The organism is Mycolicibacterium septicum DSM 44393 (assembly GCF_000455325.1).
GTDB classification, from domain to species: domain Bacteria; phylum Actinomycetota; class Actinomycetes; order Mycobacteriales; family Mycobacteriaceae; genus Mycobacterium; species Mycobacterium septicum.
On sequence record NZ_HG322953.1, the window covers coordinates 123673 to 181343 of the forward strand.

The 57671-nt window shown below is 65.5% G+C and carries 55 protein-coding genes (1 of these 55 running past the window's edge); 35 read left to right on the forward strand and 20 right to left on the reverse strand.

The window, feature by feature from the left end:
- The first annotated feature begins 46 nt into the window (after window positions 1–46).
- Window positions 47–520: a hypothetical protein gene (locus tag TX88_RS27550; RefSeq protein ID WP_044522334.1), complete on the forward strand. Its 474-nt coding sequence runs from the start codon at window positions 47–49 to the stop codon at window positions 518–520.
- A 17-nt stretch (window positions 521–537) separates the two neighbouring features.
- On the opposite strand, the gene TX88_RS27555 is transcribed toward TX88_RS27550, so the two are convergent.
- From TX88_RS27555 to TX88_RS27570, 4 genes are read right to left on the reverse strand one after another with little or no spacing between them, the layout of a single operon-like run.
- On the reverse strand, window positions 538–1473 hold the full coding sequence (locus tag TX88_RS27555; RefSeq protein WP_044524122.1) for an alpha/beta fold hydrolase: 936 nt from the start codon (window positions 1471–1473) through the stop codon (window positions 538–540).
- 23 nt (window positions 1474–1496) lie between these two features.
- Window positions 1497–1889, reverse strand: coding sequence for a Rieske (2Fe-2S) protein (locus TX88_RS27560; protein WP_044522335.1), 393 nt, complete (start codon window positions 1887–1889; stop codon window positions 1497–1499).
- Complete coding sequence (locus TX88_RS27565) at window positions 1889–3043, reverse strand: amidohydrolase family protein (RefSeq protein WP_044522337.1); 1155 nt, start codon at window positions 3041–3043, stop codon at window positions 1889–1891. The genes TX88_RS27560 and TX88_RS27565 overlap by 1 nt, the downstream gene beginning before the upstream one ends.
- 22 nt (window positions 3044–3065) lie before the next feature.
- Window positions 3066–4178 carry an amidohydrolase family protein gene (locus TX88_RS27570; RefSeq protein ID WP_044522338.1) on the reverse strand — a complete coding sequence of 371 codons (1113 nt, stop codon included), beginning with the start codon at window positions 4176–4178 and terminating at the stop codon, window positions 3066–3068.
- 278 nt (window positions 4179–4456) lie between these two features.
- Between TX88_RS27570 and TX88_RS27575 the strand changes: the two genes are divergently transcribed.
- From TX88_RS27575 to TX88_RS27590, 4 genes are all read left to right on the forward strand, one after another.
- Window positions 4457–5461, forward strand: a complete 1005-nt coding sequence (locus TX88_RS27575; protein ID WP_044522341.1) for an acyl-CoA dehydrogenase family protein — start codon at window positions 4457–4459, stop codon at window positions 5459–5461.
- On the forward strand, window positions 5462–6637 hold the full coding sequence (locus TX88_RS27580) for an acyl-CoA dehydrogenase family protein (protein ID WP_044522342.1): 1176 nt from the start codon (window positions 5462–5464) through the stop codon (window positions 6635–6637). It begins immediately after the preceding gene.
- A gap of 114 nt (window positions 6638–6751) precedes the next feature.
- Complete coding sequence (locus TX88_RS27585; protein ID WP_044522345.1) at window positions 6752–7714, forward strand: LLM class flavin-dependent oxidoreductase; 963 nt, start codon at window positions 6752–6754, stop codon at window positions 7712–7714.
- A 25-nt stretch (window positions 7715–7739) separates the two neighbouring features.
- Entirely contained in the window at window positions 7740–8822 is a 1083-nt protein-coding gene (locus TX88_RS27590) for an NAD(P)H-dependent amine dehydrogenase family protein (RefSeq protein WP_044522347.1), read from the forward strand.
- A gap of 7 nt (window positions 8823–8829) precedes the next feature.
- Here TX88_RS27590 and TX88_RS27595 read toward each other — a convergent pair whose 3' ends face one another.
- Both TX88_RS27595 and TX88_RS27600 read right to left on the reverse strand, forming a co-directional pair.
- Window positions 8830–10149 carry a TetR/AcrR family transcriptional regulator gene (locus TX88_RS27595; protein WP_044522349.1) on the reverse strand — a complete coding sequence of 440 codons (1320 nt, stop codon included), beginning with the start codon at window positions 10147–10149 and terminating at the stop codon, window positions 8830–8832.
- Window positions 10150–10337: 188 nt separating this feature from the next.
- Window positions 10338–11267 carry an SDR family NAD(P)-dependent oxidoreductase gene (locus TX88_RS27600; protein ID WP_044522350.1) on the reverse strand — a complete coding sequence of 310 codons (930 nt, stop codon included), beginning with the start codon at window positions 11265–11267 and terminating at the stop codon, window positions 10338–10340.
- Between the two features lie 159 nt (window positions 11268–11426).
- Here TX88_RS27600 and TX88_RS27605 point away from each other — a divergent pair, with 159 nt between their 5' ends.
- The 11 genes from TX88_RS27605 to TX88_RS27655 all read left to right on the forward strand — a co-directional run bounded on the left by TX88_RS27605 (window position 11427) and on the right by TX88_RS27655 (window position 24045).
- Window positions 11427–13079: a nitric oxide reductase activation protein NorD gene (locus TX88_RS27605; protein ID WP_044522352.1), complete on the forward strand. Its 1653-nt coding sequence runs from the start codon at window positions 11427–11429 to the stop codon at window positions 13077–13079.
- Window positions 13080–13235: 156 nt separating this feature from the next.
- A complete protein-coding gene (locus TX88_RS27610) occupies window positions 13236–14084 on the forward strand; it encodes a CbbQ/NirQ/NorQ/GpvN family protein (protein WP_044524124.1) in 849 nt (282 codons plus the stop codon).
- Between the two features lie 87 nt (window positions 14085–14171).
- On the forward strand, window positions 14172–15287 hold the full coding sequence (locus TX88_RS27615) for an ABC transporter substrate-binding protein (RefSeq protein ID WP_044522353.1): 1116 nt from the start codon (window positions 14172–14174) through the stop codon (window positions 15285–15287).
- 1 nt (window position 15288) lies between these two features.
- Window positions 15289–16419 carry a spirocyclase AveC family protein gene (locus tag TX88_RS27620; RefSeq protein WP_044522354.1) on the forward strand — a complete coding sequence of 377 codons (1131 nt, stop codon included), beginning with the start codon at window positions 15289–15291 and terminating at the stop codon, window positions 16417–16419.
- Window positions 16412–17302, forward strand: coding sequence for an SDR family oxidoreductase (locus tag TX88_RS27625; protein WP_044522356.1), 891 nt, complete (start codon window positions 16412–16414; stop codon window positions 17300–17302). The genes TX88_RS27620 and TX88_RS27625 overlap by 8 nt, the downstream gene beginning before the upstream one ends.
- Window positions 17295–18779, forward strand: coding sequence for an aldehyde dehydrogenase family protein (locus tag TX88_RS27630; protein ID WP_044522359.1), 1485 nt, complete (start codon window positions 17295–17297; stop codon window positions 18777–18779). The genes TX88_RS27625 and TX88_RS27630 overlap by 8 nt, the downstream gene beginning before the upstream one ends.
- Window positions 18780–18791: 12 nt before the next feature.
- The gene (locus tag TX88_RS27635; protein WP_044522361.1) at window positions 18792–20015 is read left to right on the forward strand and encodes a cytochrome P450; all 1224 of its coding nucleotides are present in this window, start codon (window positions 18792–18794) and stop codon (window positions 20013–20015) included.
- The gene (locus TX88_RS27640; protein WP_044522362.1) at window positions 20012–20941 is read left to right on the forward strand and encodes an SDR family NAD(P)-dependent oxidoreductase; all 930 of its coding nucleotides are present in this window, start codon (window positions 20012–20014) and stop codon (window positions 20939–20941) included. Before TX88_RS27635 ends, TX88_RS27640 begins: the two co-directional genes overlap by 4 nt.
- Window positions 20938–22218, forward strand: coding sequence for a cytochrome P450 (locus tag TX88_RS27645; RefSeq protein ID WP_044522363.1), 1281 nt, complete (start codon window positions 20938–20940; stop codon window positions 22216–22218). The genes TX88_RS27640 and TX88_RS27645 overlap by 4 nt, the downstream gene beginning before the upstream one ends.
- Window positions 22219–22243: 25 nt before the next feature.
- The gene (locus TX88_RS27650) at window positions 22244–23122 is read left to right on the forward strand and encodes a mycofactocin-coupled SDR family oxidoreductase (RefSeq protein ID WP_044522364.1); all 879 of its coding nucleotides are present in this window, start codon (window positions 22244–22246) and stop codon (window positions 23120–23122) included.
- 143 nt (window positions 23123–23265) lie between these two features.
- Window positions 23266–24045 carry a spirocyclase AveC family protein gene (locus TX88_RS27655; RefSeq protein WP_044522365.1) on the forward strand — a complete coding sequence of 260 codons (780 nt, stop codon included), beginning with the start codon at window positions 23266–23268 and terminating at the stop codon, window positions 24043–24045.
- 91 nt (window positions 24046–24136) lie between these two features.
- Here the strand turns inward: TX88_RS27655 and TX88_RS27660 are convergent, their stop codons facing one another.
- The 5 genes from TX88_RS27660 to TX88_RS27680 all read right to left on the reverse strand — a co-directional run bounded on the left by TX88_RS27660 (window position 24137) and on the right by TX88_RS27680 (window position 27837).
- Window positions 24137–24475, reverse strand: a complete 339-nt coding sequence (locus tag TX88_RS27660) for a hemophore-related protein (RefSeq protein WP_044522367.1) — start codon at window positions 24473–24475, stop codon at window positions 24137–24139.
- A 117-nt stretch (window positions 24476–24592) separates the two neighbouring features.
- The gene (locus TX88_RS27665) at window positions 24593–25954 is read right to left on the reverse strand and encodes a cytochrome P450 (protein WP_044522368.1); all 1362 of its coding nucleotides are present in this window, start codon (window positions 25952–25954) and stop codon (window positions 24593–24595) included.
- A 31-nt stretch (window positions 25955–25985) separates the two neighbouring features.
- Window positions 25986–26180, reverse strand: a complete 195-nt coding sequence (locus tag TX88_RS27670) for a ferredoxin (protein WP_003880083.1) — start codon at window positions 26178–26180, stop codon at window positions 25986–25988.
- A 34-nt stretch (window positions 26181–26214) separates the two neighbouring features.
- Window positions 26215–27090: a mycofactocin-coupled SDR family oxidoreductase gene (locus TX88_RS27675; RefSeq protein WP_044522370.1), complete on the reverse strand. Its 876-nt coding sequence runs from the start codon at window positions 27088–27090 to the stop codon at window positions 26215–26217.
- 45 nt (window positions 27091–27135) lie between these two features.
- Complete coding sequence (locus TX88_RS27680; protein ID WP_044522371.1) at window positions 27136–27837, reverse strand: SDR family NAD(P)-dependent oxidoreductase; 702 nt, start codon at window positions 27835–27837, stop codon at window positions 27136–27138.
- Between the two features lie 263 nt (window positions 27838–28100).
- Between TX88_RS27680 and TX88_RS27685 the strand changes: the two genes are divergently transcribed.
- From TX88_RS27685 to TX88_RS27735, 10 genes are all read left to right on the forward strand, one after another.
- On the forward strand, window positions 28101–29579 hold the full coding sequence (locus TX88_RS27685; RefSeq protein ID WP_044522372.1) for an aldehyde dehydrogenase family protein: 1479 nt from the start codon (window positions 28101–28103) through the stop codon (window positions 29577–29579).
- A 28-nt stretch (window positions 29580–29607) separates the two neighbouring features.
- Window positions 29608–30819, forward strand: a complete 1212-nt coding sequence (locus tag TX88_RS27690) for a CaiB/BaiF CoA transferase family protein (protein WP_084622195.1) — start codon at window positions 29608–29610, stop codon at window positions 30817–30819.
- 570 nt (window positions 30820–31389) lie between these two features.
- The gene (locus TX88_RS27700; protein ID WP_044522374.1) at window positions 31390–32184 is read left to right on the forward strand and encodes an MlaE family ABC transporter permease; all 795 of its coding nucleotides are present in this window, start codon (window positions 31390–31392) and stop codon (window positions 32182–32184) included.
- 13 nt (window positions 32185–32197) lie between these two features.
- Entirely contained in the window at window positions 32198–33055 is an 858-nt protein-coding gene (locus TX88_RS27705; RefSeq protein ID WP_044522375.1) for an MlaE family ABC transporter permease, read from the forward strand.
- 9 nt (window positions 33056–33064) lie between these two features.
- Window positions 33065–34342 (forward strand): MCE family protein, encoded by a 1278-nt coding sequence (locus tag TX88_RS27710; RefSeq protein WP_044522376.1) that lies wholly within the window; start codon window positions 33065–33067, stop codon window positions 34340–34342.
- Window positions 34339–35364 (forward strand): MCE family protein, encoded by a 1026-nt coding sequence (locus TX88_RS27715; protein WP_044522378.1) that lies wholly within the window; start codon window positions 34339–34341, stop codon window positions 35362–35364. The genes TX88_RS27710 and TX88_RS27715 overlap by 4 nt, the downstream gene beginning before the upstream one ends.
- The gene (locus TX88_RS27720; protein WP_044524128.1) at window positions 35364–36446 is read left to right on the forward strand and encodes an MCE family protein; all 1083 of its coding nucleotides are present in this window, start codon (window positions 35364–35366) and stop codon (window positions 36444–36446) included. Before TX88_RS27715 ends, TX88_RS27720 begins: the two co-directional genes overlap by 1 nt.
- Window positions 36446–37915: an MCE family protein gene (locus TX88_RS27725; RefSeq protein ID WP_044522379.1), complete on the forward strand. Its 1470-nt coding sequence runs from the start codon at window positions 36446–36448 to the stop codon at window positions 37913–37915. Before TX88_RS27720 ends, TX88_RS27725 begins: the two co-directional genes overlap by 1 nt.
- The gene (locus tag TX88_RS27730; RefSeq protein ID WP_044522380.1) at window positions 37912–39285 is read left to right on the forward strand and encodes an MCE family protein; all 1374 of its coding nucleotides are present in this window, start codon (window positions 37912–37914) and stop codon (window positions 39283–39285) included. Before TX88_RS27725 ends, TX88_RS27730 begins: the two co-directional genes overlap by 4 nt.
- Window positions 39286–41022 (forward strand): MCE family protein, encoded by a 1737-nt coding sequence (locus TX88_RS27735; RefSeq protein ID WP_044522381.1) that lies wholly within the window; start codon window positions 39286–39288, stop codon window positions 41020–41022. It begins immediately after the preceding gene.
- A 70-nt stretch (window positions 41023–41092) separates the two neighbouring features.
- Here the strand turns inward: TX88_RS27735 and TX88_RS27740 are convergent, their stop codons facing one another.
- Window positions 41093–41602 (reverse strand): Rv2253/PknI dimerization domain-containing protein, encoded by a 510-nt coding sequence (locus TX88_RS27740; protein WP_044522382.1) that lies wholly within the window; start codon window positions 41600–41602, stop codon window positions 41093–41095.
- A 213-nt stretch (window positions 41603–41815) separates the two neighbouring features.
- On the opposite strand from TX88_RS27740, the gene TX88_RS27745 reads away from it, so the two are divergent.
- Window positions 41816–42187 carry a hypothetical protein gene (locus TX88_RS27745; RefSeq protein ID WP_044524129.1) on the forward strand — a complete coding sequence of 124 codons (372 nt, stop codon included), beginning with the start codon at window positions 41816–41818 and terminating at the stop codon, window positions 42185–42187.
- A 76-nt stretch (window positions 42188–42263) separates the two neighbouring features.
- Here TX88_RS27745 and TX88_RS27750 read toward each other — a convergent pair whose 3' ends face one another.
- The 3 genes from TX88_RS27750 to TX88_RS27760 all read right to left on the reverse strand — a co-directional run bounded on the left by TX88_RS27750 (window position 42264) and on the right by TX88_RS27760 (window position 44650).
- The gene (locus TX88_RS27750; protein WP_044522384.1) at window positions 42264–42710 is read right to left on the reverse strand and encodes an Rv2576c family protein; all 447 of its coding nucleotides are present in this window, start codon (window positions 42708–42710) and stop codon (window positions 42264–42266) included.
- A gap of 3 nt (window positions 42711–42713) precedes the next feature.
- On the reverse strand, window positions 42714–43187 hold the full coding sequence (locus tag TX88_RS27755; RefSeq protein WP_044522389.1) for a hypothetical protein: 474 nt from the start codon (window positions 43185–43187) through the stop codon (window positions 42714–42716).
- Window positions 43188–43357: 170 nt separating this feature from the next.
- On the reverse strand, window positions 43358–44650 hold the full coding sequence (locus tag TX88_RS27760) for a cytochrome P450 (protein WP_044522390.1): 1293 nt from the start codon (window positions 44648–44650) through the stop codon (window positions 43358–43360).
- 190 nt (window positions 44651–44840) lie between these two features.
- On the opposite strand from TX88_RS27760, the gene TX88_RS27765 reads away from it, so the two are divergent.
- Window positions 44841–45446, forward strand: a complete 606-nt coding sequence (locus TX88_RS27765) for a TetR/AcrR family transcriptional regulator (RefSeq protein WP_044522392.1) — start codon at window positions 44841–44843, stop codon at window positions 45444–45446.
- A gap of 78 nt (window positions 45447–45524) precedes the next feature.
- Here the strand turns inward: TX88_RS27765 and TX88_RS27770 are convergent, their stop codons facing one another.
- Both TX88_RS27770 and TX88_RS27775 read right to left on the reverse strand, forming a co-directional pair.
- Complete coding sequence (locus TX88_RS27770; RefSeq protein WP_044522393.1) at window positions 45525–46670, reverse strand: thiolase family protein; 1146 nt, start codon at window positions 46668–46670, stop codon at window positions 45525–45527.
- 13 nt (window positions 46671–46683) lie between these two features.
- Entirely contained in the window at window positions 46684–47127 is a 444-nt protein-coding gene (locus TX88_RS27775) for a Zn-ribbon domain-containing OB-fold protein (RefSeq protein ID WP_044522395.1), read from the reverse strand.
- 88 nt (window positions 47128–47215) lie between these two features.
- On the opposite strand from TX88_RS27775, the gene TX88_RS27780 reads away from it, so the two are divergent.
- On the forward strand, window positions 47216–47743 hold the full coding sequence (locus TX88_RS27780; RefSeq protein ID WP_044522396.1) for a VOC family protein: 528 nt from the start codon (window positions 47216–47218) through the stop codon (window positions 47741–47743).
- Between the two features lie 24 nt (window positions 47744–47767).
- On the opposite strand, the gene TX88_RS27785 is transcribed toward TX88_RS27780, so the two are convergent.
- Entirely contained in the window at window positions 47768–48484 is a 717-nt protein-coding gene (locus TX88_RS27785; protein WP_044522398.1) for an enoyl-CoA hydratase/isomerase family protein, read from the reverse strand.
- Between the two features lie 58 nt (window positions 48485–48542).
- Between TX88_RS27785 and TX88_RS27790 the strand changes: the two genes are divergently transcribed.
- The 5 genes from TX88_RS27790 (at window position 48543) to TX88_RS27810 (ending at window position 54579) form a co-directional block, all read left to right on the forward strand.
- Window positions 48543–50114: an AMP-binding protein gene (locus TX88_RS27790; RefSeq protein ID WP_044522399.1), complete on the forward strand. Its 1572-nt coding sequence runs from the start codon at window positions 48543–48545 to the stop codon at window positions 50112–50114.
- 79 nt (window positions 50115–50193) lie between these two features.
- Complete coding sequence (locus tag TX88_RS27795; protein ID WP_044522401.1) at window positions 50194–51384, forward strand: amidohydrolase family protein; 1191 nt, start codon at window positions 50194–50196, stop codon at window positions 51382–51384.
- 11 nt (window positions 51385–51395) lie between these two features.
- Window positions 51396–52874 carry a FadD3 family acyl-CoA ligase gene (locus TX88_RS27800; RefSeq protein ID WP_084622297.1) on the forward strand — a complete coding sequence of 493 codons (1479 nt, stop codon included), beginning with the start codon at window positions 51396–51398 and terminating at the stop codon, window positions 52872–52874.
- A gap of 143 nt (window positions 52875–53017) precedes the next feature.
- Window positions 53018–53923 carry an Rv1363c family protein gene (locus TX88_RS27805; RefSeq protein WP_044522406.1) on the forward strand — a complete coding sequence of 302 codons (906 nt, stop codon included), beginning with the start codon at window positions 53018–53020 and terminating at the stop codon, window positions 53921–53923.
- On the forward strand, window positions 53920–54579 hold the full coding sequence (locus tag TX88_RS27810; RefSeq protein ID WP_084622197.1) for a twin-arginine translocation pathway signal: 660 nt from the start codon (window positions 53920–53922) through the stop codon (window positions 54577–54579). Before TX88_RS27805 ends, TX88_RS27810 begins: the two co-directional genes overlap by 4 nt.
- A gap of 135 nt (window positions 54580–54714) precedes the next feature.
- Here the strand turns inward: TX88_RS27810 and TX88_RS27815 are convergent, their stop codons facing one another.
- Window positions 54715–55299 (reverse strand): AfsR/SARP family transcriptional regulator, encoded by a 585-nt coding sequence (locus TX88_RS27815; RefSeq protein WP_044522409.1) that lies wholly within the window; start codon window positions 55297–55299, stop codon window positions 54715–54717.
- Between the two features lie 203 nt (window positions 55300–55502).
- Here TX88_RS27815 and TX88_RS27820 point away from each other — a divergent pair, with 203 nt between their 5' ends.
- The gene (locus TX88_RS27820; RefSeq protein ID WP_044522411.1) at window positions 55503–56723 is read left to right on the forward strand and encodes a low temperature requirement protein A; all 1221 of its coding nucleotides are present in this window, start codon (window positions 55503–55505) and stop codon (window positions 56721–56723) included.
- Here TX88_RS27820 and TX88_RS27825 read toward each other — a convergent pair.
- On the reverse strand, window positions 56708–57671 hold the 3' portion of the coding sequence (locus tag TX88_RS27825; RefSeq protein ID WP_044522413.1) for an MFS transporter. It continues 305 nt past the right edge of the window; 964 of the gene's 1269 nt are visible here — the last part of the coding sequence; the start codon falls outside the window, past its right edge; it ends in the stop codon at window positions 56708–56710. The two genes, TX88_RS27820 and TX88_RS27825, sit on opposite strands and share 16 nt — an antisense overlap.

Consider the following 57671-nt stretch of genomic DNA (forward strand, 5'->3'; position numbering starts at 1 on the left):
GTTCGGCTGTCATGGTCACATCCCGTCCCCGGTTAGGCTTACCGGCATGAGAACTGCGGTGGTGCGCGTCGGAGTCGACCCGGCCGGTGAGCTCGGGGGCCAGGAGCTATCCGACGGCATGGCAACGCTCCGTGGGTTGCTGGGCGAACGTGGGGCCGAGGTGCTGGACAACCAGCTCGCCGGACTGCCCGCGAATCGCCGCGAGGTCGAGGTGCTGATCGCCGGCAACGACGCACCAGAGCTGCAGGCCATCGCGATGGAACTGTGTGCCAAGGCTTTTGGCACCGCGCCCACGGCTGGGGTGGTCACCTTCGTGAGCCGCGGGACCGACGAGGACGCCCGCGGCGTGCTGGCCGGTTTCGGACTGTCGGGCGACATCGTTCGGTCCGTCGATGACGAGGGCTGGGATGTGGTGACGGTGACCCTGGACAAGGCCGACCTGACCCGCATCCCGGAAAGCCGCGTCCACACCGCCCTGGAGGCTTCGCTGAACTGCGAGGTGCACATCCGGACGGTGTGAGGGCGACGGCACTGCGCTCACCTGGGCTCCGGGGAGGTAGACCCCAGGAACTCGATGATCGCCGGCGCGGCCTGCACCCAGGTGTCGAACATGTTGAACCGCTTGACCTTCCCCGCGGCCCGGTCCTCACCGGCGCGCTCCCAGGCATCCTCGGGCCACGGCGGGTCGATCAGCTTGGAACCCTTGATCAGGCAGCTGACCTCAAGGGAGGTGCGCTTGGGATGGTCCAGATCGTTCTCGCCGCCACGGATGATGAGCGTCGGCACGGTGATGTTGTCGAACATCTCGTCCTCGACGCCGGGAATGGTCTGGCCGGGCTTCGGAACGAACGCATTGAGCCAGCGCAGCATCAGCTTGAGGAACTCATCGGGATCCTGGGCCAGGATGCGGTCGCGGTTCACCGGGTTCTCGGCGGCGCGCTCTTTCCACTCTTCAATGGCGGCAACGGCTTTCATGCCGGCTCCGCGCACGGCCAGGATGCTCGGCACGATGTAGTAGGAGCCGAGCACGAACGACCCGTACACGCCGCCGACGATGTTCCACACCACGAGTTTGGTGACAACCTCGGGGTAGAGCATCGCGGTCAGCATCGAATCGCGGGCCCCGCCGGAACCGCCGGCCAGGATGCACGGGCCGATGCCCAGCTTGGTGATCAGTGCCGAGAGTGTCTCGGCGCGCATGTGCGATTCGCTCTGGCCGTAGAACTGGATGTCCGAGCGGCCACAATTGGGCCGGTCCCACAGCAGCACCCGGTAGCCGCCCTTGACCAGGGCCTGGGCCAGCGGACGCAGTCCCGGAATGTCCTTGCTGAACCGGCCGCCGGGCGTCAGCGCGATGAAATCGCCTTCTTTGCCGAGGATCTCGTAGACGACGTTGCCGCCGTTGATCTCGATGGTCTTCTCGCCCCGCTTGAGTTCCGGGGTGCCCAAAGGAAATTGAATCTCACCCGACATCGATGATTCGCTCGCAAGCTCGCTCATGCCATCACCAACACATCTTCTCCAACCACACGGACCGGGTAGGTACGGATACTCCATTCCGGCTTCACCGCGGTGGTGCCGGTTGCCAGCTCGAAACCCCATTGGTGCCAGGGGCAGTAGATGAACTCCTTGTCGCGCACCATCACAGCGTCACCCGGCACATCGTCGTCGACCACCGTGCGGCCCCGGGCGCGGCCCGAGCACAGCGGACCGCCCTCGTGCGGGCAGTAGTTGGCGATCGCGTAGAAGGTGCCGTTGACGTTGTACACACCGACACCGTGGCGGCCGATCGGCACCAGTTTGTGTGTGCCGGGCGGGATCTCCTCCACGGTCGCGACGACGTGCTCGCGACCCTGAGCGAGCCGGGGGCGCTTGTCAGGCTCGGTCACTAGAACACCCGGACCTGTCCCTCGAGGACCGGGACGGTTTCGGGCAGCTTGTAGGTCTCGATGCCGTTGCGGAACATGATGGCCTCACGGGCGTGCTCGGGCAGGTGCTTGACCAGCCAGCGCGGGTCGTCGAATGTCCAGTGCGGGTAGTCGCTGGAGTACAGCAGGATCTTCTCGCACTCCATCCACTCGAAGGCCCGCGACAGCTCGGTCTTGTCCTCGGGGTAGTCCAAGGGCTGGGTGGAGAACTTGATGTGGTCCTTGACGTACTCGCTCGGCTTGCGCTTGATGTCCATCCAGGACTTGCGCGCCTCATAGATGGCGTCCATGCGCCACATCAGCGGCAGGATCCAGGTGAACGCGTGCTCGATGAACACGATGCGCAGGGTCGGGAACCGGTCGAAGACGCCGTCGAAGATCAGGCTCATCACCTGGTTGGCCGCCAACAGCGAGTACGTGACCATGAAGTCGTGGTTGTAGCTCGGCAATCCCACCGGCGGAAGCGGCAGGTTCTCGAACTCGCCCCGGGACAGGTGGCAGCTCACGGTGATGTCGTGCTTGGTCGCCGCTGCCCACACCGGGTCGTACCTCGGGTCCCCCCATGACGGCCGCGGCTCGGCCTTGATCAGGACCTGGGACATGTACGGGTGTTCGGCCCACTTCTCGATCTCGGCCACTGCCAGTGACGGTTCCTCGATGGCCACGCAGATCGAGCCGCGCCAGCGCTCATGCCAGTTGTTGTGAGGGTCCAGCCAGTTGTCGGCGAGCCAGGAATTGGTGGCGGTGCAGTAGGCCGCGGTGGCCTCACCCAGGCGGCTCTCGCCGTGCGTCGGTTCCAGGATCGCGATGTCCGAGCCGGCTTCCATGATGAGCTGGCGCAGCGCCATATCGGGGTCGCTGCAGGCGAACTCACCGTCCGGCGGGAAGGCGTCGAGCCGCATCGCGTAGGAGTGCGCGTAATCGGGTGCGTCGTAGTAGATCTGGTCGCCGACCGGATGGCTCATGAAGAACTTGCTGCGCCACGGCTCCGGGATGTACTCGAGGAGCTGACCGCGCTTGGGCATGGGGTGGACGTCGGAGTCGACGCACCGCACCGCGATCCGCTCCGTGGCCGGCACCCGTGGATTCGTCGTGATTGGCTGGTTGGTTGACATACAGGGCCTCCCTCACGTGCCTCTACTGTGCCGCAACCGCGGACGTGGGAACTGCGTTTTGCAGTCCGTAGAGCTCTGCGGCATTGCGCCACAACAACTTGTCGCGCTGCTCGGTGCTGAACGCGCTCGGAACGCTCGGTTCGTTCAGCTGCCAGTGCGGGTAGCTGGAACCGAACATCACCATGTCTTCCTTGCCGGTGAAGCTGAACCATTCGCCGGCGAAATCGGTGTCGCCGGGACCGTCGAGCGCGCCCTGCACGAAGTACACGTGGCCGGGCAGGTAGTCGCTCGGCATCTTCGGTGCCCACGGGGTCTGTTCCAGGTGCGGGCGGCCGAAGCAATCCATCCGCCACATGAACGGGGTCAACAGATCCGCGGCGCCGTCGGCCCAGACGAACTTGAGCGTGGGGTTCCGCTCGAACACGCCCTCGGCGATCATGTTCATCAGGTGGTACAGGTAGTTCAGCGCCATGAACCCGAGGTACTGCTCGTAGGTCCGGGCCTTACCGGACGGCGTCGGCGCGAACTGGATGCCGGCTCCACCCTCGATGTGCACGGCCACCGGCAGGCCCGCCGCGGCGGCCGCCTCCCACAGCGGCCAGAACTGCGGCTTGCCATAGAGTTCGCGCGACTGCATCGGCACGCCGATCTGCACCACGCGCGGGTGGTCCTTGTACTTGTCGATCTCACGCAGTGCGCCGGCGATGTCGTCCGGGTTGACCCGGATGGTGCCGCGGAACCGTTCACCGTGTTCGTCGTGTTCGAGCCAGCGGGTCACCATCATCGCGTTGTGCGCGGCGGCCAGCGCGGTACCGAGGTGACGGTCGGGCATGATGCCGCGGGTCATGGGGTGCAGGATCGCGATGTCGACGCCGCGGTCGGTGAACAGATGCCGCGCGGCGATGTCGGGATCCGAGCCGGGGTACTGCCGGTTGGGTCCCTTGGTGTCCTTGGCGTATTCGCCGCCCGGTGCGCCGTACCAATTCATCTCGTAGTCGGGGAAGCCGCGGCTGGCGAACGGTTCCTGCAGGAAGTTCTGCCGCAGGTCCTTGTTCGAACCGAAGAAGACGTGCACGCTCGCGTCGATCAGGGGCGTTCCCGCACTGCCGGGCTGCGCCGGGTCTTTGATTACCAAGACTGTCCTCCGATGTCCGTCCGGAAACGAGCTGCGCACGCGCTGATGACGACGTGCCTCTCGCGCCGGATCTTACAGCCAGTCTAGATCCATATTCTTCTATGGCAAGAACATAGTTCTCAGAACGTCGCGGCCCTTTGTCGCAGGTAATTGCCAGTGCTGGTCACCTGCACAGCGGACTACTACCGAGAACCGGTACTTGCTAGAGGAGAAGGTCACACCATAGAAAGAGAATGCTATTCTCATTTCGAACGTGACAGTGCGGCAGGAGGCGGCGGTTGCTACTCGAATTTGATGCCGATCAGCGGCTATGGCAGGAAACCGTGCGTGACGCGGTGACCAAACAGTGCCCGGCCACGCTGGTCCGTGAAGTGGCTGAGCAGGGTGTCGATCCGACACCGCTGTGGCAGAGCTATATCGACCAGGGCTGGACCGAGCTCACCGACTCGGAGAACGCGGTGGAACTGGCCATCGTGCTCGAAGAGCTCGGCCGGGCCACCGACCTGACGCCATACCTGGCGACCATGACGCAATATGCGCCACTGGCGGGGGACCGCTTCGATGCGGCCAAGGCCGGCACCGCGGTGTACAGCGGCGTGACGGCCAACCGGGATGCCACCGGCTGGGTGCTGACCGGAACCGCCCATCACGTCCTCGAGGGGGACCGCGCGCAGAACCTGGCTGTGGTGACCGACGGTGGTGTGTTCCTGGTCGACGCCGCCAAGGTGTCGGCCAAGCGCAGCCCGGTCTTCGATCCGGTGCTGCACGTGGCGGAGGTGTCGTTCGACGACGTGCATGTCGACGACGCGGATCGCATTCACGTGGATACGGAGAAGGCTCGTCACCTGGCCCTGACCGGCATGGCCGTCACGATGGTCGGAGCCTGCCAGCGGGTTCTCGATCTGGCCCTCGACCACGTCAAGCAGCGGCAGCAGTTCGGTGTGGCGATCGGGTCGTTCCAGGCCGTGCAGCACAAGGCCGTCGACATGCACGTGGCCATCGAAAGAGCACGGGCACTCTCGTACTTCGCCGCGCTGACCATCGCCGCCGACGACCCGCGCCGGCGGCTGGCATCGGCGATGGCCAAGGCCGCCGCCGGGGAGTGCCAGGCCGTGGTGTTCCGGCATGGCCTGCAGCTGTTCGGGGCCATGGGCTTCACCTGGGAGAACGACGTGCAGTTCGCGCTCAAGCGGGCCAAGGCGGGCGAGCTCCTGTTGGGCGGCGCCGCCGAGCACCGCGCGTTGATCGCCGCCGAATACCGCACGACCTACAGGGGCCTGTAAATGCAGCTGACATTCGATTCCGATGTCGAGGAGTTCCGCGCCGAGTTCTCCGCATTCCTCGATGCCAACCTGCCCTCGGAGGCGCAGACGCTCGAGCGGCCCCGGTCGGTGTCGCACATGCCGCAGTGGGCCCGCGACTGGCAGCGGCTGCTGTTCGACAACGGGTGGCTGCTCCCGGCCCAGCCGCCCGAGTTCGGCGGGCGAAACGCGTCGGTGGTGCAGACCTTCGTCCACCTCGACGAGCTGTGCCGGCGCCGGATCTACCACAGCTTCAACCCGCAGGGCGTCAACATCATTGCGGCGTCGCTGCTCACGTTCGGTTCCGAGGAGCAGAAGCACCGCTGGGCGGTGCCGGTGCTGCGCGGTGAGAAGACCGCTTCGCTGGGGATGAGCGAGCCGAGCGCGGGTTCGGACCTCGCGTCCCTGCGTACCCGTGCCGTCCTGGACGGGGACCATTTCGTGGTCAACGGCCAGAAGGTGTGGACCTCTGGCGCCCATGACGCCGACTTCCTGCTGACCTTCGTGCGCACCGACCCGGATGCGCCGAAGCACAAGGGAATCAGCGTGCTCATCATCCCGACCGATACGCCGGGGGTGGTGTGCCGGCCGTTCGCCGACATGACCGGTGAGGAGAATCTCGACTTCAACGAGGTGTTCTTCACCGACGCCCGGGTGCCGGCCGAGAACCTTGTCGGTCCGCTCAACGGCGGATGGGGTGTGGCCAACGGATCGCTCGGGCACGAGCGCACGATGATGTGGCTCGGTTTCGCCGACCGGATCGACAACATGCTGGCCGACTTCCAGCCCAAGACCGAGCTGGAGCGTGACCAGTACGCCACCACGATCATGGACTATCAGGCCTTGCGGGCCATGGGATCCGCTGGGCTGGCGAAGGCTTCACGCGGCGAGGCGGACACCGCGTCGGTGTCGGTGCTCAAGCTGTTCGGATCCGAGGCCGAGCGCAACGCGTTCGAGAATGCGCTGACCGCGGCCGGTCCCGACGGGTTGATCCACCCGACCACCTCGGGTCCGTACGAGCACATGAACCTCGACCACTACTTCGCCAGCTGGTTCGAGCGTTATGCCAGGAGCTTCGGCGGCACCATCGCCGGCGGGACTTCCGAGATCCAGCGCAACATCATCGCCACCCAGGTGCTGGGGCTGCCGCGCCGCTGAATTCGTCGCGCCGACCAAACGCGAATGTCCCCGAGATCACCGGATCTCGGGGACATTCGCGTCTGCTCGCGGCTACCGGTGACGCGGAACAAAACTTAGGTTACAGTCGGCGTGATGTTCACGCTGCGATTCGACATGCGTGCGCCGCATACCTCGACGACCGACCTCTACGGCGCCGCCATCGACATGTGCGCATGGGCCGAGACGCGCGGCGCGGTGATGGCAGTGCTGTCGGAGCACCACGGCACCGCCGACGGGCACCTCGCCGCGCCGACAGTCCTCGCCTCGGCGATTGCCGCCCGCACCGATCGACTGCCGATTCTGCTTGCCGCGGTGCCGATTCCGTTCTGGGATCCGGTCCGCCTGGCCGAGGAGATCTGCGCGCTGGACATCATCAGCGGTGGCCGGGTCTCGTATGCCTTCGGCATCGGGCATCGCGCCGAGGAATACGAACACTTTGGTGTGGAGATGAGCGCGCGCGGCAAGCTGGCCGACGAGAAGGTGGCACTGTTGCTTCGTCTGTTGGCGGGGGAGACCGTCGACCATGACGGCCGGCGGATCACGGTCACCCCCGGATGTGCGAGTCCGTCGGGACCGTACCTGCTCATCGCGGGCGGCACCCGGGCCGCCGCGCGACGTGCCGCCCGCCACGGCCTCGGGTTCATCTCGCAGTCCGCGACCCCGGGACTCAAGGAGTTCTACGAGTTCGAATGCCGGGCCAACGGCCACGAACCCGGTGTGGTCCAGTTGCCCGCGCCGAACACGCCCACTGCGGTGTTCGTGGCCGACGACGCGGACCGGGCATGGGATGAGCTGGGCCCCTTCCTTCTTCACGACGCGGTGACCGCTGCCACCTACCGGCACGGCGACAACACGGTCGCGAGCATCTCGCGCGCCCACACCGTGCCGGAACTACGGGAGGCGGGTGGCCCCTATCAGATCCTGACCGTCGACGAGGCCGCCGGTTACATCCGTGCGGGCAGACCGTTGCCCCTGCTACCGCTGTGCGGAGGGTTACCGCCCGACGTCGCCTGGTTCTACCTCGAACGGGCCGTCATGGCGTCCGAACGGGCATGACCGAATGTCGGATGAGGAGTCAAGCATGACAACACCTTTGCGACCCCTGCGGACCGTCGTCTGGTCGACGGGCGGCGTCGGATCGATCGCGATCGACGCGATCGCCCGGCGCCCGGATCTCGAACTGGCCGGTGTGTGGGTGCATTCGCCGTCGAAGGTCGGACTCGACGCGGGTGTGCTCGCGGGGCGTGCCCCCCTCGGCGTGCCGGCCACCGACGACGTCGAGGCGCTGATCGCGTCGGCTCCCGACTGCGTGGTGTACGCGGCGAGTGGGCCGGACCGCGATGCCGGCGCGGTGCCGGACTACGTGCGACTGCTGAACGCCGGAATCAACGTGGTGTCAACGACATCGACCGGCCTGGTGTACCCGCCGGCCTATTACTCGGCGGAATGGCGAGACCAGTTGGAGGCTGCGGCCAAGGCCGGAAATTGTTCGTTCTACGCATCTGGGGTCTTTCCCGGATTCGGCTCGGATCAACTGGCGCTGATGCTGGCAACCCAATCCAAGAAGATCGACCGCCTCACGGTCACCGAGGTGTCCCTCAACGATCACTATCCGGTGGCCGACGTGATGATGGACGGCATGGGTTTCGGGCGCCCGCTGGATTTCGAGCCGATGCTCAAAACCCCGGGCTTCATCGAGATGGCTTGGAAAGCACCGATTCACATGATGGCCGATGCGCTCGGGGCCGAGGTGTCCGAGATTCGGGGATCCCTCGATCGCAGGATCACCGACCGCGACATCACTGTGGCGTTCGGGACCATCGCCGCCGGAACCTGCGGTGCGGTGTGCACGCGCGCGGCCGGTGTGGTGAACGGACGTGAGGCCATCGTGGTCGAGCACATCATCCGGATGTCGCGCGACGTCGCACCCGATTGGCCCGCGTCGGAATTCGATGCCACCTACCGGGTGGACATCGAGGGTGATCCAGACATCCACTGTGCGATGAACCTGGGGGCGGCCGAGGGACACGGCGCCGGGCAGGCGGCGATGGCTGCCACCGCGATGCGGGTGGTCAACGCGATCCCCTACGTTGTCGACGCGCCTGCCGGCTTGTTGAGCTCGGTCGATATCCCGAACACGTTGCCACGGTACGTTTTCGACTAGTCCGCGATCAGCGGACGACCACACCGCGCAGGCTGGTGTCCCGGACGTGGATCTGCGATGCGCGGGTGCCCAATTGCCGAAGAATGTTCTCCGGTATCCATCCCACGCCGATGACCGACCGGGCCAGGATCTCGTTCGAGGGGCTGTCGATACTGATCTCACCGGCCTTGATCCCTGCGGCGAGAAGCGCTTTGACCTGCTTGACGCGCTGCATGAACAACCAGCCGGGGTTGGGGGTGTCTGGCGGCGACTGGCGCATCCACGCCAGCTGGATCCGGAACTCATCTCCGAACTGATCCAGCGCGTTGGTGTGGATCCAGCTCAGCGCGTCGAGCTTTTCGATGGTGGTGCCTTCGGACCCGAGGACCTCTGTCCAGCCCACCGCGATCTTCTCGCCGAAGGACTGCATGATCGCCGCCAGCAGTTCGTCCTTCGACCCGATGAGCCGGTACACCGTGCCGGTGCCCATGCCTGCCGCCGAGGCGATATCCCGCACCGTCGTACCCTCGTAGCCGCGCCGGCCGAACTCGGCCCGCGCCACCGCCCGGATGTGGGCGGTCTTGTCATCGGCCTCGGACTCGGCCTCCTCGATCCAGCTCCGGACCACGTCGTCGGCTGCCACGAACGGGACGGACTTGTCGAGTTCGGCGTCGGTGGGCTGACCGGTGGACAAGCCTTCCAGAAGGATCCGGCACAGCAGGGTGGCGACCTTCTCCGGAGCGGCATTGTGGCGCATGACGTCGAGTCCGACCTGCAGCATGGACTGGCAGATCCGGTCGGCCAGCACGGCCAGGTCGACGTCCGACCGCAGGTAACCGGCCCATCGTGCGGCCCGCAGGGTCTGCTGCATGGCGTCGAGCGTGGCGGTCGGGCGGCGCTGGGCCAGTGCGACGAGGTCGGGGTTGGAACTCGGGCTCTCGTAGAACGACATCTGGAGCGCGGCCCGGTGTGCGACGGCGCACCGCGCGATGTCCGAGCCGAGTTCGGCGATACGGTCGAACGGCGACGCCGGATCGGGACCGTCCAATCGGCTCTGCGCCTGCGCGGCAATGCGGTCGAGGTCCTCGTGATACCGCGCGAGCAGTTCCACCAGGATCGCTTCCTTGGATTCGAAATGGTGGTACAGGCTGCCCGGAAGAATGCCTGCCGCATCCGCGATCTCTTGCAGCGACGTACGAAGGCCCGACGTGGCGATCAACGTGGCAGCGGTCTCGAGGATCTCGGTCCGGCGCGTGCGATCCTCAGCAGCGGAGCCGGCGTCGATTGCGCGACCTGGGGTGCGCTTGAGCGTCCTGCGCTCCCCAGGCGTTACCTGGGGACGGCCCACAGCGACTCCACGATGATTGCTGGCTCCCGTCATACGATTTGGGCGACTGACCCAATATTTGGTTAGAGGCTACCAGAACAGTGCTGGTGCGCTGGGGATCCCGTGCAGCCGTATGCGCCGGTAGAGCACTCGCGCCCGGCGTCCGCGACGTTGCGCCGAACGGGTCGACCGCAACGCCGCCGTCCGGCTCACGCAGTGACGCCGAGCCGTTCGGTCACCCCGAACACTTCGTCGTAGATCGATCCCGGAATCGTGAAAGGCTCGGTCGCAGCGACTTCCGAAAGGTGCGCGGCGATGTCGTCGGCGCTCGGGTCGGAGTCCGGTGGCGCCATCCAGCCCTCGCCCAAACCGACGAACACGCGGGCGAAGCGGCCTGCGCAGGCCGAGAAGTTCTGGTGGCTGAGCCCGCAGTCGCGGCTGGCCAGGTACACCACCAGCGGGGCGACCAGTTCCGGCCGGATCGCCTTGAAGAAGCCATTGTCCTCAAGGACTTTCGGATCGCCCAGGGTCTCGGTGACCATTCGCGAGATACCGAACGGCAGTACGGTGTTGGCCAGAATCCCGTGCGGTGCGCCCTCGAGTGCGATCACGTTGGTCAACCCGACCAGCCCGGACTTGGCCGCGGCGTAATGTGCCTCGAGGTGCTGGCCGAACATGCCCGCCGACGATGCGACGAACACGAACCGGCCGTAGCCCTGGCTCTTCATCACGCGGTAGGCGGGCTGGGCGAGGTAGAACCCGCCGTCGAGGTGAACGCTCAACATGCGTCGCCACTCATCGGCGGACAGCTCCTCGAACGGGATGCTGTTGAAGATGCCGGCATTGCTGACCACGGCGTCGAGCCGGCCGAAGCATTCGACCGCGGTGCGCACGATCGCCTCACCGCCCTCCGGGCTGTCGACCGAATCATAGGATGCCACGGCGGTGCCGCCGGAGGCCGTGATCTCCTCGACGACCTGATCGGCGACCGCGGTGTCGGAGCCTTGGCCCGCCATCGTGCCGCCGAGGTCGTTGACCACGACAGCGGCCCCGCGCCGTGCCAATTCGAGCGCGTACTGACGGCCTAGGCCGCGGCCGGCGCCGGTCACCACGGCGACCTGGTCGTTGAAGTCGATCACTTTGTAGCCCTTGCTCGTTGATGTTCCGGCTTGGCGTCGATTGACTCCGGTGGTGCCGAACTCTACGGTGGAACAGATATTTGGTCAACGCGGTGCGTGCAGCGGAGGTATCGGGTGTCTGACGGTGGCGGAGACGGCGGCCGATTCTCGGGGCTGGGAATGCTGGCATCCGCGCTGGCAGCGCGTCCGGTCGCGGTGGCCCCGGCCGACGCGGGCAGCGCACCGTGGACCGATGGCAAGACCGTGTTCGTCGACCCGTCGGCGCCCGCACGTGCACGGCTCGAATCGGTAGCCGTGCAGGCGTCGCTGATCGCGGCAGGCAGCCTGGACCCCGATGTGGTCGGAGCCCTGGTCCGGCATAGGCGATTGGCCGAACGCTACCTGGCCGTGGAGGGGCACCGTGCGCTGTTGGCCAACCACGCACTCCTGCCGAATTCTCTTGGCGCCCTGACTGACCGAAGTATCGCCGAACGCAGCGATTCGGCCGCATCGTCCCTGGCGATCGCCCGCGGGCGGGATGCGCTCAGCGCCCCGCCTGCGGGCTTCGGGGTGATTCAGGCCAAGAAGGTCCTGGCGGCGTGCGCGGCGGTCAAACCGGCCGATCAGCAGTCGGTGGGACATGTGCCGCGGCGGCAGGGCAAGCAGGAACTCGAGGAATTGGAGGAAGACGACCCCGATAGTTGGGACGACTCCGATGACCCCGATCTGTTCTCCAGCCCGGTCGGCGGGGGCGGGGCCATCGGAAAGTGGCTCAAGAAACTGCTGTCCTCGTCGCGCAAGACGGGTGGCAGCGGTGGGGGACCGCCGGGCGCCGACTCGCCGACCCACCGCACCAACTCGACCAGACGCGGGGTGCATGCAGTCTCGTCGCTGGCCACGGTGTCGTCGGAGGAAGTCGTCGACATCAAGACCGAGGGCGTGAAGTACCCGGAATGGAACGCCGACCGGGGGATCTATCGGCTTGACTGGTGCACCGTCCGCGAGGCTGACCCGCAGGTCAAGGCGCACGCCACCCAGCAGATCGAGGATGCGATCAGCGTGCGGCGCCCGCTGGCTCGTCTCGGCATGGGTCTGCACCGGCGTCATCGCCAGCCCCAGGGTGACGACATCGACATCGATGCCGCGCTCGAGGCGCGCGTGGAGGTCCGAGCCGGATCGGTACCCGATGAGGCCGTCTATCTCGACAGTCTGCGAAGGCGCCGGGACTTGTCGGTGCTGTTGCTGTTGGATGTGTCCGGCTCGACGGCGGAGCCGGGCGCCGTCGGCCGTACCGTGCACCAGCAGCAGCGCACGGCGGTGGCGCACCTCATGGTCGCGCTGCATGACCTGGGTGACCGGGTGTCGCTGTACGCCTACTACTCCCAGGGGCGGTCCGCGGTGACCATGGTCCCGGTGAAACGGTTCGACGACCACCTGGACGCGCAGGTGATCCGAAGGCTGAACAGTCTTGAACCCGGCGCCTATTCGCGACTCGGAGCGGCGATCCGGCACGGCTCGTCGGTCCTGGAGAAGCGCGGTGGCACTTCGCGGCGACTGCTGGTGGTCCTGTCCGACGGACTGGCCTACGACCACGGCTACGAGCGGGCCTACGGCGCCGCGGATGCCAGACGCGCCTTGGCCGAGGCGCGGCGCCGGGGGACCGGCTGTGTCTGTCTGACCATCGGCGCCAGCACCGACGTGGAGTCCTTGCGCCGGGTGTTCGGTAGCACCGCGCACGCCACCATCTCCAGTCCCGACCAGCTCGCAGGCGTCATCGGGCCGCTGTTCCGCTCGGCGATTCGCTCTGGCGAGGTTCGTCGGCGGGTGTCCTGAAGGTAGCTCTGTTGCGGTGATGTCAAGTCCCAGAATGGCATTGGCATCATCGATGCTCGCGCAACGACTGGGCAACAAGTGCTTGAAACAAACATCTGTTCCGCGTTAGGCTCGCTTCAGTACCGCAGTGTCGCGGATACGACGAAAGGTGTGTTGATGGCCAACGAGTCCGGACTCGCTCACCAGAACGGAGCCAATGCGCAGACCCTGAGCGCGCGTCCCTATTACAAGCCGGTCGGCAACGAGGAGACGGTGTTCAAGGCGGCGTACCGCCAGGGTCTTTCGCTGGTTCTGAAGGGTCCGACCGGGTGCGGCAAGACGCGCTTCGTCGAGGCGATGGCCCATGACCTCGGCCGGCCGCTCATCACCGTCGCCTGCCACGACGACCTCACCACCGCGGATCTCGTCGGCCGGTATCTGCTGCGGGGCGATGAGACGGTCTGGATGGACGGCCCGCTGACCCGCGCGGTGCGCGAGGGCGCGATCTGTTACCTGGACGAGGTGGTCGAAGCCCGCCAGGACACCACCGTGGTGCTGCATCCGCTCGCCGACTATCGCCGCCAGCTGCCGATCGAGCGCCTCGGTATCACGCTGGACGCGGCGCCGGGGTTCGGTCTGGTCATGTCCTACAACCCCGGCTATCAAAGCGTTCTCAAAGACCTCAAGGACTCGACCCGCCAGCGGATGGTGGCCATCGAGTTCGGCTTTCCGGAACCCGAAGTCGAAGAGGGCATCATCGCCCACGAGGCGGGAGTCGATCGTTCCACCGCGGCCGAGCTGGTGCGGTTCGGGCAGGCCATCCGGCGCCTGGAGACCGGTGGCCTGCGCGAAGTCGCGTCGACCCGCGTGCTGATCGCCGCTGGGCGCTTGGTCGCCGAGGGGCTGCCCATGACCGTTGCGGCCAGGGTGGCGGTCGCGGGACCGCTGACCGACGACGTGGCCGTGAGCCGCGGTTTGCACGAGCTCATCGACGTCTACCTGGGCGGATCGGCGGCTGGTGATTGACGCCGTGCAGTACCCCCGTTAGGTTCAGAACAAATATTAGGTCGACCCCGGTGTTCCTGCGACGAACGCCCGCACCATGGAGGTCAGATGTCATACGAGAGCACTGCGGAGCCCATCAAGGTCGGCTACCTGATGGACTTCACCTTGCCGCCCGGGTTTCCGGACGAGCTGCTGGCTTCATTCACCCAGACGTTTGACCTGGTGTTCGAGGAGGCCGTCGAGCAAGGGCTGATGGATCGGCCGGTGCAGATGATTTACCGCGAGGTGGAGGGGCTGCCCAAGGGTTCGGTGAAAGCGGTCATCGATGCGTATGGCGAACTCGTCGACGAGGGCTGCCTGGTGGTGTTCGGACCGAACATCACCGACAACTGTGTCCCGCTCCGGGAGGCGATCGAAGAGCGCTTCAAGGTGCCGGCCATCAGCGTCACGGGAACCGACGACTGGCTCGGGGAGTGGACGTTCGCTTTTCCCCAGGGATCGATGACCGACGAACCCATCTTTCTGGCGGACCTGGTCGCGAAGCGGGGCCTGACCGAGATCGGCGTACTCGTCGAGCAGAACCTCATCGGCGACAGCTACCTGAAGAATCTGCGAACGGCCTGTGCCCGCAAGGGCATTCGGATTGTCGCCGAAGCCGCGATCGCGCAGACGGCGCAGGACATCAACGCCGCGGTGAGCACGCTGCACGAAGCGAAGGCCGAGGCGATCGTCCATCTCGGGTTCGGTTTCGGCATCGTGTTCATCAACCCGGCGCTTGAGGCCGTCAACTGGGATCCCCCGCGCTTCACCACCACCGCGTTCCAGAACGCCTGGGTCAACCCGATCATGTGGAATGCGTTTCTCGGCTGGGTCGGGGTCGATCAGTACGACGAGGGCAACCTGGTCGGACAGGCCTGGCTTGACCGATACGCCAAGCGGTACAGCGGAAGTCGTCCCGAGTACTGCGTGTCGGTGGTCAATCACGACGTGGCCGCCACGCTGGTGCGCGCCTTCACCGATGCCCATCCGCTGAGCCCGCGCGGCGTCAAAGAGGCACTTGAGCGCGTGAAGATGATGCCCGCGGCGTCTGGCGCACCCGGAACCCGGGTGTCCCTGGGGAAGTGGACACGGCGCGCGTGGATGGGATCGGGCTATCTGGTCGCCCGGACCCTCGATGCGGACGGCATCAATTCGCACCTGGTCGACCGGTTCGGGGAGGAATGACGTGACCACCAGAGAATCGCTACCGCCTGATACCCAGGTCAAACCGCCGCCACGCAAGGGCCCGAACTGGGGTCGCGTGATCGCCCTGCTCGCTTGGCTCGGCTTCTTGGGGTTGTTCGTGGCCGTCGGGCGGACCGACGTCGACCCGCGGGTGGCCAACCCGAACGTCGAGGGCCGGCCGCGTCCCGTCGCGTTCCTGACCGCGTTCGATCACTGGCAGATCATCCCGCAGGTGGGCGCCGTGATCATCGTCGTGGTGTTCACCGTCATGTTCATCGTCGGTTGGCGGAAGAACCCCGGCAGTCCGGTGCTGCTCATGGTCCTGGTGACGACGTTGATCGTCTGGCAGGACCCGATCATGAACTGGTCGCCGTATGCGGTGTACAACCCGATGCTGCTGCACTGGCCGGAGAACTGGTACCTGATCATGATGTCGCCGACGGTGGAGCCGTTCATCGTGTTCGGTTACGTCCTGTTCTACTTCGGCCCGTACTTCCCGGGGATCTGGATCCTGCGCAAGCTGCAGGCCAAGCGCGGTCCCGAGGCATTCGTCACCCGGCACCCACTGATCAGTTTGGGCGCACTGGTTTTGGTCATCGGCTTCGTCTTCGATGCCATCCTGGAGGTCAGCCTGGTCCGCACGGGGCTGTACATCTACTCGCAGGCCATTCCGTTCGGCACGCTGTTCCCGGGCAGCACCTTCCAGTTCCCGTTGATCTGGGAATCGCTGTCGGTGACCTTCGTGATGGTCCCGGCGGCGATCCTGGTCTACCGCGACGACACGGGAAAGTCGGTGGCCGAGAAGCTCGCCGCGAAGGCGAAGCTGTTCCCGTCGAGGCCGGTACTCGGCACGTTCCTGGTGATGTTCGCGATCATCAACGTGTCGTACTTCGCCTACGGCAGCTGGTTCTGGGTCATCAAGGCCAGCGGCGCGGCAACCTCCGTCGCCTGCCCGTGGCCCTTCCCCGAAGCCAAGATCTATGACCCACAAGGGTTCTACCGGGCGAACGGAGCCGAGGGGCCTTACTCGGTAGGCAAGTGGTCCACCTGGCAGCAGGGGCCCGCTCGCAATCCCGACGTCGAGTTGGGTTCGACGAGCAACCGGTGCGCGACGGGTGGCCAGGATGGCTGAGCCGCGGGCAGTCGTCATCACCGGGGCGTCCCGGGGACTCGGCTTCGCATCTGCCACGCGCCTTTATCGCGAGGGGTGGCGCGTGGTGGCTGCGATGCGGAGCCCCGAGAAGGCGATGCCTGTGCTGCGGGAGGCGGCCGGAGCCGGCGAGGACGACGACAGGCTGATCGGTGTCCAGCTCGACCTCACCGACGGAGCGTCGATCGCGGCCGCAGCCAAGAGCATCACGGAGGCGGTCGGCGCGCCGTATGCGTTGGTGCACAACGCCGGCATCTCCGCAGCGGGAATGGTGGAGGAAACATCGCCCGACCTCTGGGAGCGCATGTTCGCCACGAACATCTTCGGCCCGGTGGCGCTCACCAAGGCTCTGCTGCCGACCATGCGAGAGGCCGGCCGTGGCCGCATCGTGCTGATCTCGAGTGCCGCCGGTGTGCGTGGAATGCCCGCAACCGCACCGTATTCCGCGGTCAAGGGCGCACTGGAGCGATGGGGTGAATCGATGGCCGGGGAGGTCGCGCCCTTCGGGATCGGTGTCACCATCCTGGTCACCGGGACCTACGACACGGAGATCATCACCGACGCGGGAACCACAGACGACCGTGATCTGGACGGACCCTATGCTCCCCACCACCGCACGATGGACAAGCGCGGGCGGGCCATGATGAAACGCGCGGCCAGGCCACCCGAGAAGTTCGCCGAAGGCCTGGCGAAAGCGCTCGACAACTCGAAGCCGTTCGTCAGGACCGCTGTCGGGCCCGATGCACGAATGTTGTTGATCGCCAATCGTTTGATCCCGGCGGCGGGATTGCACCAGATGACCCGGCTGATGATGGGCATCCCGCGGTTCGGCGCACTCCGAGGGGAAGGCACCCGCCATGGCTGAGCGCTCGAAAGTGACCTTCGAATCGAGAATGCTGATCGACGGCAAGCTCGTCGACGGCGAGGCAGGCACGTTCACCAACGTCAACCCGGCAAATGAAGAGATCCTCGGAGAGGTCTCGGATGCCTCGAAGGCCGACATGAACCGGGCCATCGACGCCGCCCGCCGGTCATTCGACGAGACCGACTGGTCGACCAACCACCAATTCCGCAAGCGGTGCCTCGAACAACTGCATGAAGCGATCGAGGGCGAGTTGGAGGAATTGCGCGAGGAACTCATCTCCGAGGTGGGCGCTCCGCGAGCCGTGACACACGGACCACAACTGGATGCCCCGCTCGCCGACGGCCTCAACTATCCGGCCCGGCTGATCGAAACCTTCCCGTGGGAGACCGATCTCGGTGACACCGTGGTGTCGGTCACCGGCGTGAACACCACGCGCAAGGTGTGGCGTGAACCGGTCGGGGTGGTCGGTGCCATCGTGCCGTGGAACTTCCCGTTCGAGGTCGCCATCAACAAGCTGGGCCAGGCGCTGGCAACCGGCAACACGGTGGTCCTCAAGGCGGCGCCGGACACTCCCTTCAATGCCACGCGGCTCGGCCGGCTCATCTCCGAGAACACCGATATCCCCGCGGGTGTGGTGAATGTCGTGACGGCATCGGACCACCTCGTCGGAGAAGAACTGACCCTGTCGCCCAAGGTCGACATGATCTCGTTCACCGGGTCCACGGCGGTGGGCAGGCGGATCATGGAGAAAGGTGCCGCGACGATGAAGCGGCTCTTCCTCGAACTCGGCGGCAAGTCGGCGACGATCGTCTTGGAAGACGCGGATTTCAACACCGCCTGCCTGATCGGTATCGGCCCGTTGCTGCACGCCGGGCAGGGCTGCGCCGCTCCTACCCGGATGCTGTTGCCGCGTTCCCGTTACGACGAGGGCGTTGCGATTCTGAAGGCCATCTACGAGAACATCGCGCCCGGAGACCCGCAGGACCCCGGCACCCTCTGCGGCCCGGTCATCTCGGCCAAACAGCAGTCCCGCATCCTCGGTTACATCCGCAAAGGCGTCGACGAAGGTGCCACGATGCTCGTCGGCAGCACCGAGGCGCCCAGCCAGTTCGACAAGGGTTTCTGGGTCAACCCAACACTTTTCACCGACGTGGACAACTCGATGACCATCGCCCAGGAGGAGATCTTCGGACCCGTCCTCGTGGTGATTCCCTACGAGGACGAAGACGACGCCATCCGGATCGCCAACGACAGCCCGTACGGTCTCGCCGGCAACGTCATGTCGAGCTCGCTGGATCGTTCACTTGCCGTCGCTCGCCGGCTGCGCGCCGGGTTCATCGGCCTCAACGGCACCGCGGGCTACGGGGCCGACACACCGTTCGGCGGCTACAAGAACAGCGGTGTCGGTCGCCAGAACGGCATGGCCGGATTCGAGCAGTACACCGAGATCAAGTCCGTCGCCTATCCGGCGATATAGAGGAGAACTTCTGTGGAACAGCTTTTTGACGACCTCGAGGACTTCGGCTCCTTCGACGATGCCGTCTCGGGAGACGTCCGGGATCCATTCCCGGAACTGGCCAGGCTTCGGCGCGAGGAGCCTGTGCAACGGATCGACATGTCCGCGATGCCTGGCGAGCAGGGCAAGCCCGTCTTCATCGTGTACCGGTACGAAGACGCCCAGCAGATGTTGCGTGACAATCTGACATTCTCGTCATCCGGTGTCATCGCGGCATTCGGCCCGGTGCTCGGCGATCGCGTGATGCTGGGCATGGACGAGCCGGTGCACGGCCGCCTGCGATCGCTGGTGTCGAAGGCGTTCTCGCAAAAGGCCCTGGCGCGTTGGGAAGACGAGCTGGTCGGTCGGGTGGCCAACGAGCTCATCGACAAGTTCGCCGCCGACGGCAAGGTCGACCTGGTGAAGGCATTCACATTCGACTATCCGAGCCGCATCATCGCGGGTTTGTTGGGATTGCCGGAGGAGGACTACCCGCAATTCCAGCGCTGGTCCATCTCGCTGCTGAGTTGGATCATGAACCCGGAACGCGGACTGGCGGCGTCGGCCGCGCTGTGCGAGTACTTCGCACCGATCCTGCAGGCCCGGCGCGCCGAGCCCAAGGAAGACATGATCAGTCTCCTCGCCGAGGCCGAGATCGACGGCGAGAAGCTCACCGACGAAGAGATCTTCTCGTTCCTGCGACTCCTGCTGCCGGCCGGGGTGGAGACCACCTATCGGTCGCTGGGCAACCTGCTGTTCGGGTTGCTCTCGGACACAACGCAGCTGGACGCGGTCCGGGCCGACCGGTCGTTGCTGCCGCAGGCCATCGAGGAAGCGGTGCGCTGGAACCCGCCGCTGCTGACCATCACGCGCACCACGACGTGTGACACCGAGCTCGGCGGCGTTCACATTCCGGAAGGCTGTTCGGTGATGCCGATGCTCGGGTCGGCGAATCGGCAGGACGACCGGTGGGCCGATCCGGACGCGTTCGACATCTTCCGTACGTCCAAGGGAAATCTCGGCTGGGGCCATGGGGTGCACGTGTGTCTGGGCATGCACCTCGCTCGGCTCGAAATGCGCACTGCCATCAACCTTCTGCTGGACCGACTGCCCAACCTGCGGCTGGACCCGGACGGAGACGACCCGCACATCCGTGGGCAGGTCTTCCGGTCGCCGACCTCGCTGCCGGTGCTCTTCGATCCGGCCGGCGCCCGATGACCGAACTCCGTTACGACGGTCGGGTGGCGATCGTGACAGGCGGTGGCAGAGGCGTCGGCCGTAGTCACGCACTGTTGCTGGCCTCGAAGGGCGCGCGCGTCGTCGTCGCCGACTACGGCGTGGGCATCGACGGTGACGGCTCTTCGGCGGAACCGGCCACCGAGGTGGTTGCCGAGATCAAGGCGGCAGGCGGCGAGGCGGTGCCCTGCTTCGCGTCGGTGGCCGACGAGGCCGGCGCCGCCGCGATCGTCGACACCGCCCTGCAGACCTACGGGCGCCTCGACGCCGTGATCAACAACGCGGGTATTCACGTCGCGGGCGCACTCCTCGACCTCAGCACCGATCAGTTCCGCTCGATGCTCGACGTTCATTACCTCGGAACGCTTTTCGTGACGAGGGCTGCCTGGCCGCATCTGATGCAGGCCGGCTACGGCAGGGTCGTCAACACGGTGTCCGAGGCCATGCTGGGCGGGATACCCGAACACACCAGCTACGGCGGTGCCAAGGGCGCGGTATTCGGGTTGACCCGCACGCTGGCCAGTGAGGGCCTGGCACACGGAATCCTGGTGAACGCGATCGCGCCGCGCGCATTCACCAGGATGTCGGCGGCGCAATCCGACAAGATCGCGGCCAACCACGGCATCTCGACGGAACTCATGGATCAGATCAACGCCGCCATGCCGCCTGACCTGTGCGCCCCCGCCGCGGCATTCCTGGCACACGACTCCTGCCAGTTGTCCGGGGAGATCCTGCGGGTCGGGCTCGGAGGAGTTGCCAGGATCGCCGTAGTGGCCTCGCAGGGTATCAACCAGACCCCGTTGACCGCGGAGGACATCGCCGAAAACCTCGGCACGATCATGGATCTCAGCACCGGACAGGTCTTGGAAGTAGCTTCCGGCCGACCCGTACAGGAGGCGAAACAATGACCGAAATCCGTTCCGGCTTCGAAGAGGTGGATTTCTTCACCGACGCATCACTGGTGCCGGACCCCTACCCCTACTTCGACCACCTGCGATCGAAATGCCCGGTGGCCCATGCCACTCCGTTCAACGTGCTGGCCGTCACCGGCTACGACGAGGCGCTGGCCGTCTACAAGGATCCGGCGTTCTCGTCGTGCGTGTCGGTGGCGGGACCGTTCTCCGGCCTGCCGTTCGGACCGGGGGAGAGCGACGACGTCTCGGAGCTGATCGAGGAGCACCGGCTGGCGGTGCCGATGGGCGAGCACATCACCTCGCAGGATCCTCCGCTGCACACCCGGACGCGCGGTCTGATGAACAAGCTGATCACTCCCAAGCGCCTCAAGGAGAACGAGGACTTCATGTGGCGGCTGGCCGATCAGCAACTCGACACCTTCGTCGACCGCGGATCGGCCGAGTTCCTCGCCGATTACGCCAAGCCGTTCTCCCTCTTGGTCATTGCCGATCTGCTGGGCGTCCCGGGCGAGGACCATGAGGAATTCAAGGCGGCGTTCGCCCTGGAAACGGTCGGTGAGCTCGGTAAGGAGGCACCGACGACGCACAACCCCCTGCAGTGGCTCAACGACAAGTTCTACGCCTACATCGAGGACCGCAGGCGCGCACCGCGCGAGGACGTGCTGACCGGCCTGGCGCTGGCCAAGTACGAGGACGGATCGACGCCCGACATCGAGGACGTCATGAACTTGTCGACGTTCCTGTTCGCAGCGGGTACGGAGACCACGACGAAGCTGGTCAGCTCGGCAGTCCGGTTCATCGCGGACAACCCGGGATTCGAGACGATGCTGCGCGACGACCGGGGCAGGATCCCGTCGTTCCTCGAAGAAACGCTGCGGATGGAGAGCCCGGTCAAATCTCACTTCCGGATGGCCAGCAAGACCACCAGTATCGGTGACATCGAAGTGCCCGCCGGAACCACCGTCATGGTGCTGCCGGGGGCGTGCAACCGTGACGAGCGAAAATTCCCGGACCCCAACACCTTCCAGCCGGATCGTGGAAATGTGCGCGAACAGATCGCGTTCATCCGGGGAGTGCACTCCTGCCCGGGCGCGCCACTGGCGCGCGCGGAAGGCCGGATATCCCTGAACCGGATCTTGGACCGGATGTCCGACATCACGATCTCCACCGAGCACCACGGTCCCGCCGAGGACCGCCGGTACACCTACGAGCCGACGTTCATCATGCGTGGGCTCAGCGAGCTTCACATCGAATTCAAACCCGCCGCCTGACCGGCCAGCACAACTAGGAGCACAGATGACCGGAAAGCTCGAAGGCAAGGTCGCTTTCATCACCGGCGCCGCCCGCGGACAGGGGCGGGCGCATGCGATCGCGATGGCCAGGGAAGGTGCCGACATCATCGCCGTCGACATCTGCCGCGACATCCCGTCAAACCCCTACCCGCTGGCCACGCCCGATGACCTGGCCGAAACCGAAAGGGCGATCAAGGAACTCGGCCGGCGCATCGTCGCCCGCGTCGCCGATGTCCGCGAGCGCCACGAGCTGCGAGATGCGGTCGAGGCCGGGATCGCCGACCTCGGCAAGATCGACATCGTGGTCGCCAACGCCGGCATCCTTCCGATGGCGATGGGCAGGCCGGATCCCATGCAGTTCGTCGACGCCTCCGATGTGGACCTGGTCGGGGTGATGAACACCGTCGCGGTCACCGTTCCGCACCTGCCCGACGGATCGTCGATCATCGTCACCGGATCGACCGCCGGCATGATCCGGGGCACCACCGACAACCCCAACATGGGCCCCGGCGGGGCGGGGTACGGATGGAGCAAGCGCGTCGTCATCGAGTACGTCGAGGAGATGAGCCTGCACCTGGCTCCGAAGATGATCCGGGTCAATGCCATTCACCCCACCAACTGCAACACCCACCTGCTGCAGAACGACGGCATGTACTCCATGTTCCGGCCCGATCTGACCGCCGAGGGCAAGAAGGCCACCCGTGAGGATGCCGAGCCGTTGTTCACGATCTTCCAGGCGATGCCGATCCCGTACATCGAACCCGAGGACATGGCCAACCTCGGTGTGTTCCTGGCCAGCGACGACAGCCGCTACATCACCGGACAGCAGATCCGGGTCGATGGGGGCTCATTACTCAAGTGGCCCAATGGACCTGGCCGTTAGCACCGGGCATCGCATCAGAAGGAGGTGGTGGTGGGCGCCCTCATCATGCTCGGCAGCCTGTTCGTCCTGATCGTGTTGATCGTCGGCCTGGTGCTCTACTTCGATCCTGAAGCGCGGCGCCGTCCGGCCGAGGAGGTCGAGCCGTGAGCGTCGACGTCCTGATCAAGGCCGGGGTGGCCTTCGCGTACATCACCGGTCTGGGTTTCCTGGCGGTGGGGATCTATCTGAGTTACCGGCGCGGGCGCCTGCATCCGCTGCTGTTGCTCTGTATCTCGGCGCTCTCGTTCTCCTGGATCGAAGCGCCCTACGACTGGGCGATGTACGCCCAGTTTCCGCCCGCGTTGCCGCGAATGCCGTCGTGGTGGCCGCTCGACATGACCTGGGGCGGGCTACCCTCGGCGGTACCCGTCGGCTACATGGGTTACTTCGTGTTGCCGGCGATCATCGGTGCCGCACTCGGGCGGTGGGCGGCCGGGAAGTGGAACTGGCGGCGGCCGCAGACGCTGTTGCTGGTGGGCTTCGCCGTCGGGTTCTGCTGGGCCTTGTTCTTCAACGCGATCATCGGCGCGCGGCTCGGCCTGTTCTACTACGGCTACGTGATCGAGGGGCTGGGCCTGTGGGAGGGGACCAAACACCAGTACCCGATCTACGACGCCATCGCGATGGGTGTGCAGATGATGGTGTTCACCTACCTGCTGGGCCGGACCGACGCCGAGGGCCGCAACGTGATCGAGATGTGGGCCGACAAGATCTCCAAGACCCGGCTGCAGTCGGCAGTGCTGTCGGTGATCGCTGTGATCGTGGTCGGGCACGCGGTCTACGCCTCGGTCTTCGCACCGCACCTGGTCACCAAACTGGGCGGGTGGGTGACCGTGGGGCCGACCGAGCAGTTGTTCCCCGGAGTACCGAATCAGCCGAAATAGCCGGCCGGACCTAGTCCTGGCGCGCAAATGTCACGCTGGGGTGGCGGTCGAGATCCGGGGCCGCTCCAGCGTGACAACGCGGGAACGACTATCAGTAGTTGTTGCAGCTGCCGGCGATCGAGTTGATCGGCCCGAAGTACTCCTGAGCGGCCGGGCTGGCCTGCAGCTGGGCCACCGTCTGCTGACGCTGGGCGGGTCCCGAGGCCAGGAAGTTGCGCAACGCGCCCTGGGCGAACGGGGACGCGTTGAACTGCTGCGCCAGGTCGGGACGCTGAGCGTTGAGCGCCGCCATCACCTGCTCGTAGCTACATGTCGTGTTGACCACGCCACTGAAGTCGGGCTGGGCGGACGCCAACCCGGTCGCCAGCGGAACGGACAGGGCCAGCCCGCCGAGGGCGGCCGCGATGTACTTGAAAGAAGACTTGATCACCTGTTGGAACCCCCATGTTGTTCGCCCAAAAAGGCGACGCCTTGCACGTTTGCCGGACCCGACCTCATTCGAGGTTAACAGGCGGCAGACGTACAAGGCGTCCTCACAAAACCGGCCTCAGTCGATGACGGCGCGCTCCTTGCGCTCGGTGATCGGCCGGGCGAGTTCCTGCTCGACGCAGATGCGCTGCAGTTTCTCCAGCGTCTCGTCCAGGCCCGGACCCAGCGGCTTGCTCGGCGTGAACGTGGCCGGAAGATTGCGCATGCCCTGGATGACGCCGATGGTGTCGTAGTGCACTGCGCCCTCGGGGTCGCAGACATAGTCCGGCATCCGATCGAGGACAGCGGTGAGCATCGACTTGAACACCGTGCGGGCCACGTTCGACCCGACGCAGCGGTGCACGCCGATGCCGAAGCTGAAATGCCGGTTGCCCTTGCGGTCCAGGATGACCTCGTTGGGCTGGTCGAACACCGACGGATCGCGGTTGGCCATCGCCCAGGACAGCCACAGCCGCTCGTACTGCTTGAACTGCTGGCCTTCGACCTCGACGTCTTCGGAGAAGGTCCGGCCGTCACCGGGCGCCGGGGTGAAGAACCGCAGGAACTCCTCGGTGGCGGGATGCAGCAGGTTGTCGCGTTCACGGGACAGCCGCTCGCGCTCGTCCGGATGTTCGCCGAGCCACTCCAGGGCGTGCGCGGTGAGGGCCGTGGTGGTGTCGAAACCGCCGCCGATGACCAGACCGAGGTTGCCCAGGATCTCCATGTCGGGGGCCGGCTCACCGTCGATCCGCAACTGCAGCATCGCGTTCACCAGTCCGGGGCGCGGATTCTCCCGGATCTCCATCATGTTGTTGATGATGTCGATGCCCATCTCGCGATGCTGCTCGTTGATCTTCTCGCGATCGGGGGAGTGCTCCGGGGTGTACACCGAGGCGTGCGTCGGCTCGCTGTAGACGTTCCACTTCTTGAGTTCGATACCCATCATCGCGAGGGTGAACACGGCGGGAACGACGTTGGCCAGATGCTCGACGAAATCGATGCGGCCGGACTCGATGTGCTCGTCCAGGGCGGCACGCGTGATCTCGTCGACGAACGGTTCCCACCGCTTGATGGCGGCGGGTGACAGGTACGGGTTCAGCGCGCCGCGATAGGCGCTGTGCTCCGGCTCGTCCATCTCCAGGATGCCGCCGCGCACCACGGTCGCGCGGCTCGCCTTGGGAATGGTGATGCCCTGGTAGGGCGTTTCACCGCTGATGTCGTGGTGGTTGGAGACCACCGGGCAGCGGGCCAGCTCGAACACGTGCTTGCTGTCGGCGGCGACCCAGTGCCCGTTGTAGGAGTCAGTCCACGCCATAGGGCACTTGGACTGCATCTCCTCGGTGATCTTCTCGAACTGCTCCCGATATTCCGGCGTGTGCCGGTCGAAGTGGTAGCTGTTCTTCTTACGGTCGTCGTCGGTCGTGACATCGTCGATACTCACGGCGTTGTCTCCCTTGGCCTTTCGGTCTGTGTCAATCTTCGATGACGATGGCTTGCTCGGGGCAGGAGTGCGCGGCCTCGCGGACCGCGTCCTCCTGATCTGCCGGCACCACATCGGAAACCGGTGACGCGTGACCGTCGACGTCGTCGAGGACGAACGAGTCGGGCGCGATCATCGAGCACAGGGTGTGGCCCTGGCAGCGACTGGCATCGACCGAAACCTTCACTACGACAACTCCTTTGCAATCAGTGGGTACGGCATCACACGTGGTAGTCGTACCACTTGAGGTAGCCGCCGGCATCGACCCGCAGCTGCATGCCGGTGACGAAGCGCGACTCCTCGGAAGCCAGCCACAACACCGCGTTGCTGATGTCCTCGGGCTCGATGAAGTTGACCTTCATGGCCTGTTGCACACCGAACACCGGCTCGGCGTCGGCGCGGGTCGGGTTCTCCAGATCCGGCCGGAACGAGCGGTACATCGGCTCGCTCTGCAACATGTTGGTGTTGCAGTTGGTGGGGTGGATGACGTTGGCACGGATGCCGCGCACCGCCAGTTCGGTGGCGAGTGCATGCACGTACTCGGAGATGAGCCGCTTGGAGATCATGTAGCCCATGCCGCCGGGATCGGCGCCGGGGTTGGGCTTGTTGTGGGCGTCCATCAGTGCGGCGGCCGATGCGGTCGCGATGATCGAAGCGCCCTCTTTGAGGTGCGGCAGCGCGACCTGGATGGCGTTGATGGTGCCCACGAAGTTGGTGTTGATGCCGTCGGTCCAGGCCTGCATCGCGGGCTGGCCCTTCATCGCGGCGATGCCGGCCTGCGCCACGACGATGTCGAGCTTGCCGAACTCCGCGAGTCCCGATTCCAGCGCGCTCCGCAGCTCGGCCTCGTTACGGACGTCGGCCTGGGCGGTGACGATGCGCCGGCCGGTCTTCTCGACGAAGTTCTTGGTCTCTTCGAGGTCTTCTGCCGTCGCCATCGGGTAGCCGACGGTGTCGTAGTTCTTACAGATGTCGACCGCGATGATGTCGGCGCCCTCTTCGGCCAGCCGGATCGCATGGCTGCGGCCCTGACCACGTGCCGCGCCGGTGATGAAAGCGACTTTCCCGGCAACCCGGCCTTCTGCGCTGTTTCCCACGTTTGTTCCTTTCGCTGATGATGTTTCGGGTGCACCGCGTGCGCGTCAGGTGTTACGGCCGCCGTTGACGCCGAGAATCTGGCCGGTGATGTAGCTCGCCTCTTCGGAGACGAAGAAGGCACAGGCGGCGGCGATGTCTTCCGGCTTTCCCATGCGCCGCACCGGGGTCTGCTCGATCTGCCTGTCGGTGTCTCCGAGGAAGCCCTTGCCTTCGGCCTTGCGCAGCATGGGCGTGTCGATGAAGCCCGGCGGCACCGCGTTGACCGTGATCCCGCTGGGGCCGAGTTCGAGCGCCAGGCTCTTCGTCAGGCCGTTCACCGCGGACTTCGCCGCGACATAGGGCGACATGAAGGGCTGGCCCGAATGCGTGCTCGACGACGAGATGTTGACGATGCGACCCCAGCCGGCCTCGAGCATGTCGGGCAGTGCGGCCTGGATGCAGTGGAATACGCCATTGAGGTTGACGTCGATGATCTGCTGCCACTTCTCGAACGAGACGTCACTGAAGCGCTTGAAGCAGTCGAGGCCGGCGGCGTTCACCAGAACCGAGATCGGGCCGAGTTGGGCCCGAACCGCGTTGAGTGCGGTGTCGACAGCAGCGCGGTCGGTCACGTCCGCGACATGCGCGAAATCGTCATCCGATGGCTGCAGGTCGAGTATCGCGACGTTGAGGCCGTCGGCGCGCAACCGGGCGACAATCGCCGCCCCGATGCCCGAACCTCCTCCGGTGACAACGGCATTCTTCATGACAGTTCTCCGGCCGCCGGGCGAAGCCGGGCTTTCTCAGGGGTCAAGAATCATCCTTCCGATTATGAGAACCGTACTCTCGGATCGGCGTGCACCGCAAGATCTGAGTGCAACCAGAGCGCCGCCTGCATGGATGGCGGATCTGCAGCGAATAGGGCATGACTAGCTGATCTAGCTTTCACTTGAGTTCTCATCGAGCGAATGTATGATTCGCCGGTGATGAGAATGCAGTTTCCATCACAGTAGGGAATCGCCTGAGGAGGATGATGCAGCAGGAAGCGCCGACCATCGCGCAAGAACAGCGGGCTGACCGGAAGTTGTTGATCGGCGGAGAGCTGCGCGAGACGCCGCGGACGTTTCCTTCCGTCAATCCAGCTACCGGCGAGGTGTTCGGCTACGCGCCGGACGCCACGGTCGCCGATGCCGAGGCTGCGGTCGCCGCGGCCAGGCAGGCATTCGACAACACCGACTGGTCCACCAACACCGAACTGCGGATCCATTGCCTGGAGCAACTGCACCAGGCCCTGATCGAGCATCGTGACGAGCTGGCCGCCCTGACCACCACCGAGGTGGGCGCGACCGCGGCGCTGTGCGCCGGTGCGCAGCTGGACGGTCCGATCGACATCGTGCGGTACTACGCCGAGCTGCTCAAGACCTACCCGCTGACCGAAGATCTCGGAAACATCGAGAGCCGCGGCATGCAGCACCACCGGTGGGTGGAGAAGGAAGCGGGCGGCGTGGTGGCCGCGATCATCGCCTACAACTATCCGAACCAGCTGGCCCTGGCCAAGCTCGCTCCGGCGCTGGCCGCCGGCTGCACCGTCGTGCTCAAGTCCGCTCCGGACACCCCGTTGGTCACGCTGGCGCTCGGCGAGCTGATCGCGAACCGCACCGACATCCCGGCCGGCGTCGTGAACGTGTTGTCGGGCGCCGACCCCGAGGTGGGCGCGGTGCTCACCACGAGCCCCGACGTCGACATGGTCACCTTCACCGGTTCCACGCCCACCGGGCGGCGCATCATGGCCGCGGCCAGCGAGACCTTGAAGAAGGTGTTCCTGGAACTCGGCGGCAAGTCGGCCGCGATCGTCCTCGACGACGCCGACTTCAACACCGCCGCACTGTTCTCGGCCTTCAGCATGGTCACCCACGCCGGTCAGGGCTGCGCTCTGACCTCGAGGCTGCTGGTGCCCGCGAAGCACAAGGACGAGATCGTCGAGCTGATCAAGAACAACTTCGGACTCGTGCGCTACGGCGATCCGACCGATCCCAAGACGTACATGGGGCCGCTGATCAGCGAGAAGCAGCGCGACAAGGTCGACGGCATGGTCAAGCGTGCCGTCGAGGCCGGCGCGACCCTGGTCACCGGCGGCGAGAAGGTCGACCCCGGCTTCTTCTACACCCCGACGCTGCTGGCCGATGTCGACCCCGACAGCGAGATCGCCCAGGAGGAGGTCTTCGGGCCGGTGCTGGCCGTCATCGCCTACGAAGATGACGACGACGCGGTGCGTATCGCCAACAACTCGATCTACGGGCTGTCCGGAGCGGTGTTCGGCAGCGAGGACCGCGCGCTGGGCGTGGCCCGGCGGATCCGGACGGGCACCTTCTCGATCAACGGCGGCAACTACTTCAGTCCCGACAGTCCGTTCGGTGGGTACAAGCAGTCCGGCATCGGCCGAGAGATGGGTACCGCGGGACTCGAGGAGTTCATGGAATCCAAGACGTTCGCGCGGGTGCTGGGCTGATGAGCGCTTGCGCGAAGAGGAGAGAGCAATGAGCGGCGGTCCACTCGAAGGAGTCCGCATCCTCGAGGTCGCGATGTACGGTTTCGTCCCCTCGGCCGGAGCCGTGCTGGGGGAGTGGGGTGCCGACGTCATCAAGGTCGAGCACGCCGTCACCGGCGACCCGCAACGCGGGCTGCGTCAGACCGGGCCGCTGCGCGTCGAGGGCGATCCCAACCCGAACATCGAGCACGCCAACCGCGGCAAGCGCAGCATCGGGCTGGACATGTCGGTGCCCGAAGGGCGCGAGATCCTGCTCGAACTGGCGAAAAAGGCCGATGTGTTCCTCACCAGCTTCCTGCCCGGACACCGGCAGAAGTTCGGTATCGATGTCGACGACATCCGCGCGGTGAACCCGAAGATCATCTACGCCCGCGGCAGCGCTCTCGGCCCCCGCGGCGAGGAGTCGGTCAAGGGTGGCTATGACATGACCGCGTTCTGGTGCCGGGCCGGCACCGCCGCGACGATCACGCCGGCCGGGATGGAGGGCATGATCGCCCCACCCGGGCCTGCCTACGGCGACACCATCTCGGGCACCAACCTGGCCGGCGGCATCGCCGCGGCCTTGTTCAAGCGGGAGCGCACCGGTGAGCCGTCGGTAGTGGACGTATCGCTCCTGGGCAGCGGACTGTGGTCGATGGGCCACACCGTGGCGCTCACCCAGCACTTGAACCAGCTGATGGTGACACCGCCACCTGGTGTGCACGGGTCGCCGATCAACCCGCTCGTCGGGTTGTACGGCACCGCAGACGACCGCTACATCTCGTTCGTGATGATGCAGCCGACCAAGTTCTGGGCCGACGTCTGCCGGCACATGGACCTGGAGGGCTACATCGACGACCCGAGGTTCGCGACTGCCGAATCGTTCGCCGAGAACACACCGGACGCGGTCGAGATCCTCACGGAGGCGATGAAGAAGCGGACTTTGCCAGAGTGGAGCGAGCGATTCGCCACGCTGGCCGGTCCGTGGGCTCCGGTGCAGGACACCCTGCAGGCGGCACAGGACGCCCAGATCCGGGCCAACGAGTACCTGGTGCAGGCCGGCGAACTCGAGTTGGTGGCCAACCCAGTGCAATTCGACGTCACGGCGCCGAGCACCGGGCCGGCGCCGGGGTTCGCCGAACAAACCGACGACATCCTGGGCGAACTCGGCCTGGACTGGGATCGCATCATCGAACTCAAGACCGCCGGCGCTGTCACCTAGGCCGCCGTCGCAATGCCCTTCAACACCACCATCGGAACCCGTCTGTCGCGGGCGGCTGCCATCGCGTCCCACGACGAGAACGGCAGTCTCGTGCAACTGCGCGGAGGGCTGTCGAGCGTCCTGCCCCAATTGTCAACTACCGGAGCAAGTTCTGAGTTATTTGCCCTCGCGACAGATACCCAGTCCGATAGCATCATGCGGTCGGGGGGCGGTCGTGGGGCAAGTCTGTCCGGCGTCACCGGTAGGTCCGGTGAAGCGAAGAGAACCCAGCGAAAGCAGGAGGTGCGTCAGATGTCCCAGCGCACTCCGCTTTTGCCGCTCATGGTCGAGTCATCCGGTTCGCGAATCAGCGCGCAGATGAATGCCATTGTGTCCCAGCTGGATTCGGCAGACATCGGGCACCCGACCGGCCGGTTGGCACGTTCCGGGTCTGAGGTTGCGGCATGACCCCGCCGGGGCCGAAGGCCGCACCGTACGTAGTAGAGCTAATTGAGCACCGGCGCGGTGCAGCACCTAACATCGGCGCACCGACTGCGGTGTCCGCAGCCGTCAGCCGGGACAGGAGTACGCATGGCGGATAAGTGGACGACCGGAGTGTCGCTACGCAACCTGTCGGGTCCGATGCAGGCTGTCGGTGCGTTGTTCGCGATGTCGTTGGATGCGATCCGGTTCATTTTCAAGCGGCCGTTCCAGGGGCGGGAGTTCCTGGAGCAGTGCTGGTTCGTGGCGCGGGTGTCGATGGCCCCGACGTTGCTGGTGGCGATCCCGTTCACGGTGCTGGTCTCGTTCACGTTGAACATCCTGCTCCGGGAGTTGGGTGCGGCCGACCTGTCGGGCGCGGGTGCGGCGTTCGGCGCGGTGACCCAGCTGGGTCCGATGGTGACGGTGCTGATCGTGGCCGGGGCCGGGGCGACCGCGATGTGCGCGGATCTGGGATCGCGCACCATCCGCGAAGAGATCGACGCGATGGAGGTGCTGGGGATCAACCCGATCCAGCGCCTGGTGACCCCGCGGATGCTGGCCTCAGGACTGGTCGCGTTGCTGCTGAACAGTCTGGTGGTGATCATCGGCATCCTGGGCGGCTATGTGTTCTCGGTGTTCATCCAGGACGTGAACCCGGGTGCGTTCGCGGCCGGCATCACGCTGCTGACCGGGGTGCCCGAGGTGATCATCTCCTGCGTCAAGGCTGCGCTGTTCGGGCTGATCGCCGGCCTGGTGGCCTGCTACCGCGGGCTGACCATCAGCGGCGGTGGAGCCAAGGCAGTGGGTAACGCGGTCAACGAGACCGTGGTGTACGCATTCATGGCCCTGTTCGTCATCAACGTGGTCGTCACGGCCATCGGTATCCGCATGACGGCGCACTGAGGCAGGGGACGCAATGGGAACGATGACGATCCTGCGGTCGACCTATCCGCGGGTCACCCGCCAATTCCACAAGCCGGTCTCGACGCTGAGCCGGATCGGCGATCACACGCTGTTCTATCTCAAGGCACTGGCGGGCACCCCGCACGCGGCCATGCACTACCGCAAGGAACTGGTCCGGCTGATCGCCGAGATCTCGATGGGCGCAGGCACCTTGGCCATGATCGGCGGCACGGTGGTGATCGTGGGGTTCTTGACCCTGGCCACCGGTGGTGTGCTGGCCATCCAGGGCTACAGCTCGCTGGGCAACATCGGCATCGAGGCGCTGACCGGATTCCTGGCAGCCTTCATCAACGTCCGTATCGCCGCGCCCGTGGTGGCCGGTATCGGCCTGGCCGCCACCTTCGGCGCCGGCGTGACCGCCCAGCTCGGGGCGATGCGGATCAACGAGGAAATCGACGCCCTGGAAGCCATGGCCATCCGCCCGGTCGAATACCTCGTCAGTACCCGGATCGTGGCCGGGATGATCGCCATCACCCCGCTGTACGCGATCGCGGTGATCCTGTCGTTCTTGGCCAGCCAGTTCACCACGGTGGTGCTGCTCGGGCAGTCCGGAGGTCTGTACGACCACTACTTCACGACGTTCCTCAACCCGATCGACCTGCTGTGGTCGTTTCTGCAGGCCGTCCTGATGGCCATCACCATCTTGCTGATCCACACCTACTTCGGCTATTTCGCCTCCGGCGGACCCTCCGGAGTCGGTGTCGCGGTCGGCAACGCCGTACGTACCTCGCTGATCGTCGTGGTCTCGGTGACCCTGCTGGTGTCACTGTCGGTCTACGGCTCCAACGGCAACTTCAACCTGTCGGGATAGGGAGAAGAGTTGACACGCAACGTTGGACCGGGCCCAGCCCACCGGTCCGAAACCACAAGTAGCGCTTCGCCGGTGGCGGCGCGCCCCGGACGCAGCTTCGGCGCGGGAGGCTCCGCGCGGCCACTGGCGGGTTTGGCGACCGTGGTCGCCATAGGCCTGATCTTCGGCCTGGCGGTCGCGCTGTTCCGCGGCAGCTTCACAAAGACCGAGCCCGTCACCCTGATCTCCGACCGCGCCGGCCTGGTGATGAACCCGGACGCCAAGGTGAAGATGCGGGGCGTCCAGGTCGGCACCGTCAGCTCGATCGAGCAGCGTGCCGACGGCAAGGCCGTGCTGCACCTGGCGATGAACCCGTCACAGCTGCGCCTGATCCCGGGCAACGTCCAGGCCGACATCGCCTCGACCACCGTGTTCGGCGCCAAGTACGTCCAACTCGTCGCGCCGGACAACCCCTCGCCCGAGAAGCTTCGGCCCGGCCAGACGCTTCAAGGCGATCATGTCACCGTCGAGATGAATACTGTCTTCCAACAGCTCACCAACGTGCTGAACAAGATCGACCCGGCCAAGCTCAACGAGACCCTGGGCGCGCTGTCCTCGGCCTTCTCCGGACGCGGCGAAGCGATGGGGCAGTCGCTGTCCGACTTCGACGCGGTGCTGAAGAAGATCGAGCCCAGCCTGCCCAATCTGACGGGCGACATCGAGAGCATGGCCGCTGTGTCGAGGGCTTACGGTGACGCGGCACCAGACCTGCTCAAGACTGTCGACAACACCAATCGGCTCAGCGACAGCATCGTTGACGAGCAGAAGAACCTCGACAACTTCCTGGTGAGCTCGATCGGACTGGCCGACGCCGGCAACGACGTCATCGGCGGCAACCGGCAGGCACTCAGCACCACTCTGAACCTGTTGGCGCCCACCACCGATCTGCTCAACGAGTACGCACCCGGAATCGAGTGCGGCCTCAAGGGGATGCTGTACCTCCTCAACCAGCCACCGCAGATGGAACCCGGCGTCGTGGTCAACGTGGCGTTCACGCTGGGCATCGAGCGCTACCGGTACCCGTCCAACCTCCCCAAGGTGGCAGCCAAGGGCGGTCCGCAGTGCATGGGCTTGCCGTACATCGGATTCGGCAACAAGGCCAAGTACCTCGTCACCGACACCAACGCCAACCCGTGGAAGTACGGCAACCAGGGCATCCTCCTCAACTCCGACGGGCTCAAGCAGATCCTGTTCGGCCCGCTGGACGGCCCGCCACGTAACACCATGCAGACGGGACAACCGGGATGAAGCGCGGCAGAAGCACATTCATCAAGTTCGCGTCCTTCGCGGTGGTGATGGCCGTCCTGACGGCCTTCCTGTTCATGACGTTCTCGGAATACCGCGGCGGCTCGTACTCGGGTTACTCGGCGGTCTTCGGTGACGCCTCACGGCTGGAGTCGGGAGACTCGGTGCGGGTTGCCGGGGTCCGGGTGGGAACGGTGAAAAGCGTTTCGCTGCAACCTGATAAGTCGGTGAAGGTGGAATTCGACACCGACCGCAGCGTTGCGCTGACCACCAGCACCAAGGTCGCGGTGCGCTACTTGAACCTGGTGGGGGACCGCTACCTGGAACTGATCGACAGCCCCGGCTCGACCAAGCTGCTGCCGGCTGGATCGCAGATACCCAAGGACCGCACCGCAAGTGCGCTGGATCTCGATCTTTTACTTGGCGGCCTGCGACCGGTGATCCAGGGGCTCAACCCCCAGGACGTCAACGCGCTGACCTCTTCGCTGATCCAGATCTTCCAGGGGCAGGGCGACACCCTGGACTCACTGCTGAGCAAGACCTCGTCGTTCTCGAACACGTTGGCCAACAACGACCAGGTCATCCAGCAGCTGATCGACAACCTGAACTCGGTGGTCGGAACACTGGCCAAGGACGGCAAGAAGTTCGACGGAACCGTCGACCGTCTCGAACAGTTGATCAGTGGACTCTCGCAGGATCGTGACCCACTCGGCACGGCCGTGACGCAGCTGGACAACGGCACTGCCTCGCTCGCCAGCCTGCTCACCGAGGCACGGCCGCCACTCAAGGGCACTGTCGATCAGCTCAACCGACTGGCCCCGCTGCTCGATGACCACCAGATCGTCCTGGACCGGGGCCTGCAGAAAGCCCCCGACAACTTCCGCAAGCTCGCCCGGCTGGGCTCGTACGGCAGCTGGATCATGTACTACATCTGCGGACTTGGTATCCGTGTCACCGATCTACAGGGGCGCACTGCGCACTTCCCGATGATCAAACAAGAAGGCGGGAGGTGCGCGGAGCCCTGATGCTTAAGTACCGCGAATCAAATCTGATCAAGGCAGGTTTCATCGGCGTCGTGCTGATGATGCTCATCATCGCCGTCGGGCTTCAGCCCGAACGGTTGCAGCAGTGGGCCTCGTCGGTGCGCCATCAGGCACTGTTCAGCGAAGCCGGCGGTATCGCCACCGGCAACGACGTGACCTTGTCCGGAATCAAGATCGGTTCGGTCACCGACGTGTCGCTGCAGAACGGCGACGCGTTGGTCACCTTCACCACCGAGGGCAAGTACCCCCTGGGGTCACTGACCACCGCGCACATCCGCACCGGTTCACTGCTCGGTGAACGGGTGCTGACACTGGAGTCCGATGGTGCCGGCACGCTGCGCACCACTGATGTGATCCCAACGTCGCGCACGTCGTCTCCGTACTCGCTGACCGACGCGGTCAGTGACCTGACCACCAACTCGGCGGGTACCGACACGGCTTCGCTGAACCAGTCCCTGGACACGCTGTCGGCGACCATCGACCAGGTCGCACCGAAGCTCGGGCCCACGTTCGACGGCCTCAGCCGGTTGTCCAAATCGATCAACGGCCGCAACGAAAGTCTGGCCAGCCTGCTCAAGAGTGCCAGCGACGTGACCGTGGTGCTGTCACAGCGCAGTGATCAGCTGAACACGTTGATCCTCAACGCGAATGATCTGCTCGGCGTGCTCAACGACCGGCGCCAGGCCATCGTCGACCTGCTGGCCAACACCGCGGCAGTCTCGCAGCAGCTCTCGGGCCTCGTTGCCGACAACGAGGCGCAGCTGGCGCCGACGCTGAAGCGGCTCAACTCGGTCACCGCAATGCTGGAACGCAATCGCGACAACATCACCAAGGCCCTGCCGAATATGAACAAGTTCCAGTTGTCCCAGGCCGAAACCCTGGCGAATGGGGCGTATTACAACGCCTACGTTCCCAACCTGCAGCCTGCCCAGTTGCTCCAGCCGTTCATGGACTACGCGTTCGGGTTCCGGCGTGGGACCAACGCCGGCCAGCCGCCGGACAATGCCGGGCCGCGCGCCGAATTCCCATGGCCCTACAACGGAGTTCCCGGAGGTTCACGCTGATGAACCGCAGTCGTCTCGGTAAATGGCTGGCCATTGCGCTGGTGGCGTTGCTGGTGGTAGGCGTGGCAGTGTTGTTGCGCCAGAGCTTCTTCGGGCAGAAGACCATCTCCGCGCTGTTCACCTCGGCCACCGGCGTATACCCGGGTGACGATGTCCGGGTGTCCGGAGTCAAGGTCGGCACGATCGATTCGATCAAGCCGGAGGGCACGCAAACCCGCGTGACCCTCAAGGTCGACCATGACGTGCCGATCCCGGCGGATGCCAAAGCCGTCATCGTGGCCCAGAACCTGGTGGCCGCACGCTATGTGCAGCTGGCGCCGGCCTACCGGTCGAGTGGCCCCACGCTGCCCGATGACGCCGTGATCGGCTTGGACCGCACCGCCGTTCCGGTGGAGTGGGATCAGGTCAAGGAACAGCTGATGCGGCTGTCCACCGACCTCGGACCGCAGAGCGGCGTCGACGGGACGTCGGTGTCCCGGTTCATCAACAGCACGGCCGACGCGATGGCCGGCAACGGAGACAAACTGCGCCAGACCATTTCGCAGCTGTCCGGCGTCGCCCGGGTTCTGGCCGAGGGCAGCGGAAACATCGTCGACATCATCAAGAATCTGCAGACGTTCGTTACCGCACTGCGGGACAGCAATCAGCAGGTGGTGTCGTTCCAGAACCGGTTGGCCACGCTGACCAGCGTGGTTGACGGCAGCCGATCGGACCTCGATGCGGCCCTGACGAACCTGTCGGTGGCGGTCGTGGACGTACAGAGATTCGTTGCCGGAACCCGCGATCAGACCTCCGAGCAGGTGCAGCGGCTGGCCAATGTCACCCAGAACCTGGTCGACAACAAATTACACATCGAGAATCTCCTGCACGTTGCGCCGAACGCGTTCATGAACGGCTACAACATCTACAACCCGGACACAGGCAGCGCGGTCGGCCAGTTCGTGTTGAACAACTTCTCCAACCCGGTCGAATTCATCTGCGGTGCCATCGGTGCCGTCGAGAACACCACCGCACCCGAGACCGCGAAACTGTGCTCGCAGTATCTGGGCCCAGCGCTACGGCTGATCAATTTCAATCACCTGCCGTTCCCGATCGACCCGTACCTGATGCCATCGGCCAAACCCGAGAACATCGTCTACTCAGAGCCGGGTCTGGCGCCGGGCGGTGAGGGAGGGTCGCCCACTGCACCCGATATCCCGCCGGCAATCTCGGCCTACAACCCCGGCCCGACTCCGCCTCCACCGTTCACCGGTCGCGGGCCGGATGAGCCGCCACCAGGGGCTCAGCAGCTGCTGCCGGGTGGGGACTATTACCCGCCCAACATGCACAACACTGTGTCGGACATGCTCAATCCGGCTGCCGGGCAACCCGGGCCGCCTCCGGGTCCGCCGCCCGGTCCACTGGCCGCCGAAGTGCCGGCGCCCGCGGCACCGGCACCAGCACCAGCAGAAGGGACGCCACCAGCATGATCAGGGGAAAGCCGCTGCGTCTGGCAATCGCCGCCGGATCCTGCGTCGCGCTGACCACCAGCGGGTGCGCGTTCCAAGGCGTCAACTCGCTGCCCCTGCCCGGGGCCGTGGGACGGGGTGCGGACTCCAGCGTCTACCACGTCGAGATCGCGAATGTGGCGACGCTGGAACCGAATTCACCGGTGATGATGAACGACGTCGTCGTCGGCAGCGTGCGCACCCTGTCGGTGAAGGATTGGCACGCGGACGTCGAGTTCTCGGTGCAGCCGGGTGTCGTGGTGCCGGCAAATGTGGTGGCCAGCGTCGGGCAGACCAGCCTTCTGGGTTCGATGCATCTGGCGCTCAACCCGCCGGCGGGTCAGGCTCCCAACGGGAAACTCCCACCGGGAGCGACGATTGCGCTGAACAACTCGTCGACGTATCCGACGACCGAGCAGACGCTGTCCTCGCTGGCCGCGGTGGTGAACGGCGGCGGTCTCGGGCAGATGGGTGACATCATCCACAACTTCAGCGCCGCACTCAACGGGCGCGAGGCAGACTTTCGTGATCTGCTCACCCGGTTGGATACGTTTGTCGGCGCGTTAGATGCGCAGCGCGACAACATCGTTGCTTCGATCCAGGGGCTGAACCAGTTGGCCTCGACCTTCGCCGGGCAACGTGATGTCATCACCCGGGCGCTGGAGAAAATCCCGCCGGCGCTCGATGTGTTGATCAAGGAGCGGCCGAGATTCACGACCGCACTGCAGAAGCTGGGCACCTTCAGCGCGACCGCCAACCAGTTCGTCAACGATTCGCAGGCCGACCTTGTTCGGAACCTCAAGAACCTGGAACCTGCGTTGAGGGCCCTGGCTAATGTCGGGCCGCAACTCGATGCGGTGCTCGAATACGCTCCGCATTTCCCGTTCACCCAGATCTTCATGGACCGCGCCATCCGCGGTGATTACTACAACCTGTTCGCGTACTTCGACATGACGATCCCGCACCTCAAGCGCAGCTTGATGCGGGGTACCCGCTGGGAAGATGGGGACGCGCAGAACGTTCCGATTCCGGGGGATCCGAACTACCTGAACTACACCTACGACCCGCTCAAGACCGGGGTCAACCCGCCGCCGCCGGAGGCGTTCCCGGAGGAGCCGGACATGCCGAACGCGCCGCCGCCAGCGGATCTCCCGGCTCCCACCTACGCCGGCCCGGTACTGCCCGTGGCGCCACCGGCACCGCTCACCATGCCCGGGGGTGTGCCGCAGCCTGTGGCCCCGGCCGGCGGGTCGACGTCGATCTTCGCGGGACCGTATGCGCCTCAAGGTGGTTCAGCGGACCAGGCGCCGGCACCTACTGCACCTACTCCACCGACAGGGGGTGGCGGATAAATGCTCACCCGCTTCATCCGGACCCAGCTGATCCTCTTCACCATCGCCTCGATCGTCGGTGTGGCAGTCATGCTGTTCGCCTATATGCAGCTACCGACGCTGCTCGGTGTCGGTCGCATCACCGTGAAGCTCGAACTGCCGGCCACCGGAGGCCTCTACCAGTTCGGCAATGTCACCTATCGCGGATCCCAGATCGGCAAGGTGACCTCGGTTTCGCTGACCGAGAAGGGTGCCGAGGCGACTCTGTCCCTTGACCGCTCTCCGAAGGTGCCCGCCGACCTGGCAGCCGAGGTCCGGAGCATGTCCGCGGTCGGTGAGCAGTACGTCGAGTTGTTGCCGCGCACCAACTCTGGGCCGTACTTGGACAACGGCTCGGTGATCGCCGTGTCCAACACCAAGATTCCGCAGCAGGTCGGCCCGATGCTGGATCAACTCAGCGCTCTGGTCGACACCATTCCGAAGGACAAGCTGAGCCAGCTGCTGGACGAGTCCTACAACGCGTTCAACGGGACCGGCTATGACTTCGGTTCGCTGCTCGACTCGGCTTCGACGATCACCAGGGACTCCAACGCGGTCTCGGACCAGACCCGTGCATTGATCGACGACGGCAAGCCCTTCCTCGACGCGCAAGCCCAGACCACCGATTCGATCAGAACCTGGGCCGCCAGCCTGGCCGGTATCACCGGGCAGGTTGCCGACAACGATCCCGAGGTCCGGTCGCTGCTGCGCAACGGCCCCGGGTTCGCCCAGGAGACCACGAAGCTGCTCGAGCAGATCAAGCCGACCCTGCCGCTGTTGCTGGCGAACCTGAGCACCTTCGGCCAGATCGCACTCACCTACAACCCGTCGATCGAGCAGCTGCTGGTGTTGTTGCCGCCGTACGTCGCTCAGCTGCAGACGTATGCGCCGACGAACAACACGAGCGGTCTGCCGATGGCCGACTTCTCGCTGGGTCTCGGTGATCCGCCGACGTGCACGGTGGGGTTCCTCCCGCCGTCGGCGTGGCGCTCCCCGGCCGACACCACGACCATCGACACCCCGGACAACATCTACTGCAAGTTGCCGCAGGATTCCCCGATCGGTGTGCGCGGTGCCCGCAACTACCCGTGTATGGAGCATCCGGGCAAGCGGGCGCCCACGGTCGAATTGTGCAACGACCCCAAGGGATTTCAACCGATCGCACAGCGTCAGCACGCGCTCGGCCCGTACCCGCTGGACCCCAGTCTGATCGCCCAGGGCGTGCCCCCTGACACCCGCGTCCTGCCGGACGAGAAGATCTTCGGGCCGCTCGGCGGCACCCCGCTGCCGCCGGGGGTGACCGCTCCGCCGCCAGGGGCGGCACCCGAACCGCAGCCGGCGCCGAGCTTCGCCGGAACCGGGCCAGGTCCGCTGCTGCCGGGGCGGCCGCTGTACATGGATCCTCCGGTGCCCGGTGTACCGCCGCCACCGCCGGGAGATCCCAACGCAGTTCCGCTGCCGGCGGCGGACCAGCCGCAGTTCACCGAGCTTCCGCCGGTCCCGCACGGACAGGGAGTGTTCCCGGATGCGCCCGAGACTCCTTCAGAGCCCGGAGCGGCGCCCAGCGCGTTCAACGGTGACAAGGGTCAGGGACCGTCGGTGGCTATCGCCAAGTACAACCCGCGCACGGGGGAGTACATGGGTAGCGACGGAAACCTCTACAAGCAGACGGATCTGGTGTCCCAGCCCAAGTCGTGGCAGGACCTGATGCCGACCTGAGCGGAATATCAAAGAACTGGCCCCGGGCGATTGCCCGGGGCCAGTTTTTTTGTCTGTCTTAAGTTTTTGGCTAGGCGGGCCGCATGTAGAACGGCATCCGAACCTCCGGTGACTGATTGCGTCCGCAGGATCCGCTGGGTCCGATGGTCACGTCTTCGCCGGTGTATTCGGATGAGGTCAAGTCCGTGTGGCCGTCGAAGCCCACCGGGTAGATTCGGTAGATCTGCATGCCCTCGACGGGCGTGCCGTCCGCGCAGAAGCGCCAGTTGGGCAGCACCCTCTTGATGTACCAAAGACCGTTCGTCGTGTAGATCGGTGCCGACCAGCCCGCATCGCTGGTCACCGTGCCGCTGCATTCGGTGGGGGAGATGCACTGTGTGGAGATCGTCCAGGTGCTGCGGACCGAAGGCTGGTTCTCGTACCGATCGTTGATCTTGGCCCATTCGCCGTTGGACGAGGTGGCAAAGGTGCCGTTGATACCCCACTGCTCGCCTGCGACCGCGGGGGCGGCGCCGCTCAGGCTGACGGCCGCTGCGGCGGCGACGGCCACCGCGGCTGCACTTACCCGGGAGACTGACATGAACGCTCCTTCTGGCCGACCTGACGCGGCGGTAGCCATGTTCTCAGTTTCGGAGAATATCACTATCGGTGCCTGTCTCACGATGTAATGGTCCAGGCCAAGCCGTCCTGCTGCCGGCTTGTGGACCAGCGGCGGACCGTTCGTAGTAATATTCTCCAAAACTGAGAGTTTAATTTCCAGCTATGCGAAAGTAGCAACGTGCGTGTGACGGTGATGGCGACCGCTTCAGTGATTGTCGCCGGGATGCTGGCTGCTCCGCAGGCAAACGCGGGACCGCAGACATGTAATGACGCTTTCTGCACGCCGGGTATCAACCCGAACGCTGTGCTCGGCGCTCCGTGCGACAACACCTCCTACTACGTGTTCGGGGTCGACGCGCGCAACGGGTGGGGCCGGCTGGTGTTCTGCGGCTCGCCGCGGCGCTATGAGCCGCGGTGGTTCCGGTCGCCACCCATGGTGGGCATCCGCGACGAGAACAGCCTGTGCATCAACGAGCAGAACTCGGTGGCCCAGGCGCCGGATGGGTTGTTCCTGAGCTGTGTTCCGATGAATGGTGAGACACGCTGGCTCCGCGGCGACGCCTGAGTCAAATGCCTGAAGACGCTTGAGGGCGACGCGTTTCGCGTCGCCCTCAAGCATTCTCATGTTTCGGTTGTGGGGTCTACCAGTTCCGGATCGAACACAACGCGCCCTTGGGGCCGCTGTTGGTCTTGACCACCACGCCGTCGACCGCCAGCTTGCAGTTGAACCCAGGAGTCGGAAAATTGGGTGACTCACCGCTCTGCACCAGGACCATGGCCCACAGGTCGGGATCGGCGAGCATGGCGTCAAATACCCAGGGCTTGTCCGGTGCGATGTCCACATCGGCCCGCGGGCTGAATTCGTACGGATTGTGGCTGTAGTCCGAGAACTGCACCGGATCGGTGTCGCGATAGTAGATGTGAGCCCAGTACGGCGCATCGGCGGTCACCGTGTATTGCACGTGACGCAGCGGCGGACCGACCGGCTCCGGATCATCGGCGAATGCCGGTGCGGCCGTGGCGATTGCGCCGGCCGCCAGGGTAGCGGCCGTCGCGATGGTCAAAGCTCGGCTCGTCAGATGACGCATCGGTCACATCCTCGTCAGGGTGAACGGATAGGTGAAGGCGCCACCGGGGGCGCCGTCGCAGCCGGCATCGAACGAGGAGACCATCTCGCCCGCGAGTGTGTTGGCATCCCACGAGTAGACGTCGTGGGTCGGGATGGTCGGCCCGTAGTAGATGTCCCCGCACCGCAGGCCGAAGGGATCATCGACCGTCAAGGTATAGCGACCGTCGACCAGTCTCGCGTTGCCACGCCCAGAGAAAGCCTTGGCAACTGGTTGCGGGATGGCCACGATGGAAATGCAGTCGTGCTGCCGGACGTCGGAACCCGGGTCGCGGCACGGCGTGATCGCCGACCAGATCCAGGTGTGGAAATCCCTGCGATCGGGGATGTTGAGGCTGTAGTTGCCGAAGTACATGGCCTGCGACGGCGGTGCCAATGCGATCGCTGTCCCCAACCCGAGCGCGGCACTCATCGCCACACGGATCAAGCTGGACTTCACAGGCACACCTCCACGGATCGGCACTGGTCGGCTGACTATAGAACGAGATCAGGCTTCACCGTGCCGAAACCGGAATCTCGTCTTCGCCAGCGAGATTGTCATTCTCGCAATCGGAGAATAACAAATACGGCGAAGACGAGATCCGCGGATTCGTCTGTCGGTAGATCGGGTCAGCGCACGGGCTTGAACGTGATGTGCAGATCGGTCAGACCGCGCAGTATGAACGTCGGCTCGTAGTTGTAGCGACGATCGTCCGCGGGCCCGTGGAACTCCTCGTCGATGCCGATCTCGGCCATCCGGTCCAGGATCCGCTCGAGTGACACCCGGCCCTCGACGCGGGCCAGCGGGCCGCCCGGGCAGCTGTGCACACCGCGGCCGAATGCGATGTGCTCGCGGACGTTCTTGCGATCCAGGCTGAAGGTGTGCGGATCTTCGAAGCGGACCGGGTCGCGGTTGACCGCGCCGGGGCACACCATGAGCGTGGTGCCCGCAGGCACGTCGACGTCACCGAGCTTGGTGTCCTTCTTGGCCAACCGGAACTGGCTCTTGACCGGTGCGTCCATCCGCAGGGCTTCCTCGACGAAGGTCGGGATGCGGCTGCGGTCGTCGCGCAGGGCCTGCTGAATGTCCGGACGGTCGCCGAGCACCCGCAGCGATGCGGAGAGCAGCTTGGTGGTGGTCTCCTGCCCGGCGGCGAACAGGAAGGTCGCGGATCGAACCACCTCGATGACCGGCGGTACGGAACCGTCCGGGTAGTTCGCCGTGGCGAGCGCCGTCAGCACGTCGTCGCGGGGTTCTTTCCGACGGTCCTCGAGGTAGCCGATGAACTTCTCGTCGAGCCACTCCAGCGGATTGGAGGAAACGAGGTCGCCGTCGAGGGAGCCGACCTGAGCACCCGGCCGGGGTGCGCCCAGGACCGTCCGGAACTCCTCGTGGTCTTCTTCCGGCACGCCCAGCATGTCGGCGATCACCAGGAGCGAGAAGGGCTTCGCGTAGGCGCTGAGGAACTCACACTTGCCGTCGGCGATGAAATCGTCGAGGCACTGATCGGCCAGCCGCCACATGAAGTCTTCGTTCTCCTTCAACCGGCGCGGGGTCAGCAACCGGTTGAGCAGGGAACGGGCGTTGGTGTGGTCAGGTGGGTCCATCGTGACCATGTGTTCGAACATCGGCATCTGGGGCCGGTACTGCGCGATCTGCTCGGTGATGTCAGAACCCTCGGGGGTGAACGGCAGCGGCGGGAACGGGCCGGCCACGGCGACGCACGACGAGAACAGATCGGTGTCCTTGAGGACGGTGGTGGCTTCTTCGAACCCGGTGATCGCCAGGACGCCGTAGTTCGGTTCCTTCACGACCGGACACTTGCTGCGCAGGTGGTCGAAGTACGGGTGCGGGTCGGGAACCAGCGATTGGTCGGTGAAGTAGTCGACGGTGTCGTAGTTGGTCGTGCCGGAATCGCTCATGATGTGCGCTGCCTCCCGAAATCGATATGCGCTGCGGTGGTTTCGCGACGGGCTGCACCGCGCGAAGAATTATCGAAATTGCTGAGCACCTGCTTAGCATGGCAGTAGAGTCGTGGTCAAGATCACGTGGCTGTGCTGAAGTTACGATCAGCCAGACGTTGTCGGGGGCAAGTCGTGAGGAGGATCGGGTATGGCATCGGCGCGAAGGATCGGGGCGCCCGACGCGAAGAACCGAATCGTGCTGCTCGACGCTGCCGAGGCGCTGATGATCGAGGAGGGGTACGTCGCGGTCACGTCCCGGCGGGTGGCCGAGCGGGCCGGTCTCAAGCCCCAGTTGGTGCACTACTACTTCCGCACCATGGATGACCTGTTCCTGGCGGTGTTCGTGCGGCGGGCCGATGAGGGGTTGGCTGCGCAGGCCGAGGCTCTGAACTCGCCGCAGCCGCTGTGGGCACTGTGGCGGTTCGGCACCGACCCGAGCGCTACGCGCTTGACGATGGAGATGACGGGGCTTGCCAACCACCGACCGGCGCTGCGGGCCGAGATCGGCCGCTACGCGGAAATGTTCCGCGAGGCGGAAACCAAGGCGATCGACGGGGCGCTGCAGCGGTACGGCGTCGAAGCGTCCGAGGTGCCGCCGATCGTGTGGACCTTCATCGCGGCCAGTGTGTCGCGGGTGATGGTCATGGAGCAGGCGCTCGGAATGACGGCAGGTCATGCCGAGGTGCTGAAGTTCTGCGAGGACTGGCTGCGCCGTCTCGAAGGCGAACCGCAGCCGCTGGAACTGCCGGCCTGAAGCCTGACCCTGCGTGAGGCGTGAACGTCCCCCGAACCGATGGTTGCGGGGGACATTCACGTCTGGCCGCCAGACGGACTAGAGCGAGAGGATCGTTGCCGAGGCTGTGCCCGGCGCGCCGTAGACCTGAGCCAGGCCGACTCTGGGATTGCCCGGCACCTGGCGTTCGCCCGCCTCGCCACGCAGCTGTCTCACCAGCTCGTGCATCTGGCGAAGGCCCGAAGCCCCGATGGGCTCGCCGTTGGCGATCAGACCGCCGTCGGTATTGACCGGGATCGATCCGCCGATCTCGGTGGCGCCGTCGGCCAGCAGCTTCTCCTGCTCGCCATCGGCACACAACCCGGTCTCGGCCATGTGGATCACCTCGGCGCCGGCATCGGTGTCCTGCAGCTGGGCGATGTCCACGTCCTCGGGCCCGATGCCCGCGGCCTCATAGGCGGCCTTGGCTGCGTAGACCGTCGGTGAGGGATCCTCGTCGAGCGGAGCCGAGGTGCCGTGCACCTCGTACGCGCCGAACGTCCGGGTCCGGATCTCGCTGGCCCGTACGTACACCGGCTTGTCGGTGTATTTGTGCGCGATGTCCGCCCGGCACATGATCACCGCGGCCGCACCTTCGTCGGGTGCGCAGAACATGTACTGCCGCAGCGGGTAGTTCAGCACCGGGGAGGCCATGATCTCCTCGACCGAGATCTCCTTGCGCCGGAACGCATTCGGATTCTTCTCACCGTTGCGGAAGTTCTTGTTGGCCACCCGCGCCAGCGTCTCCTCGGAGATGTTGTGCTTGTGGATGTAATGGTTGGCCTTCATCCCGAAGAACTTGGTGGTGACGAACTGGCCGTTCTCGGCATACCACTGCGGCAGGGCGAGTTTGGCCGGGTCGTCGGTGAACGCGCCGCGCGGGTGCTTGTCCAGGCCGATCGCGATGCCGATGTCGTACTTGCCCAGCCGGATCGTGTCGGCGGTCTGCTGGATCGCGCTGGCCGCGGTGGCGCACGCGTTGAACACGTTGGTGAACGTGATGCCGGTCAGCCCGACCAGCCTGGTGACCGCGTCGGGATTCGACACCTCGTAGCTGCCGCCGAACCCGAACTGGATGTCCTTCCACTCCAGGCCCGCATCCTCGAGAGCGAATTGGATTGCCTCGGCGCCCATTTGCATCGCGGTCTTGTCGAATCGGCCGAACGGGTGAATGCCGACGCCGATGATCGCTACGTCATTGGTCATGTGCGCGGCCTCTCTAGACGGGCTGGAAGGCGAAGGTGACAATCTCGTTGCCGTCTTCGTCGGTGGTGAACGGGATCATGGTGAGTTCGACGTCCATGCCGAATTGCAGTTTGGCGGGGTCGTTTTCGGTGAGGCGGCCTTCGACGCGCAGGACCGGTCCGGTGTCGTCGGTGAGTTCGACGAGGCCGACGCCGAAGGGGACGAAGGCTTTTCCGGTGGGGCCTTTGTAGGGGGCGCCGGGTGGGAAGCCCTGGGTGGTCCAGGCGATGACGGTGCCGCGTCGGGGCAGCAGGGCTTGTTCGGTGTTGCCGCCGGAGCATTTGGGGCAGCGGGCCTGGGCGGGGAAGGTGGTGGCCGTGCAGTCGGTGCAGCGGCTGCCGATCAGCTGGGGTTCGGCGTCGGGCCACGTCGAGATCTCGGGCGCCAGAGCCTTCTGAGTTGACACGTCGCTGACGATAACTGGAAATGCAATTCTCGTCTAGTGAGAACCGGCTCTCGGTAGGCTCGCTGGTGCAGTTGAGACGGTATGGACGGATGGAGGCGGCGTGAGCGAGGTTCTACCGGGGGAAGTCCGTCAGATCGGGTACGTGGTCACCGATCTGGACGAGGCGATAGCGGGCTGGCTGAAGATGGGCGTCGGCCCGTGGTTCGTGATCCGCGACCTGCCGCAGCGGGTGACCTACCGCGGCGCGCCGTGCGAGGTGAAACTGTCCCTCGCGCTGTCCAACAGCGGTGACCTCCAGGTCGAGTTGATCCAGCAACTCGACGACACTCCCAGCATCTTCACCGAGTTCCTCGACGGCTCCGGCGCGGGAGGCTTTCACCAACTTGCCTACTGGGCAGACGATTTCGAAGCCGCGATGGCCACGCTCGGCGAGGCCGGCTGGCCCCGGGTGTGGTCGGGCGGGGAAGGGGAGGGAGTGCGTTTCGCCTACTTCGAACCGCCGGCGGGTGCCGCGATCGTCGAGATCATGGAGCTGACCGAGGCCTCGGCCGGCATGGCCGCGTATGTGCGCGCGCAGGCCGCCGGCTGGGACGGCGGCGATCCGGTCCGGGAGCTGGGCGGCGGCTGACGGCCGCCCAGCGACACCCGAGGCCTACTTTCCCTTGTTCATCACCTTGTCCGCGGCGGCCCAGTGCTCGTCGGAGCACCACAGCCGGGCGAAGGCCGCGACTGCCTCGGTGGTCGAAACCCCGTTGATCACCCGCTTGACCTCACCGGCCTGACGCCGGGCCAGAAGCTGCGCCGTCGACCGCCAGGTCTCGGCGAACTCGGCCCGGGGGACGACCTGGTCGATCAGACCGACCTGCTCCGCCTCGCGTGCGCCGAGGATGCGACCGGTTCCGGCCAGTAGCAGCGCCCGGCTGCGGCCGACCAGGGTGGCGAGCCGTTCGGCCCCGCCCCACGCGGGCATGATCGCCAGGGCGACCTGGTTGAACCCGATCTTGATGTCATCGGCGGCGATTCGGATGTCTGCCGCGACGGCGACCTCGGCCCCGCCGCCCAGGGCATGGCCGTTGAGCGCCGCGATGACCGGTCCGTCGAAACCCGCGATCCGGTCGCAGATCGTGCGCATCCGCCAAGCCATCTCGGACGCTTCGAGTTCGGTGCGCAGTGCTGCCAGTTCCTTCAGGTCGCCCCCGGAGACGAAGGCGCGGTCGCCGCCGCCGGTGATCACCAGGGCGGACGCGCCGGCGGCGCCATCCAGGGCCTTGTTCAGCGCATCCATGGTGTCCAGCGAGATGGCGTTGCGCGCCTGCGGGCGGTCGATCGTGATGACCGCCAGTTCGCCGTCGATTTCGAGGTCGACCATCAAACGTTCTCCAGTTCCGGGATTGGCATTCTCGTTTGATGAGAATAACATCACCGTTGTGCGCGACATCCCCGTTGAGCTGACCAAACGGTACGTCGAAGAAGGCTGGTGGCGGCCTGAAACCCTGGGCCAGATGCTGGCCGACGGTCTGGCCGCCAGTCCCGATGCCGGGTTCTACGTGCACTCCGCGACCCGTCCGTACCAGGGCACCTTCGGCGAGGTCGAGCGCACCGCGCGGCGCCTGGCCGCCGGGCTGCGCGATCGCGGGGTCGGGCCCGGTGACGTCGTGGCCCTGCAACTGCCGAACTGGATGGAGGCCGCGGCCGCGTTCTGGGCCTCGGCATTCCTCGGAGCCGTGACCGTGCCGATCGTGCACTTCTACGGACGCAAGGAACTCGGCCACATCATGGCCACGGCGAGGCCGAAGGTGTTCATCACCACCGAGCAGTTCGGCCGGATGAAGTTCGAGCCCGATCTGTGTGCCGACGTCCCGATCGTGGGTCTGGTCGGTGCCGATGAGCGCTCGCGCGAGGAGCGTCGGCACAGCTCTTTCGCCGACCTCCTCGCCGACGAGCCGATGAGGGGCACCCTGACCGCCGATCCGGCGGCGCCGGCGCTGATCGCCTTCACCTCCGGAACCACCCGCGAGCCCAAAGGTGTTGTCCACAGCCATCAGACGCTGGGCTTCGAAACCCGCCAGTTGCTGGAGAACTACCCGCCGGACCGGGGTCGTCAGCTCACCGCCACGCCCGTCGGGCACTTCATCGGCATGCTCGGCGCGTTCCTGATCCCGGTGCTGGAGGGTGCCCCGATCGACCTGTGCGACGTCTGGGATCCGGGCAAGGTGCTGGAGCTGATCGAGCGTGACGAACTGTCGATCGGTGGCGGGCCACCGTATTTCGTCACCAGCCTGATGGACCACCCGCAGTTCAGCGAACGCCATCTGGCCCGGTTCACCACCGTCGGACTGGGCGGCTCGACCGTGCCCGCAGCCGTCACCCGGCGACTGGCCGATCTGGGCCTGTTCGTCTTCCGTTCCTACGGCAGCACCGAACATCCGTCGATCACCGGATCCGGTGCAGGTGCGCCCGAGGCCAAGCGGCTGTACACCGACGGCAATGTGCGTCCGGGTGTGGAGATCCGGCTCGGGCCGGACGGGGAGATCTTCAGCCGTGGACCGGATCTGTGCCTCGGCTATACCGACGATGCCCTCACCGCAAAACATTTCGACTCCGACGGCTGGTATCGAACGGGCGACATCGGAGTGCTCGACGACGACGGGTACCTGACCATCACCGACCGGACCACCGACCTCATCATCCGGGGCGGCGAGAACATCAGCGCGCTGGAGGTGGAAGAGGTGCTGCTGGGCCTGCCCGATGTGATCGAGGCGATCGTGGTGGCCGCACCGGACGCGCGGCTGGGCGAGAGGGTGGCCGCGGTCCTTCGCGTGCGCGACGGCGGCACGATGCCCACCCTCGATCAGGTGCGGGCGCATTTCGAGTCCTGCGGGGTGGCCCGGCAGAAATGGCCGGAAGAGCTACATCAGGCCGAAGATTTTCCCCGCACGGCCAGCGGCAAGGTTCAGAAGTTCGTCATCCGTCAGGAGATTGCTGCAATCGCCCGGTGAGCAGCCCTCGGGCCGAGCTGGGCATTGCGGCAGCTATCAAGTGAGAATATGATTCTCTAGAATTGCAAAGGAGTTTTCCATGGGACAACTGTCGCATAGGGTCGACATTCCGTTTCCGCTGTTCGACGCGGACAACCACCTCTACGAGCCGCCGGAGGCGATGACCAAGTACCTCCCCAAGGAGTACAAGGACATCGTCCAGTACGTCGAGGTCAACGGCCGCACCAAGATCGCGATCGACGGCCACATCAGCAACTACATCCCGAACCCCACGTTCTCGCACGTCGCCAAGCCAGGCGCCTGGGAGGAGTACTTCAAGTTCGGCAACCCGGACGGCAAGAGCAAGCGCGAGCTGTTCGGTGAGCCGATGCGGTCCATCCCGGCGTTCTTCGAGCCGGAGCCGCGTCTGGAGCTGATGAACGAACTCGGCGTCGACCGCAGCCTGATGTTCCCGACGCTGGCCAGCCTCATCGAGGAGCGGCTGCGCGACAATCCGGTCGCCATCCACGTCATCGTCCACTCCCTCAACCAGTGGCTGGACGAGGTCTGGGGCTTCAACTACCGGAACCGCATCTTCACCACCCCGGTGATCACCCTGCCCATCGTCGAGAAGGCGATCGAAGAGCTGGAGTGGTGCGTCAAGCGCGGCGCCCGCGCCATCCTGGTCCGCCCGGCACCGGTGCCCGGCTTCCGTGGCCCGCGCTCGTTCGCGCTGCCCGAGTTCGACCCCTTCTGGGAGCGATGCGTCGAGTACGACGTGTTCGTCGGCATGCACTCCTCCGACAGCGGCTACTCGCGCTACACCTCGGAATGGGATGGCACGGTGCAGGAGATGCTGCCGTTCCAGACCAACGCGATGAACATCCTCAACGAGTGGCGCCCGATTCAGGATGCCGTCGGCTCTTGGGTGATCCACGGTGCACTGTTCCGCCATCCGAAGCTCAAGGTGGGCATCGTCGAAGCCGGCTCCAAGTGGATGTTCCCGCTCCTGGATTCCATGGCCGAGGTGTACAAGAAGGCACCAGAGGCCTTCCTGGGCAACCCGATCGAGGAGATCAAGAACCGCATCTACGTCAGCCCCTTCTACGAAGAGGGCATCGACGACCTGATCAACCTGATCGGCGTCGAACAGGTGCTGTACGGCTCCGACTGGCCGCACCCGGAGGGCCTGGCCGAACCGACCCACTACGTGACCGCGCTCGAGCACCTGGCCGTCGAGGATCAGGCCAAGATCATGGGCGGCAACCTGGGCCGCCTGGTCACGCTCTAAGGGGCCGACACATCAATCAGTGGCAGACCATCCCCGAGATGGTCTTGAGTGCAGCGGACCGTTTCGGCGATGCCGAGGCTGTCGTCGACGGTCCGCTGCGTCTGACCTTCACCCAACTCGCCGAGCGCATCCGCAAAGCCTCGGGTGCGTTCGCCGGGTTCGGCGTGGACAAGGGGGACCGGGTCGCGGTCTGGGCTCCCAATTCGGCCGAGTGGATCATCGCCGCATTCGGGATCATGGCCGCCGGCGGCGTCCTGGTCCCGGTCAACACGCGGTTCAAGGCCGAAGAGGCCGCCGACGTGGTGGTGCGCAGCGGCGCCAAGGCGGTGATGATCCAAAACGGTTTCCTCGGGCAGGATTTCACGTTCACCGAGGCTGATCTCGATGTTCCGACCATCGATCTCAAGTCGGACTTCCTGACTAGTGGAAGTCCGTTCACGCGTGATGTGGAGCCCGCCGACATCGCCGATGTCATCTTCACCTCGGGCACCACGGGCAGGCCCAAGGGCGCGATGATGAACCATCGCCAGACGCTGCGGGCCTACGAGGAGTGGGCCACCCTGGCGGATCTGCGCGAGGGTGATCGCTACCTGATGATCAACCCGTACTTCCACACCTTCGGGTTGAAGGCGGGGTTGGTGGCGTCCTTCCTGCGCGGTGCGACGATGCTGCCGGTGGCGGTGTTCGACGTCGACAATGTGGTGGAACTGATCGAGCGCGAACGCATCACGATGCTTCCGGGCCCGCCCACCCTCTACCACTCATTGCTGGCTGTCGCAGACCGTGACCGGCTGGCTACGCTGCGGGCGGGGGTGACGGGTGCCGCCGACATCCCGGTGGAACTGGTGCGTCGCATCCGCGAGGAGTTGCCGTTCCAGACGTTGATGACCGGCTACGGCCTCACGGAGGCGGGCAACGTCACGCTGTCACGGCCGGGTGACTCGGCCGAGGATGTGGCCACCACCGCCGGGCTTCCGTGCGAGGGGATCGACGTACGCATCGCCGAGGACACCGAGGTGCTGGTGCGCGGCTACAACGTGATGCAGGGCTACCTGGACGATCCGGCGGCCACCGCCGAGGCGATCGACGCCGACGGCTGGCTGCACACCGGAGATCTCGGCGAGTTCACCGAGTCCGGCAGGCTGCGGATCGTCGGACGTAAGAAAGACATGTTCATCGTCGGCGGCTTCAACGCCTACCCGGCCGAGATCGAGGGATTCCTGCTCGAGCATCCGGCGATTGCGCAGGTTGCCGTCATCGGTGTCGCCGACGAGCGGATGGGCCAGGTCGGCAAGGCGTTCGTGGTGCTGCGGGACGACCCCGGTGCCGCGCCCATCGCTGCCGAGGAATTGATCGCCTGGGGCCGCGAGCGCATGGCCGGCTACAAGGTGCCCCGCTATGTCGAGTTTCTCGACGAACTTCCACTCAATGCCACCGGCAAGGTGATGAAGAATGAGCTCGAGGCGCGGGTGACGGCGAGTCCGGGCTAAGTGCGCGCACAGCGCGTAAACATCATTTCCGCAGCTAAATGGCCATTTATGCGCCTGCTGTCGATGATGTACTCTCGGGTCACTACCGCAAACTGATAACGTAATTCTCGTTAAGCAGGCTGCTGAACGGACAGGAGGTCGGCATGCCGTCCCGCAAGCCTTCGTCGCCGGTACTCGATACTAGCGAAGATGACGCGTCACCGAGCGACGCACTGAAGTTGGCCGAACAGGCCGAAGCCGAGGCCGCAGAGGCCGAAGCCGTGGCTGCCGCCGCGCGGGCACGTGCTCGCGCCATCCGGCTGCGTAACGAGGCTGCGGCCGACAAGGACGACGTGGACGCGACCGCGGCGGATGACGTCGCCGACGAAGACGAAGCGCCGTCAACCGAGCCTGCCGACGACACCGATACCCCTGAGGTCACCGATACCACCGGCGTCGATGCCGAGTCAGAGGCCGTCGAAGCCGAACCGCTCGAAGAAGCCGAAGAATCAGGGCCGGAGGCCGAAGCCGAAGCCGAGGTCGGCGCGAGCAAGTCGTCGCGCCTGCCGCGGGTGCGGGTTTCGCGTCTGTTCTGGAAGGTCCTGGCGAGCTGCCTGACACTCATCGTCATCGCCGCGTTGCTCGGCGTCAGCGGCTGGATGATCTGGCACCACCGGCAGGCCGAGCATCGCCAGCAGTTGGCGGCCGAGTACACCGCGGCGGCCCGCCAAACCGTCGTGACCCTCATGTCCCTGGACTTCAACCACGCCCAAGATGCCGTCAAGAACATCCTCGACAACTCGACGGGCGAGTTCCGGGAGGACTTCGAGGCGCAGTCGAAGGACTTCGTCAAGCTGGCCCAGGACGCGAAGGTCGTGACCGAGGCGAACGTGACCGCCGCCGCCGTCGACACCATGAGCGACAACAACGCTGTCGTCCTGGTCGCCGTCAACACCCAGGTCACCAACACCACTGGTGCCAACAAGCAACCGCGTCCATGGCGGGTGGCCGTCGACATGGTCCGCGAAGGTGACCAGATCAAGCTGTCGAAAGTCGAGTTCGTGCCGTGACCCTGGACCAGGACATCAAAGAGACCGAGAAAGATACCGAGACGACCGTCGAGCCGGAAGACACCGCAGAAGCCGTCGAGGAGCAGGCCGCAACCGAGGCTGATCCGGCCGACGGCGACAGCGACAGCGACGCGGCTGCCGCTGAGCCGGCCCGCGGGTGGCGGCAGACGCTGACCAGGCTGTGGTTCCCGCTGGCTCTGGTGGTGGCGCTGATCGCGTCGGCGGCGCTGGCCGGGTGGCTGTACTTCGCGCAGTTCCGCGTCGACCAGCAGACCGGTGAGGCGGCGTCGGCGACGGTGCTCAAGGCAGCCGGCGAAGGCACCACGGCCCTGCTGACCTACGCGCCGGACAGTCTCGACCGAGATTTCTCCGCCGCCAAGTCGCACCTGACCGGAGACTTCCTGTCGTACTACACCCAGTTCACGCAGGAGATCGTCGCCCCGGCTGCCAAGCAGAAGTCGGTCAAGACCACTGCAGCAGTCGTACGCTCTGCCGTCTCGGAGATCCATCCGGATTCAGCGGTGGTGCTGGTGTTCGTCAACCAGGCCACCACCAGCGCCGAGAACCCGAACGGGAGCTTCGCGGCGAGCGCGGTCAAGGTGGGGATGAAGAAGCTCGACGGCAATTGGTTGATCTCGTCGTTCGACCCGGTGTAGCAGCGCCTTCAGCCGAACGGCGTCAGTCCTGAGCGTGCCGTTCGTACGCCCACCGCTCCAGCCATGTCTGGAGTTCGTGTACCGCCAATGCGGTGACCAGTGCGCTCATCACGACGAGGCAGAGCAGTAGAGCACTCATGGCAGGCACCCCGCGTTGTCGTTGTGGTGCCGGCCCCCGAGCGAGCCGGGACGGTGCGGTGCGCCAGGGCCTGCGTAGTGCGTTACCTGCCTCGGCGCGCTTTCGGGAATGTCCAGGACGGACCGCTTGACGGCCCGGCAGCGGTCGCGCTCAGCGACACACCAGGAGTCGGACCAGCCTTCGAGCAGGTCGCCGCTCCGAACCAGCCGGTGCAGGGCGGGATGGGTGAGCGCGGGTACGGATCGGCCGTCGATCACCGCCATGGCTTCGTGCTGTGCGAGCGCCTCGTGCCAGTCGACCTTCACCTCGGGCGCCAGGCTGACGTACTGGTGTCGCACGACCAGCAGGGTGTCGGCGCCCAGTGGTCGCAGTCGCCACAGCGCGGATCGCAGCGAGGACACCGCCTTGTGCGGCGGGCTGCCCGGCCACAGCAGGTCGCAGACCCAGCTGCGGTGCAGCTCGCGGCGCTTCACCGCGGCCAATGCCACCAACCGGCGGCATGACGGCGGTAGCACCACCGGCTCCGTGTCGCGGTAGACGGCGAACTCGCCGAGGAGGTTCAGCGTGAATTGCTTGGACACACGCTCATCCTCGAGCCTGGCTGCGACCCTGACATCAGTAGTGCACTACCTGTATTTGGCGCACATTTCTTCCACCACGCCGTAGGCAATCCGTGGTCCGGCGCCCCGATGCGATGGAATTGCGGTGAAATCTGGCGACGAAGGGACATATCAGTGTGAACGAGGACAGACCGAGTCCGGTTCAAACGCACCGGTTGAGCCGGATGGCCGGACGTGACCCGCACGAGCAGCACCGGGTCGCGACCCCGCTGGAATTGCTGTTCGACCTGACCTTTGTGATCGCCTTCGGGGTGGCGGCCGCGCAATTCGCGCATCTGATGGCCGAGGGTCACGTGTCGGCCGGGCTGGCGGGTTTCGGGTTCGCCGCGTTCGCGATCTGGTGGGCGTGGATGAACTTCACCTGGTTCGCGTCCGCCTACGACACCGACGACTGGATCTACCGGGTGATGACGATGCTGCAGATGGTCGGCGTCATCATCCTCGCGCTGGGCATTCCCCCGGTCTTCGCCTCGATCGAACACGGCGGGCACGTCGACAACGTGGTGATGGTGGCCGGCTATGTGGTGATGCGAATCGCGTTGGTGGGGCAGTGGTTGCGCGCTGCAGTGCAGGATCCGCCGCGTCGGCGGGCTTGTCTGACCTATGCGTCCGCGGTTGTGGTCGCCCAGATCGGATGGGTGGCGCAGATCTTCGTATCGACCTCGCTGACGGTCTTCTTCGTCACCGCCCTGGTGCTGATGGTCGTGGAGATCAGCGGACCGATCCTGGCCGAGCGGCTGATGGGTGGCACCCCGTGGCACGCCCACCATGTCGCCGAGCGCTACGGCCTGCTCGCGATCATCGCGTTGGGCGAAGGTGTGGTCGGCACGGTGGCGTCCCTGACCGCGGCGGTGGGGGAGCACGGCTGGACCACCGACGCCATCCTGCTCGTCGCCTCCGGAATCGGGCTCACCTTCGGGATGTGGTGGGTGTACTTCCTGGTGCCGGCCGGTGCATTGCTGCATGCCCAGCGCAGGCTCTCGTTCTGGTACGGATATCTGCACCTGGCGGTGTACGCGGCGATCGTGGCCACCGGCGCCGGATTACACGTGGCGGCCTATTACGTCGACGGTCAATCGAAACTGAATTCCGTCGACACCGTGCTGGCGGTGGCGATTCCGGTGGGCATCTACCTGGTGGCGATGTTCGTCATCTACTCACTTCTGGTCGGCGATTTCGATCTGATGCACGCACTGTTGCTGGTGCTGGCCGCGGCGGTGCTCGTGGCCGCGGTGGCGCTGGCGGCGGCCGGGACGTCGATGGCGGTGTGTCTTCTGGTCGTGACCGCGGCCCCGGTGGTGGTGGTCGTCGGGTTCGAGGCGGTCGGGCACCGGCACGCCGCCGAGATCGTCGGTCGACGTCTGGACGTTCACCGCCCGGGGTGAGTTTCGAAGCTCTCCAACAGCATTCGTTCCTGTTCGGCCGCCAGCAGCCGGCGGGTCTTGCTGCGGGTGATCAGGATTCCGATCGTGGCCAGGATCCACGCCACGTACTGCACTGACCACGCCAGGCGGAACGACGCGAACGAATAGCTGTCGGCGCCGGACAGGATCAGGCCCATGGCCTGCATCACCAGCAGTGCGGCCAGGAAGCCACCCATGTTCACCATGCCCTGGGCGGTGCCGAGAGTGTGGCTCGGGTTGAAGGTGCGCGCGAAGTCGAAGCCGACCATCGAACCGGGACCGCCGACCGAGATGACGACGATGAGTACCACCAACAACCACACCGGCGCCGGTCCGGGGAGGGCCAGCACCACGGTCCACACCACGGCGTTACTGGCGATGATCCACAGCACAAGACGCGACCTACGGTGCGGATGGCGGCCCGTGAACACGCCGATCATGATTCCGGCCGTGATGGCGGCCACCACCGAGACGGTCAGCAGGGACCCCGCGGCCGTCTCCGAAAGTCCCTGCGCCACGGTCAGATAAGGCACACCCCACATCAGTGCGAACACCGTGACCGAGAACTGGGTGCCCATATGGGTGAAGAATCCGAGCCTGGTGCCTGGCCGCAGCCAGACGGTCTTGATACGAGACAGCGTGGTGTGCAGGGAGATCGGCTCGGACGTCTTCGCCGAACCGTGTGGGGTGTTGCGGATCAGGGCCAGTGCCAACACGATCACGACGAGTCCGAACGCGGCGACCGACAGATATGCCGGTGTCCACCCTGAGCCGGTGAGGATCGCGAGGAACGGGACCGCGGACAGGACCTGACCGAGCTGGCCGCAGATTCCGGTCAACTGGGCCACCAACGGGACGCGAGCCGGCTCGAACCAGTACGGCACCAGGCGGAGAACCGAGATGAAGGTCAGGGCGTCGCCCAGGCCGACG

Coding starts and splice junctions, on each gene's coding strand:
- TX88_RS27705 (WP_044522375.1), top strand. CDS start 32,198: ATGGGAACGATGACGATCCTGCGGTCGACCTATCCGCGGGTCACCCGC.
- TX88_RS27785 (WP_044522398.1), bottom strand. CDS start 48,484: ATGGTCGACCTCGAAATCGACGGCGAACTGGCGGTCATCACGATCGAC.
- TX88_RS27795 (WP_044522401.1), top strand. CDS start 50,194: ATGGGACAACTGTCGCATAGGGTCGACATTCCGTTTCCGCTGTTCGAC.
- TX88_RS27700 (WP_044522374.1), top strand. CDS start 31,390: ATGGCGGATAAGTGGACGACCGGAGTGTCGCTACGCAACCTGTCGGGT.
- TX88_RS27735 (WP_044522381.1), top strand. CDS start 39,286: ATGCTCACCCGCTTCATCCGGACCCAGCTGATCCTCTTCACCATCGCC.
- TX88_RS27625 (WP_044522356.1), top strand. CDS start 16,412: ATGGCTGAGCCGCGGGCAGTCGTCATCACCGGGGCGTCCCGGGGACTC.
- TX88_RS27750 (WP_044522384.1), bottom strand. CDS start 42,710: ATGCGTCATCTGACGAGCCGAGCTTTGACCATCGCGACGGCCGCTACC.
- TX88_RS27745 (WP_044524129.1), top strand. CDS start 41,816: ATGGCGACCGCTTCAGTGATTGTCGCCGGGATGCTGGCTGCTCCGCAG.
- TX88_RS27565 (WP_044522337.1), bottom strand. CDS start 3,043: ATGTCAACCAACCAGCCAATCACGACGAATCCACGGGTGCCGGCCACG.
- TX88_RS27685 (WP_044522372.1), top strand. CDS start 28,101: ATGATGCAGCAGGAAGCGCCGACCATCGCGCAAGAACAGCGGGCTGAC.
- TX88_RS27680 (WP_044522371.1), bottom strand. CDS start 27,837: ATGAAGAATGCCGTTGTCACCGGAGGAGGTTCGGGCATCGGGGCGGCG.
- TX88_RS27805 (WP_044522406.1), top strand. CDS start 53,018: ATGCCGTCCCGCAAGCCTTCGTCGCCGGTACTCGATACTAGCGAAGAT.
- TX88_RS27770 (WP_044522393.1), bottom strand. CDS start 46,670: ATGACCAATGACGTAGCGATCATCGGCGTCGGCATTCACCCGTTCGGC.
- TX88_RS27585 (WP_044522345.1), top strand. CDS start 6,752: ATGTTCACGCTGCGATTCGACATGCGTGCGCCGCATACCTCGACGACC.
- TX88_RS27690 (WP_084622195.1), top strand. CDS start 29,608: ATGAGCGGCGGTCCACTCGAAGGAGTCCGCATCCTCGAGGTCGCGATG.
- TX88_RS27610 (WP_044524124.1), top strand. CDS start 13,236: ATGGCCAACGAGTCCGGACTCGCTCACCAGAACGGAGCCAATGCGCAG.
- TX88_RS27715 (WP_044522378.1), top strand. CDS start 34,339: ATGAAGCGCGGCAGAAGCACATTCATCAAGTTCGCGTCCTTCGCGGTG.
- TX88_RS27605 (WP_044522352.1), top strand. CDS start 11,427: ATGCTGGCATCCGCGCTGGCAGCGCGTCCGGTCGCGGTGGCCCCGGCC.
- TX88_RS27725 (WP_044522379.1), top strand. CDS start 36,446: ATGAACCGCAGTCGTCTCGGTAAATGGCTGGCCATTGCGCTGGTGGCG.
- TX88_RS27550 (WP_044522334.1), top strand. CDS start 47: ATGAGAACTGCGGTGGTGCGCGTCGGAGTCGACCCGGCCGGTGAGCTC.
- TX88_RS27615 (WP_044522353.1), top strand. CDS start 14,172: ATGTCATACGAGAGCACTGCGGAGCCCATCAAGGTCGGCTACCTGATG.
- TX88_RS27555 (WP_044524122.1), bottom strand. CDS start 1,473: ATGTCGGGTGAGATTCAATTTCCTTTGGGCACCCCGGAACTCAAGCGG.
- TX88_RS27765 (WP_044522392.1), top strand. CDS start 44,841: ATGGCATCGGCGCGAAGGATCGGGGCGCCCGACGCGAAGAACCGAATC.
- TX88_RS27645 (WP_044522363.1), top strand. CDS start 20,938: ATGACCGAAATCCGTTCCGGCTTCGAAGAGGTGGATTTCTTCACCGAC.
- TX88_RS27580 (WP_044522342.1), top strand. CDS start 5,462: ATGCAGCTGACATTCGATTCCGATGTCGAGGAGTTCCGCGCCGAGTTC.
- TX88_RS27740 (WP_044522382.1), bottom strand. CDS start 41,602: ATGTCAGTCTCCCGGGTAAGTGCAGCCGCGGTGGCCGTCGCCGCCGCA.
- TX88_RS27730 (WP_044522380.1), top strand. CDS start 37,912: ATGATCAGGGGAAAGCCGCTGCGTCTGGCAATCGCCGCCGGATCCTGC.
- TX88_RS27640 (WP_044522362.1), top strand. CDS start 20,012: ATGACCGAACTCCGTTACGACGGTCGGGTGGCGATCGTGACAGGCGGT.
- TX88_RS27590 (WP_044522347.1), top strand. CDS start 7,740: ATGACAACACCTTTGCGACCCCTGCGGACCGTCGTCTGGTCGACGGGC.
- TX88_RS27720 (WP_044524128.1), top strand. CDS start 35,364: ATGCTTAAGTACCGCGAATCAAATCTGATCAAGGCAGGTTTCATCGGC.
- TX88_RS27820 (WP_044522411.1), top strand. CDS start 55,503: ATGGCCGGACGTGACCCGCACGAGCAGCACCGGGTCGCGACCCCGCTG.
- TX88_RS27630 (WP_044522359.1), top strand. CDS start 17,295: ATGGCTGAGCGCTCGAAAGTGACCTTCGAATCGAGAATGCTGATCGAC.
- TX88_RS27760 (WP_044522390.1), bottom strand. CDS start 44,650: ATGAGCGATTCCGGCACGACCAACTACGACACCGTCGACTACTTCACC.
- TX88_RS27650 (WP_044522364.1), top strand. CDS start 22,244: ATGACCGGAAAGCTCGAAGGCAAGGTCGCTTTCATCACCGGCGCCGCC.